The following is a 57,671-nucleotide window of genomic DNA, read 5'->3' as shown; positions in this document are numbered from 1 at the left end:
TATACTTGTAGAAATCGTATTTGTTGGAAGTAGTGCTATTGGTTTTTATCGTTATTACATTGCAAAACAATTAGATAAACCAATTTAATCGCAACGCTGCAATAACAATAGTTTATTACTATTCATATCAGTGATTTTGAATGATACTCATCAATTTATATATTTTCAGAATTAAGGTTTTACATTGAAATTAAATATTAGACGTTTTGAACAAACAGATGTTAAAGACTTGGCCGAAATTTATAGTTATCCATCGGTAACAGAAAATACATCTCAAGTGCCTTTTCTTAGCTCGAGTGATGTAGAGAAGTTTTTCCAAAGTCCAACAGATTATATATTAGTCGCTGAATTAGATAACAAAGTGATTGGGCATGTAAGTCTTATTTTATCTAATAAACCAAGAGAAAAACATTCAGCATCTTTAGCAATAGCGGTGCATCCTGATAGTCATGGTAAAGGCGTAGGACGCAAACTACTTACAGAAGCAATTAATCAAGCAGATAACTGGTTAAATTTATTACGTTTAGAGCTAGAAGTTTACCCTGAAAATGAAGCTGCATTATCTCTTTATGAAAAGTTCGGTTTTCAAATAGAAGGTGAAAAGAAAAGCTGTAGTTTTAAAGCGGGAAAATTTTCCAATTTACTTATTTTAGCTCGCTTAAATATGCCTGTTTAATATTGCATCTAAATGGTTCAGTGTATTAATCCAAAAGAACATTTAGGTACTAAATATGAATCTTAGACCGTTAAATCAGTATGACGACAACTACTTGGATGTTATCGACCTTTATAAAAAAGCATTTACCACAGCTAGAAATATTCCTACGTGGTTACTTAAATTTAAACTCAGAAATGGTCAAGATGGATTTAATGTTATTTATGCGGGTGATATTTGGGTAGGACTTATTTATACCACAGAGTATAAAGATATTGTTTTGATCCACTTCTTAGCTATATCAGAGTTTTATCGTTCTGGAGGGTATGGAAGTAAGGTAATGGATTTACTCAAAATCATCTTTTCAGATAGAAGAATTGTACTGAATATAGAAAAGCTTGATAAACAAGAACAAAACTATAAACAAAGAGTTAAACGTAAAGTTTTTTATGAGAAAAATGGATTCAATTCATCTGGCTTTATCGTTAAAGAGCCTGGTGAAGAACTTGAGATGTTAATTTTAGGCGAAACGATCCAAAAAACAGAAATAGAAGCTATGTACAAAGATCTGTTTGGCAGTATGCTCGGTTACTTTATAAGACCAAAAATTATAAAAATATGAATATTAAATTTTTTAACAAACAAGAAGAGTTTGAACATTGGTTAGAAAATAACGCTGAAGCCACTGAACTTTGGGTGGGTTATTTCAAAAAGCATACAGGTCGTGAACGATAACTTGGTCTGACTCTGTAGATGTTGCTCTTTGTTATGGATGGATTGACGGTATACGAAAAACTGTTGACGAACAAAGTTATAAAATCCGTTTTACTCCTCGTAAAATTAAAAGCGTTTGGAGTGCTGTAAACGTAAATAAAGTGCAGGCACTCATTCCACTTGGAAAGATGAAACCTGCAGGAATGCATGTGTTTAACAATAGATCAGATAAACAAGGTTATTCATCTGAAGATAGGAATATTCCTCTCGCAAGTAAATACGAAGTTCAAATTAAGGCTAATCAAGCAGCATGGGATTACTTTACCTGTTTAGCTCCATCATATAAAAGAGACTCTATTTGGTGGGTAATGAGCGCAAAAAAACAAGAAACTCAATTAAGGCGTTTGGCTATATTGATCTCCTCATCTGAATTAGGTGAAAAAACCCCTTCTTTACGTAAAAAATAGATAAGATACCAGATCACCAATATTTTATAATCTTGATTTAAAATAATAAAGTCGTTTAAATGTTTCTTTGATGTGTGCTTTCTATTTAATCCGATTTGAGGTTATTTATATTCTAGCTAACATGAATAATGGTTAACTCAACAATTAAGAAGGAATACAATGTCGAATGCTAAAACAAGTTGTCTTTGTGGTGCTGTAAATATAGAAGTTGAAGAGATAGACCCAAAATTCACAGTGTGTCCTTGGGGAGGTGCTCCTTTTTTTGTGGTTAAATGTGGTACTAAGGTAAAAATAAGTGGTGATGATAAAGTTAGAATGTATGAATCATCATCTTGGGCATCACGAGGTTTTTGTGTTGATTGTGGAACTCATCTATTTTATAAGTTTAAAGCTACGGGTGAATATAATATGCCTGTTGGGTTATTTCCAAACCTATCAGGGTTAAAAATGGATATGCAATATTTTAGTGATATGCGACCAAGCTACTATTGTTTTTCAAACGAAACGAAAGAAATGACGACTGAAGAAATTATGGCTTATTTCGCTAAAGACATTTGATTAGCAGATAATAAAAAACTTGGCTAACTCTTGTCTAGCCAACTTATTTTTAATTAACCTTACGTTCTTTACCACTTTTAGCGCGTAATTTACTTTCACTATGCACGTATACAGTATCGGTAGTTGCCATACTTGCATGCCCTAAGTCTTCAGAAACATCTTTAAGAGGGCGACCTCGCTCAATTTCCATACTTGCACCTGTATGTCTAAGCCAATGTGTTGAAGCTTCTTTTAGTTTTAGTGCTTTGTCTTCGCCAACATCTTGTTTCATATTTAGATAAGCTTTATCAAAAACCGTTTGTACTAAGCGTCTTAAATGTCGTGATGTCATGCCTCCTTGGCCACGAATTTTCTCAACTAATACAGTATTTTCGTTGCTTGTAGGTAAACTCGATAAGCCTCTTGAAGCTCTGTAGCGTTTTAGAAATGGAATATAGTCTTCAGGTACTGTGGTGTCTCGTAATTTACGGCCTTTACCAAAAACTTTTAACCACCAATTATCATCTTCATCTTGCCAAAAATGTCCCATAATTGGTGACCAAGCAGGGCGCTCAGATAATTCAGATATACGTAAAAATAGTGTTTTTAGAGAAGCTATTACAAACAGACTACGTTCAAATGTTTCATCTTCATTTGCCATAGTCATAGCTGTTTCTAAAACATATTCCCACTGAGGAGTACTCAAGCGCTTTACTTCTTTTACCTGTGCATCAGTTATAAAATGACGACAATCTTTTTTAGCAATTTGTGCAGGGTTACCTAAACAATACTCTTCACCCATTAAATAACTATAAAATACAATTAAAGCGGTGAATGATGAAGTTAACGTTTGCTGAGACGGACGATATTTTTTCTTATCAATGTCGGCAACATCTTGTATGTTTTTAAGGCTTTTAGGTATTTGAATTTTATAGGGTGCCCAAAACTTATTTGCTGTTGAATAGCCATTCGATAACTTGAAACGTTCTTGGTTTGATGTACCAATCCAGCTAACAGGGGGTAACCAGCAAAAGTCAGCATATTCAAGAATGTCATTTTTACGGAGTTGATCTATCGGTGTTTTCTTTACAATGAAAGACCACAATAAGAAGCGCTCTATCTCATTTCTAAAGCGGTCGTAGGTATGAATTGATTTGTTTCGACCTGTATATTCAAGAAAAGCTTGTCCCCATTTAAAATGCTCAAGCCACCATTTATCTTCTGATTTAAATAAACTATCAAGTTCAGGGTAATCTTCGAAATCAAATTCAAGCAGATCGATATAAGCAGGGTATAAAGGTACGGGTTTAGTTAATGACATTTTAAATCTTTTATCTTTGATGGGAGCTAATGAGCTTAACTGAATAGAGCTAAGTGTAATTTTTTATAGTTACTATGTCCAATACTAAAGTTGATAGGGCGGTGATATGACTAGATTAGTACGTTAGGTGTAAGAACAGTAAAGTATAAATATGCAAGGGTTGAACAACATAAAAAAGCCAGCTACAAAGGTAGCTGGCTGTCTAATAACGTTAAGTCTTTTGTGACTAAACACTAACTTACTTTTTCACACTTAATGCTTTACCTAATAACCAGATAGATGCCGCTAATAAAACTAAATCTTTAACTAAAAACTGACCTGGTACAACATTTAACGCTGGAAACCCACCCAATGATGCTTCCCAAACTGGAGCTGTTAACAATAAGCTTGAAGTTACGGCGAATGTAGCAATAGCGCCTAAGCTACCTAATATGCCTACAATACGATTCAAAGGCGTTAATATAAGAGCAATTGCCGTAATAATTTCAACAGTACCGATAAAATTAGACGCACCTTGTAAACTAAATACACTATATAACAATGATGTAAGAGGGCTTGATGCAATAAGACCTTCAATAGCACCTGCTTCGTAAGCGCTAAATTTCATAGCACCAATCCAAATAAGTACTAAAGCGATAGAAAAGCGGATTGCATTTTCACCAATTGTTGTAATAAGTGCTGCGCGTTCTTGTGTTGTGTTTTGTATAGTTGTGTTCATGATCTATTCCTTTTTAAATATATTTAAGTATTATTTTTAATAATTATGTTGTTGTTTCAATAAATTTTGCTAGCTCGCCGTTTCTTAGCGCTTTATGAAAATCATCACCGCCACCAATGTGTTGGTTATCAATAAAAATTTGTGGAACTGTTGTTCTTTGGCTTCGTTCACGCATTTCTAATTGAAGTGCTTTGCTGTCAGTCACTTCATATTCTTCATATTGAAGACCTAAGCTATCTAAAGTCGCTTTTGCTTGTTTACAATATGGGCAGTAGCCTTTGCTATAAATTTCTATTTTACTCATTAGGAGCCTCTGTAGTTGTTGCTGTTGTTTTGCTTTCTCGTTTTGATGAGGTTATTATGACGGACATTAAAAGCTCAACAACGTGCGAAAGTCTTTAGTTTGTACACCAATCGTCTAATATTAATATTTCATCAATGTAATAAGAGAGAAGTCAGTGGGAATACTCAGCGATATTCTTACCTCATTAAGGGTTAGCGGCAGCGTATACTTTTGTAGCCAAATAGAATCACCATGGACAAAAGAGTTCGCCAATAAAACCACCGCATGTTTTCATTTAATTAAACGAGGTGCTTGCTGGGTAACTATTGGAGACAGAGTAGAGCAGTTAGGAACGGGAGATTTAATCTTTCTTGGTCCTGGAATTGATCATTCACTTTCTAGTGAACCGCCTATGGGTAATATGCCTGTACGTGATAACTCAACCTTACTACTGTGCGGAGATTGTTCATTTCAGCATGATGAACTAAGCCCTCTTAGCAATATTTTTGAACAAGTTACGATAGTGCGCGAAGAAGAACTTGATAAACATACTTGGCTTAAAAGTACATTTAATCAATTAAGTGCTGAGTACATGTCGCAAAGCCCAGGCAATGAAATAATCGTTAATAAGTTAACTGAGGTTGTACTTGTTGAGTTAATACGTATCAATTTCGGACGACAAGAAGAGCATTCTTTTTTTCATGCATTGCGTGACAAACGTATTACTAAAGCTTTAGAGTTAATACATAGTTCACTAGATAAACCATGGACTATAGAAACCTTAGCTTCAAATATAGGCATGTCGAGAGCGGCATTTTCCAAACGTTTTACATCGCTTGTTGGTCAAACAGTATTTACTTATTTGTCTAATTTACGTATTCAAAAATCAAAAGAGATGATCACGAGTACGTCGATGTTTATTGACGATATTGCATTGTCTGTAGGATATGAATCAGAGCGCGCATTTACTAAAACTTTCAATAAATATGTTGGCATGACACCGAAACAATTTAGGGCTAATAAAAAGGAAGGTTAACAGCAGAGTCATCTGCAACCATCCATGCTTGGTGGTATTTATTCTTACGTTTAAGTTGAAACAACAATGCAGTTTGTTGTTTTTAAAGACCCATAGCATGAATCGACATATATTAATGGTTTATAAAGAAAGGCATGTGCCTATTTCAAATACTTAAACCGTGTCTATCTTATGGTTTAAATAAGCGTTTAAGATCATGTACATCTTCAAAATTGTAAGTAAATCGCTCGATATTAAAGGGTATAAGACACAGCTTTAGTGGGTAGTTTTTAAAGATAGTCGTGGCATCAACACAAAATAATTAAGGCGTTTTTCAGTCGCTATTTCCAATACTAAAAGAGATAGGGCGCATATACATCTATTTTCATTCATCTATATTCACTCATCTATATTAGAAATGATTAATATAATCTAAAACCAATCATCACTCTCATTAAAAACTTGCTCTATTTGGTGCTTTAAGTTGTTTATATTTATATCTTTTTCAGCGTAACAAATAAGATAAACAGGATAAGAAAATTGAGGAGAGTTAGGTGTAAGTTCAATTAAGCCTTGCTCTAAATAACGGTTAATAACTCGTGTTCTAAAATAGCCACTACCTCCAGACTTCAGCATAACTTGCAGTGCTACGGGTCCTAAACTTACCGACAGTTTACTGCGCACTAAATCAGGTAAAGCTGCATCATGAAGGTTTCTATATTTATCTCCCCAATCAATATACATGTAAGGTTGAGGGTTAACTTTAGATTGTACACGAACAAGTTTTTCATCTAATAAATGTTCAACAATAATACGCGAACTGTATTCAGGTTGGTGTACTAAAGCGATATCTAAACTCCCAGTTTTAACTTTTTCATTGAGTTGCTTACTGTCAGCAACCTCTAAATTAATAGCAAGATTTGGGTTTGATTCAGTAATTTGAACAAGAAGTTTGGCAGCAATAGGATTCCATAAAGTTAAATCAACACCAATACCTAGGCTGTCATTAGAAGCCGTAGGTAAGGGGAGATCTCTTTGTGCTGCATGCCAAGTTTGAACTATTTGAGTTGCATACGATTTAAAATGTTCACCATCTTTAGTTAATTTAGCTCCACTTTTATTACGAATAAATAGAGAACATTTAAGGTTATTTTCTAAGGTCTTTATACGTGCTGTTATTGTTGTTTGTGTAACGTTTAAATCAATTGCGGCTGCACCAAATGTGCCCGCATCACAAATAGATAAGAATGTTTTAGCCGCTAGATAATCCATAAAACCCTATTTACATCAAAATATTCAATATTAAACCTCTATATTATTCATTATACATAGATATATAGCCTAGGTTAATATTGTCGCACTAAAGTTGTGCTTAACTGTCTCATGTGGTGCAAAGAATTTGGTTTATGTTAAAAAGTAATTTATAACACTATCTAATGCCGATTTTATTGGCATTCATGCAATGTTTAACGAGTGAATCAACTATCTATTTCCATCATGTAAAACTTACGTTGATAATTATATTTGTGCTTATTATTACTAGATATATGAGCGGTCAAAAAACAATCACATTGAAATTTAAGGCAGGGTGCTTAACTCAAATTTTTATTACAAATATTTATAAAACTCGCAACATTGCGTATTCACTCGTTTAAAGGAATTAAGATTAACGTGATAAAAACTAACGCTATTATTAATGAATTTAAGCTCTATATTGGTTTGCCTTCTGTAGAATCGCCATTAAAAGATATTAGTTTAGCGGCGTTAACGTCATTATTATCAACACTGTGCGTAATATATTTCTCTCAATTATTTCTGAGTTATATGAATATCGCAGAACATGTTTCTTATAATACCTACGTTGTTGTATCGATAGCGGCAACATCAGTATTAGTGTTTGCAGTACCACATGGAGCGCTTTCTCAACCATGGCAAGTTATTGGAGGCCATATGTTTAGCGCATTTATTGGTGTTTTATGTTGGAAGTATTTAGGTAATAACTTAGTACTAGCAGCTGCATTTTCAGTGTCTTTATCTATTTTTGTAATGTCTTACTTTAGGTGTATACATCCACCAGGTGGAGCTACAGCACTCGGAGCTATTTTAGGTGGTGATGCAATTCATTCATTAGGCTTTAGTTATATATTAGTACCTACATTATTGAATTGCGCCATTATCATCATCGCTGCAATTATCTTAAATTATCCTTTTCATTGGCGTCGTTATCCATCACATAGTTATTTTAAAGCTAATCCCGTAAGTAAAATTTCACCTGGTGATCGTGAAAATGAAATTACCATTGAAGACTTTATGAAATCAGTTAATGACCATGGTTCTTTTATTGATATTACAAACGAAGGCTGGATTGATATTTTTGAAAATGCCAAGCGGCATGCAGAAATTGATAATGAACATCCAACAGTTATTGAAATGGGAGTTTCATACAGTAATGGTAAATTAGGAAACAATTGGGAAATCAGACATGTTAATAAAATTGAGGAAATTAATATTGTTAGATTTACCATTGCAGCTGGAATAAATACAGGTTTAACGAGTTACTGTACATTGTCTGAATTTTTAAACTGGTCTAAGTTTGAAGTTGATCAAAATAGTTATGGTGTTTGGACTAGAGCTAGTGAATATACATAATACCCATTTGACCAATAAATTAATCAACTTGGTATAATACGGCTAAAACCTAGCCATTGATTGTATGAGTTTTACCCCCATCTCATTAACAGGCTAATTCAAGTTAATAATGAGGGCAGTATCATGCCAACGAATAAACTTTGGGGTGATCAAACTAACTTATCTCTACAATTTTTCAAAATTGGTGATCACCAATTCTCTAGCGAATTTATTAATTCTTTAATTAGTATTAAACGTGCATGTGCCAAGGTAAATTATAATGAAGGTTTGTTGAATGAAGATTACTTCAATGCAATTAAATCAGCTTGCGATCAACTATTAAGTAAAGAACATTCTGAACAATTTCCGTTAAGTGTTTGGCAAACGGGTTCGGGTACGCAAACTAATATGAATGTAAACGAGGTTATTTGTACACTTGCTAATAATTATCTAAAAACATCTGAAAATCAAAATTACCTTATCCATCCTAATGACCATGTGAATATGTCGCAGTCATCAAATGATGTATTTCCTACTGCAATGCATATAGTGGTTGCTGGCTTAACTCATCATCAGTTACTTCAGTCTCTAAGTCATCTACATGACAAGCTTCAGGAAAAAGAAGTCGCGTTTAAGTCTGTACTTACCGTGGGTAGAACGCATTTGATGGATGCTTTACCCTTACCGGCGAGCTCAGTATTTTCAGGATATTGTAAACAACTAACACAAGCCAAATTAGCAATAACAGAAAGTTTATATGGTGTTTACCAATTAGCGATTGGTGGAACTGCAGTAGGAGGTGGCGATAACGCACCAGTTAACTTTGGTGCAAATGTTGCGGCAACTTTAGCTGAATTTTATAGCTTGCCGTTTCAATCCAATGAAAATAAATATGCAGCAGTTTCAGGAGAAGATGCCTTAGTTCGTTACACCAGTGGGCTAAAACAACTAGCAACTGTGTTATTTAAAATAGCGAATGACTTTAGGCTACTAGCCAGTGGCCTTCGTTGCGGTTTTAATGAATGGTTATTACCATCAAACGAACCTGGTAGTTCTATAATGCCTGGTAAGGTAAATCCTACTCAATGTGAAGCGTTATCTATGGTTTGCTTACAAGTTTTTGGTAACGAGTTAACCGTTTCACTTGCTGCTTCTCATGGTCAACTGCAACTGAATACTTATCGTCCTGTTATTATTCATAACGTTATGGAAAGCATACAATTGTTGTCAGATGCTATGCTCTCGTTTGCAGACAACTGTGTTGACGGACTTGAATTAAATACATCAAAAATTGATAGTAACATGACACAAAACTTATCTGTTATTACACTTTTAGCACCAAAACTTGGCTACGATGTTTCATCAAAAATTGTCCATCAAGCTCATAAAAATAATATGTCTTTAGCTGAGGCGGCAGAGTCACTTGATTTATATACATCTGATGAGTTTGATGTACTTTTAAAACAAGAATTAAGTAGTAGATATAAGTTATAAGCCTTATTTTATATGATGTTTGAAAAGCTTTTAATAAAATCAAAAACATGGTTTGATGGAAAAATTCACCTAAAACACGTATACTAATGTGTTTATACAAGGGAAGTTAAATGAATCAAAGTAATTGTTTTACTCGCTATTCAAATGGAACTCACTCTCTTAAATCATCACGAGCGTTCTGCTCGTTTTCATTAGTGTCTATCATGGATCAAACTGAACTATTTCCTTACTTTTATCCTGTAGGTTATTAGTATGTCTTCGGAATCAGAATCAAATTCTAAAAATGCTTTACAGCGTGGTTTAGAAAGTATTCACGAACCATTTTCCTATTTTATTCGAGCTCAAACTACATCTAGTATTATTTTGCTAATTACCACTGTTGTTGCACTTTGGTGGGCTAATTCTATTTATGCTTCGACTTACCAAGGTTTGATCCATACACCTATTGGCTTTTTTATTGGCGACCTTGAACTACAGGCATCACTCAAACATATAATTAATGATGGTTTGATGGTGATATTTTTCTTCTTGTTGGGTCTTGAAATAAAACGTGAAGTGTTAGCAGGCGATCTCGCTAAACCAAAAAATCGTCGTATGCTAATGGTATGTGCAATAGGCGGAATGGTTTGCCCTGCGTTGATTTACTCTATGTTTAATTGGTCACTTGATTCACAGATTGGTTGGGGCATTCCTATGGCTACAGACACTGCTTTTGCCCTTGGAGTACTTACAATAGTAAGAAAATATATACCCGTTAGCTTGATCGCTTTTATAGTGGGGCTAGCTATTGTTGATGATGTTGGTGCAATTTTAGTGATTGCCATTTTTTATACGCAAGAAATATCTTTATTACACTTAGCTAGTGCTATTGGTTTTATATTATTTTTAACCGCTGGGAACTACGCAGGTATACGACAACCATTTTTTTATATTCTTATCGGTATAGCAGCTTGGTGGGCTATGCTTCAATCTGGTGTTCATCCAACGGTGGCGGGTGTTGCCATGGCATTAACTATTCCTGCAAGACCTAAAGTGTTTTCAAGAAAATTATTTGCTGAAACAAAGTCTTTACTCCGTTCATTACAAAAAAAATCAACCGAAGCTGATATGCTTGCAAGCACTAAAAGCCATGAACAAGTGAAAGAAGTTCGGGACTTTGCAGAACGTGCTAGTACACCTTTGCGTCGTTGGGAAGATACTTTGGATTTACCTGTCGCGTTGATCATTTTACCACTTTTTGCTTTAACTAATGCCGGTGTGGTTTTTGATATGAGCTTTGTAATGAGTAGCTTGGTAGATCCTATAGGTTTAGGTATTATTGCAGGTCTTGTTCTAGGCAAGTTCATTGGTATATCAGGTGGTTGTTGGTTAGCCTTGCGATATAATATTGGTCATTTACCAAATAACGTTTCATTAAAAAATGTTATTGGCGCATCACTTATTGCGGGAATAGGTTTCACCATGTCGACTTTTATTGCGGCGTTAGGATTTGATACTCAACCCGAACATTTACAAATAGCTAAAACGTCAATTCTGATCGCTTCGGTTTTATCTGCTGTTTTAGGTGTTATTTATATTCGTATTTCCGCTAAAGCTGTAATTTAAATTTTAGTTGATGCGAGATTCACGTTTTTATCTTTTATAGCTTTATGTTGTTTTTACTGTTTTAAATACCGATCATCACAATCTTTTTTATTTAAATTTATAAAAGTTACGTTATAGCATTTTTATGTAAGGTAAGAGTTTATGTAAAGGTATTAAAACTAGAGGGAATAATGATAACATTTCCCTCTAGTTTCCTATAGCTTGGTAAATTTAATAGCGTCTATATTGGGTATAACGTGGCGGCTCAATTGAGTATTTAGGTTGTAAAAATGCAACAATATTGGTGAGTTCCGTTATTGTCATTACATCATTATACTTACGCATTTTTGATGAACCATCTTCATTAGTTACACTTTCTTTCAAGCCTTTTTGTTCAACAATTTCATGCGACGGGTTAATAACTGAAGTAACCAATTGCGCATATGTAGTTACAGCAGGGGATCTTCCACCAAGTACAATTGAATCTTCACGGACTTTTACTAATGAATCATCCGTGTAACCTTCAAGACTATGACAAGCTAAACATTGGTATTTCTTAAAAGCTATCTCACCTTTATCAATATCTCCTTCAGGTAAGCTAAAACCTCTAGGCGAATCTGCTCCTTGGCTGCATGCTAACAATAGAATGCTTAATAAACTTGTAGATATAACTGATAATTTTATATTCATTTGGTTGATCCTTTAGATTTAAGTAAATCGTGAAGTAATAACCAAGTTGATCAATTCATTAATCAACTTGGTATAAAACTATTCCCTGAAATTGTGTAATAAAAGTGATGTTTTCTATTACAAAAACAAATTAACAACTCAAGTTTACAACCAATATGACACGTGTGGTGATTAACCTATTGACCCCGATCAATTTTTACATCGTTTACATTCATAGCCCATAACTTTACAAATATTAATAACGATGTAACTTTTCTCATGTTTATTTTGATCAGTCATTATTCATGAGATAGAGGTATAACGCACAGACGAAAATATATAATCAGTTCATTTTATTAGATAACACAACCTATGTTGATTTATGAACTTATACCAAGTTGATCAATATATTATTAAAAAATGGTATTAGTTTTGGAGTATCTTCGTGATTGAAACTTACACCCCAATAGGCACCAATCAGTTACTAAACTGCCTGACCACATTCGATCGCCAGTTGGTTTTGCAAAATTGTGAACGAGTAGAATTGATATTTGGCGAAAAAATTAATGTCAGCGGTAAAGCCATAAAGTATGTTTACTTTCCTATTACTTGCTCTATTTCATCACTTGTAGAGCTTGATGAAAAAAAATATTTTGGGATGGGTTTAATTGGCAATGAAGGCATGCTGGGCGCTACGCTTGCACTTGGCAATAAAAATGCACCAATGAGCTTTATAGTTCAATGTTCAGGTAGCGCTTTGCAAATGGATGCAAGTTTATTCAGGCACCAATTAAAAAATAATTTGGCACTAAGAAAATTGATATTAAATTATCTTTATATCGTACTGCAACAACTCGCTCAAACAGGCGCTTGTAATAACTTTCATGAAGTTAAACAGCGGCTTGCTCGATGGTTACTGATGACACAAGATCGCACACAATCAGATCATTTTTATTTAACACATCAGTACTTAGCTAAAGTAATGGGAGTACGCCGCAGTGCGGTCACTATTGCCGCGGGTTACCTTCAACAACAAGGAGTAATAAGTTATAAGCGTGGTCAGATTACAGTGTTGTCTAGGTCTGGTCTCGAAAAATTATGTTGTGAATGCTATTTTGCAGATATTCATTCATACCAAAGAATATTAACAACTCTTTAGTCAATGAAATTAGCAATGGCATGTTAGTGGCGTACCCGATTACTTAAGAGAAAATTCACTTTATCAATTCATTTTATTAATAATGTTTAGCTGCCTAGCCAACACCCCTATATATCCAACAACTTCAAGATTTAACATTCAAAACACATCAAATATATGAGATACCCCATGTAAAATAATTAGCTTAACTCGAGCTGAGGATATTTTCTCATATTTAGATGATAACTAAGTGCGTTGACGTACCGAAGCTTACATTTTTTCCAATTATATTAAGGGAAGTAGTTCAAACAACACAGCAATAAAAAAAATAGGGGTTGGTGAACTTTCAGGTTTGTATTTTAAGTGCTAGTTGAGCATGTAATTAATCAAGAACTTTCTCATGTGGTTAATTCATATATTAATAATCACCTCAGGATTATGCTCAAAGGATTTCCTTTATGTGAGGGAGTATTTTCCTAAACTCACTTGCACCAGCTGACAGGTCTGAGTTAGCTATAGTTTGGCATGTGTTACGCTTTATTTCGTACATAACATATGTCAGCAGCCTTTAACAATCCCTAAGCTATTAAAGATACGGTATCGCTGAAAGTAAGCTATCTAGCAGTATGCACTAGGTACCTTTTAGCAAAACATTAGGGACGACTATGTTAAATTTTTCAAATATCATCAGCTCACTATTTTGCTCTAAACTTTCAAAACCACCATGGAACAATATTCAGCCTGTTCGAGAAGAACTCTTTGGTGTTGAGCGATTAGAGCAGCATGCAATCAGTTTAGCCAAAGCGCAAAAAGTATCACGCGCTACATCTAAAGTTGTATCGCTACAGGTACGCCTTAAACAAAATGCGACAGTTTTACTTGCTGCTTATCATGAAAATGCGAAATCATTAGAAGCGGGAAATAATGTTGTACCTGCTGCTGAATGGCTGTTAGACAATTATCATTTAATAGAGCAACAAATAAGAGAGGTGAGGGATGATTTACCTGATAGCTTCTATCGTCAGTTACCAAAGTTAGCCTCAGGACCTTTTGCTGGGTATCCTAGAGTATTTGGTTTAGCTTGGGCCTATGTAGCCCATACGGATAGTCATTTCGACGAGCAAAGCCTTTGTAAGTTCATCAAAGCATACCAATCAATAAACATTCTTACCATAGGTGAACTATGGGCTGTTGCTATTACTTTACGAATAGTATTAATTGAAAACTTACGTCGATTGGTTGATCAAATATCTGTTGGACGTGTTGACCGAGATGATGCCGATCAACTCGCTGACCGCCTTATGGTTTCTGGTAGCGCCCATACTGTTTTACTCGTTGATTTTCAAACGCGATCTTCAGGCCCTTTATCTGAAATTTTTGCTGCCCAACTTGCTAAACGCTTGCGAGACCAAGATCCAAATACTACGCCAGCTCTTGAATGGTTAGAGCAAAGATTAGAAGAACAAGGCTTACAAGTTGATAGTGTTGTTCAACATTCACAACAACGTGAAGGTGCATCTAACGTTACTGTTCGCAACATCATCACCAGCATGCGTTTGATCACAGATATCGATTGGACTGTCATGTTTGAAAAAGTAAGCCTTGTTGATGAAACATTACGTAATGAAAGTACGTTTGACGAGATGGATGCTGTAACGCGTAACTCATATCGTAATGCCATTGAACAACTATCGCGCGGTTCAACGTATAGTGAAATCGAGATCGCTAGGCTGGCTGTAAAAGCAGGGCAAGACGCTAAGATTGATATAGAAAATAAACTAGAAGCCCAACGTATTGGTGACCCTGGCTATTATCTCATTGATAAAGGCAGATCCCAGTTTGAACAGTCGTTAAAATTTAAACCTAATTTAAAGCTTAGACTCAGTCGAGTACATATCAAAATAGGTTTAGTAGGCTATGTATCATCAATCATATTATTAGCGCTTGTTTTAGTTTTAGGATCAATTTTCTTATTTGGTTTTAACCAACTCCCCATTGACTTACTCGTGCTACTAACGGTTATTGGATTTTTACCTGCCACCGAAATTTCAACCGCCATTATTAATCGTTCGGTCACTTGGCGTTTGAAAAGTGGGAGCTTACCAGGTCTTGAATTCAAAACAGGCGTACCTACTTCTTTTCGTACCTTAATAGCGGTACCCACGTTATTAACTAACATCAACGATCTTTCCCAACAAGTAGATCATTTAGAAGTACATTATTTGGGTGGGATAGACGGAGATTTAACTTTTGCATTGTTGGTTGATGGCTTAGATGCAGAGCAGGAAATATTAGAAAGTGATCACGAAATACTTAGCTTACTGACTACAAAAATTGACCGTTTAAATCAAATTTATCCAGCGGGTCCTGCTGGTAAAAGGTTTTTACTACTCTATCGTAAAAGACAATTTAACCCGAGCGAAAACAAATGGATGGGTTGGGAACGAAAACGTGGAAAGTTACATGAATTAAATCGCTTGTTGCGAGGAGCTACAGATACAAGTTTTATTGCTGTGGCTGGTAATACATTAGAAGTGCCAACAAATGTACGTTATGTGATCACCTTGGATGCGGACACACGTTTACCGCGTGAAACTACATTACGACTGATTAGCCGTATGGCACATCCACTTAATCGTCCACGGTTTAATACCGAAACACAACGTATCGAAGCAGGTTATGGGATCATCCAACCACGCGTAACACCTTCATTGCCTATAGGTGTGGAAGGCTCTTTTTATCAGCGAGTTATTTCAAGTCCTGGTGGAATGGACCCTTATGCAGCAGCTAATTCAGATGTTTATCAAGATCTGTTTGGAGAAGGTTCGTTTACGGGGAAAGGCATTTACGACATTGATGCATTTGAATCAGCTCTTGCTGGACGAGTAAAAGAAAATGTGATGTTAAGCCATGATTTGTTCGAAGGTATATTTGCCCGAGCTGCGCTAATTTCTGATGTTGAGGTGGTTGAAGAATTTCCTGCTCGATATGATGTGCTAGAAAAACGTCAACACCGTTGGACTCGTGGTGATTGGCAATTGTTACCTTGGATATTTAGTAAGTTTTCTGGATCAGATGCGGTCTCATGGATTGGTCGTTGGAAACTATTAGATAATTTGAGACGATCTGTGATTGCTCCTATGACCTTTATGGCGCTTGTTTTATGTTGGTTATTACCTTTTCCATTATCGGTAATTAGTACGGTCTTATTGTTGTCTACCATCATAATTCCAGTGTTTACTCCTTGTGTATTTTCACTTATTCCCCCAAGACCTAGTGTCGAATTTCGTCATCATATTTTTATGTGGTTTAGTGATCTTCGTCTTGCTACGGCGCAAGTGTTTTTCAAACTCGCCTTTTTACCTGATCAAAGTTACCGAGCTATAGATGCTATTTGTCGAACATTAATACGATTATTTGTCACTCGTCGCCATTTATTAGAATGGACTAGCTCCGCACAATCCAATGGTGGTCCGCATTTAACTATTCTAGGTTTTTATAAAACAATGTGGCAGGGGACCTTATTAAGCTGGCTAATATGCATAACAATACTTATCAATGCACCATCTATTTGGTCGCTAGTCATTCCCTTTTTATTACTCTGGATAGCGGCGCCATTATTTGCCTTTTACAGTAGTCGTCCCATAGCTAATACAAGTCTTGGTAACGTTGAAAAGTATGCTGATGAATTACGACTTACCGCAAGAAGAACTTGGCGTTATTTTGAGACCTTTGTTACCGATGAAGACAATATGTTACCGCCAGATAATTTTCAACAAGCCCCTGAACCTATTATCGCTCATCGTACTTCGCCGACTAATATCGGACTTTATTTATTATCAGCGGTTGCTGCACGAGATTTTGGTTGGATTGGTTTGCAAGCTGTTGTTAATCGTTTAGAAATTACCTTTATCACGCTGAATAAATTACCTCGATACAAAGGCCATTTTTATAATTGGTATGCCACTCAAACCTTAGAAACATTAAATCCAGCATACGTTTCATCGGTTGATAGTGGCAACTTTGCGGGTCATTTAATTACCTTGGCAAATGTTTTAGATGAATGGCAACAAGTCCCTATTAGTCATAATTTTGTTATGGGTATGTTTGATAATCTGAACTTGCTTAATGAGGCAATTAACAATAATACAATGATTGATCCAAATAATGCTCAATCACTAAACACTATCGTGGCTGAAATATCTATGCTTATTAATGAAGAACTTAGTATAGAAGACATCACACCTAGTATACATATGTTAACCAAGCAAGGATTGGAGACCACCATTTGGGATATACCGACTGATGTTCAAGCTTATGATGATATTAAATTTTGGCTTCAGGCTATTTCTAGCTTGGCATCGCAAGAACTACAAGACCATCAATTAAAGATTGATTCACCTCAAGTAAATTTCAACTTAATACACCAACTGAAAAGGCTAGCTAAAACCGCTCGTGAAATGGCTAACGGAATGAACTTTGCTTTTTTGATTAACCCTGAAAGAAAGTTAATGTCTATCGGTTATTCGCAGCCAGAAAATAGTCTTGATTCTAATTGTTATGATTTACTCGCATCTGAAGCAAGACTAGCAAGCTTATTTGCTATCGCTAAAGGCGATGTTTCTACCAAACATTGGTTTCATTTAGGACGTACAGCAACTCCATTGGGTAAGGGTTCTGCTCTTATATCTTGGTCAGGCTCTATGTTTGAATATTTAATGCCTTCTTTGATAATGCGCGCTCCTGTTGGAAGTTTACTCGAACAAACTAATCGACTAGTTGTTGAACGACAAAAAAATTATGGTAGCCAATTAGGTATCCCATGGGGTATTTCTGAATCAGGTTTCAATGCTCGCGACATAGAGTTTACTTATCAATATTCTAACTTTGGTGTACCCGGTTTAGGTTTGAAACGCGGGCTTTCAGAAAATCGTGTTATTGCTCCATACGCGACAGGTCTGGCAAGTATGATTGATCCTGGCGCAGCTGTTGAAAACTATCAACGTTTAAAAAGCATGGGAGCCTGTGGTCGCTATGGTTTTTTTGAAGCGTTAGATTTCACTCCTTCACGGGTACAACTAGGTACAGACGTTGCCATTGTAGAAAGCTTTATGGCACACCATCAAGGGATGACAATTGTCGCTATTGTTAACTGTTTACGGAATGGCTTAATGCGTTCACGTTTTCATCGCGAGCCCTGTATACAAGCATGTGAACTGTTACTACAAGAAAGAATGCCTAGAGATGTAGCAATAGGGCATCCACGCGCTGAGGAAGTTAAGGAGTCTGCGAGTGTTAATGCCAGCGAAGCTAACACCGTTAGGCATATAAAAGTTGCAACCAATGCTGAGCCGATAACTCATTTGTTATCAAACGGTTGTTATACGGTAATGTTAACAGCAACAGGATCTGGCTATAGCCGATGGGGGGATTTTGCTGTTACCCGCTGGCAGAGTGATCCAACCTGTGACAACAGTGGTTCTTATATCCTGCTTCGCGATGTTGAGAGTGGCAATCATTGGTCAAGTACAGCCCAACCCTTTGGTTATCATGGTGATTTTACTCCCTGTATTTTTGCAGAAGATCACGCAAGGTTTATGAAAACTGAAGGCAATTTAACAACTACTATGGATGTATTGGTTTCTGGAGAAGATGATGGTGAAGTAAGAAAAATCTCCATTAGCAATAAAGGCCATTTCAGTCATGAAATAGAGTTCACTTCATTTGCTGAATTGGTACTTGCTTTATCCGCCAATGATAATGCTCATCCAGCCTTTTCTAAAATGTTTGCTCAAACCCAATTCAATGAAGAATACCAAGCTATTATAGCGACACGAAGAAAACGCTCTGCAGATGATGCTGATATATGGGCAGGTCATTTTGCGATTATTGAAGGTGAAATAACTGCCGATGTTCAATATGAAACTAGCCGTGCTAATTTTATTGGTCGTGGTAATACCTTAGTCAGTGCAGACGCTATGACGATGAATCCATCTTCTTCAAGCAAGCCTTTAACAAACACCGTAGGGTGTGTGCTCGATCCAATATTTTCTTTACGATACCGTATAAAAGTTCCACCACAAGGAACTGTAAATATCGCGTTTTGGACAGTGGTAGCTTCGTCAAAAGAAAAACTCCTTGAGATGATAGATAGACACAATGAACCTAGTGCTTATGACCGAGCAAAAACCTTAGCCTGGACTCAAGCTCAAGTACAATTACGCCATCTAGGAATTGAATATAAAGAAGTTGCTGACTTTCAACGTTTGGCAGCCCCAATTTTGTATGAAGATCCCCGTTTTAAAGCACCGTCAGTCGACATTATTAAAGGCATCCGCTGTCAATCAGAACTCTGGTCACATTCAATCTCTGGTGATTTACCTATCGTTTTAATGTTGATAGATGATATTGAAGATATCGCACAGGTTAAGCAGCTTTTACGTGCTCACGAATATTGGCGCATGAAATGTTTAGCGGTAGACATTGTTATTATTAACGAACACCCATCGGGTTATATGCAAGATTTACACAACGCTATTGAAACAGCGGTGCGTAGTAGTCAATCTCGTCCAGCTTTTAATAAAGAGTTTTTGGCTGATTTGACCATTAGTGCAGTACATGTATTTCGCGCTGACATGATAAATAGTGCGACTCGGGATATGTTGCGAGCTATTGCTCATGTTGTTTTGGTTGCCCGTCATGGTCTGATTAATAAACAATTTATGTTACGCACAGCCAAAAAAAGTAAGAAGGGCGCTAATACAGGCAATAAACAGAATACAGGGCTAAATAACTCATCAACTATGGCAGATAATAACGCTGTATTAGCAAAAGCAAGTCTACCCAAGTTAGAGTTTTATAACGGATTAGGTGGCTTTGCTAATAATGGTCGAGAATACGTAATACATCTGCATAATGGCGAATGTACACCGGCACCTTGGATCAACGTTATTGCTAACCAAAATTTTGGTTTTCATGTTTCTGCTGAAGGCAGTGGCTATACCTGGTCAGAAAATAGTCGAGAAAATCAACTCACTACCTGGTCAAATGATGCTGTGTCAGATCCCATTGGCGAGATTGCTTATGTGTGTGATCAAGACAATGGCGAAATTTATACGGCGACTGCACAACCTGCACAAGATAAGGGAAGTTATTTAATTCATCACGGCTATGGTTACAGTCGATTCGATCATAAGGTCAGCGGATTATCATTAAGTTTATCGCAATATGTTCCCGTGAAAGACTCAATTAAAATTTCTCGATTAACCATACACAATGAATCTGGTCGTAAACGTCGATTGTCAGTAACAGCTTATGCTGAATGGGTACTGGGTACATCACGCAATAGTACCAGTTCATTTATAACCAGTTCGTTAGACCCGAAGAGTAAGACGCTTTTATTACATAATCATTGGGGAATCGCGTTTCCTGAACGTGTTGCTTTTTTTGATATGGCAGGTGAACAAACTTCTTGGACAACCAATAGAACCGAATTTATTGGGCGCAATGGTAATAAAGCCACACCGAGTGCTTTATCTGGTGATATAGCTTTATCTGGCACTATAGGCGCTGGTTACGATACGTGCACTGCGTTACAAACACATATTGAACTTGCTGATGGTGAAAGTAGAGAAATTATCATGTTCATCGGTCAAGGCGATTCAGAGAAGCATGCCTTAGAGTTAGTGGATAATTATCGCCGCAGAGATTTGAACGTTATTTACAATGATGTTCAAAGCCATTGGGAGCATTTGTTAAATAAAGTACAGGTTAAAACGCCTGATCGCGCTATGGATATTATGCTTAATGGTTGGCTTCTTTATCAAACGATTGCTTGTCGTATTTGGGCAAGGTCTTCATTTTACCAAGCGAGCGGCGCTTACGGATTTCGAGATCAATTACAAGATGGTATGTCTTTAACATTCAGTCATCCTACTATTACTAGAGAACATCTTTTAAGAGCTGCTGCTAGGCAATTTATTGAAGGTGACGTACAACATTGGTGGCTTCCACATTCAGGACAAGGAGTACGTAGTCACATATCAGACGATCGCGTTTGGTTGGCTCTTGCCACTGCAAAATACATTAAAGTGGCCGATGATAAGGAAGTATTAAAAGAACTAATACCCTTTTTAGAGGGTAAACCCCTTGGTAAAGATCAGCATGATGCTTATTTTAAGCCTAACGTTACTGAAGAGTCTGCCAGCCTATTTGAACATTGTGCCAGAGGGCTGGATGAATGCATAAAGTTAACGGGTGAACATGGATTTCCTTTAATGGGAACGGGTGATTGGAACGATGGTATGAACCTGGTTGGAGCAGAAGGAAAAGGTGAAAGTGTATGGCTAGGGTGGCTGTTGATAAAAGCAATAGACACATTCGCTGTTTATGCATTCGAGCAAGACAATGAAGTTGATCGTTTAAGAGGAAAACATTGGCAAGAACACGCTGATAAAGTTCGTGCATGTATTGATGAAAAAGCATGGGATGGACAATGGTATCGACGTGCAACATTTGATGATGGCACTTGGCTTGGTTCGAAAAGTAATGAAGAATGCCAAATCGACTCAATTGCTCAATCTTGGTCAGTGTTAGCTAATGGTAAAGATCAAAACAAGGTGACGCAAGCCATGTTGTCTGCTGAAAAACACCTAATAAAAGCTGAAGATGGTTTGGCGCTTTTATTTACGCCAGCTTTTGATAAAACCGCTCATAACCCTGGATATATCAAAGGCTATCCACCTGGTTTAAGAGAAAATGGTGGTCAATATACTCATGCTGCTATGTGGTTTCTGTTAGCGTTAACGCAACAAGGAAAAGGTAAAAAATCTGTTGATTTATTTTCCATGCTAAACCCCATTAATCACGCCAGTAATCGTGAAAAAGCCGAATGTTATAAGGTAGAACCTTACGTCGTAGCTGCCGATATTTATTCAATTGCACCTTACATTGGTCGAGGTGGTTGGACATGGTATACAGGTGCTGCGGGCTGGATGTATCAGGCAGGTTTAGAAGGTATTCTTGGTATACGCCGTGAAGGCAATAATTTAATTATGAAACCTTGTATACCTGATGATTGGCCAGAATTTAGTGCGACTTTAACAATAGAGAATAGCCATTTGGAAATTAAAGTAAACAATCTGGTACCTCTTGCAAACAATTTACTTGAGGCGGATTTAGATGGTATTTCATTAAATAATAATGAAGCATTTGTTAGTGTAGAACTTAAAGAAGGTTCTCATTGTTTGACCATTTCAGCTAAAGATAAGTCAATTAAAACAGTGCACTAAAATTTTAATAACCATTTAAAAAACGTGACATATTTATAAACTGATCATTGATTGAAGGTTAACTATGATAAATAAGACGATTAAAGTGTTATTACTCGCAGATAATTCATCTTTAGAAAAACGCATTGATGCTTCACTTTTTTATGCGCAAACTCACGTATTTAATGTGATTAATGTAACGCAAAAAGAAAAAGCCCTAGAGCTAATTAAAAACACCTCAATTGATGTGTGCTTATTAGATTTATCAGTAACTCATCATCAGAGTGCAGAGTATGTTTATCAACTTCAATATTACTCGCCGCGAACAATTGTTATATTGCTGAGCAGTGGCAATAATACAGATATTGTTAAGCAGGCTTTAAACCAAGGTGCATACGAGTTTATTAATAAATATAGTTTAGGCCAACACTGGCTTATACAAATGCTAGCGTTTAGCCTTTTACAGCCACAAGTATCCAAATTAAAAAAGATTAGCAGAAAAAATCTATATGATATTTGTAATCACTCAATGCTCGGTATCATGGTATCCGACTTATTCGGTAATATTACTTATACAAATCAAGCTTTCAATGATGTTACGCAATATAGTGCAACAAAACCTGTAGGTTATCATTGGACATCACACATCCATAAAGGAGATAAGAGCCGTTTACTTGAGGATATACAAGAAGGTCAAAAAAATAACAAAATTGTTTGTTCTGACGTTTGTATGAATCATCAAAATAAACAAAAGTTTAAAATAAGAATAACGGGTACGCCTATAGAAAAAAACAAAGATCCCTATGGTTATATTATTACGGTGGAAGACCTTACTGCACCTCATAATAAAACTCAACAAATATCATTGACTCATCAAGTTAGTATTGATTTTCTTCCCGCAACCACAGCTCAATTAACACTAGATGCCATGAGCGATTCGATATTAAGTGCAGATATTAACAATAATGTACTGTATTTAAATAAAGCAGCATCTACACTTACTGGATGGGATTGTCACGAGGCAGTTGGTTTGTTGTTGACTGACATTTTCAAGATTAAAGAAACGGCATTAGTGGGCAGTGATGAGTCTATTATTATAAGAAGCCAAAGAGAGAATCGTCCCTTTGATTGTACATTATTACGCAAAGATGGTGCTGAAATAGAAATTGAAGAATCTGCTCGATCTATTGTCAATGAAGTTGGAAAAAACATTGGCGCTGTTTTTATCTTTCGTGATGTAACGCAATCACAATTAAAAGCCATAGAAATGACACATATTGCACAACATGATCCTCTAACAGGATTACCTAACAGATTACTTTTTAAAGAGCGGTTAAATCAGGCCATAATGCTAGCAAAACGTCACAAAAAACTACTAGCCATACTTTATTTAGATATTGATTTATTTAAGGATGTTAACGATAAATATGGTCATGAATTAGGAGACAAGCTGCTTTGTTCTGTCGCGAGCCGAATAAGTGATTCAGTTAGACTGAGTGATACCGTTTGTCGGCAAGGTGGAGACGAATTTCTAATATTACTTTCAGAAATAGAACACCCTAATGATGCAGTAATATTTACAACCAAGTTGTTACATTCACTTATTAATCCACATCAGTTAAATGGTAAAAATATATCCGTGCATATTAGTATAGGTATACGTATTTTTCCCGATCATATTGACATTGATGAGCAGGAAACAGAGGGGGAATTAAGTGATGCCCTTATTGATGATGCCGATAAAGCAATGTATCAAGCTAAATTACGTGGACATGACGGGTATCAAGTTTTTTCAGTCTAAACCACAGTAAAACTCTTTAACTCGCTAAATAAACAAGTAATAATTAGTTCATAATGTGGTGCTAAACTCATAAGATCATATAAGCTTAAATGAGTTCTAAATAATAATAAATCATTTGTCTTGGCAAACTAAAGAATAGCGCGCAAGATGCATGGTGTTATATGTTGTTTAGCTAATATAAAGATATTAACTCACTCGCTTATTCTACTTTAAATTTAGGTGGTAAAAATGACGATTAAGACATTTTCCCCTTATAAAAATAAGCGAGATAATGACAGCATTGAAAATAACAAGAACAACGCCTACTGATCGAAAGCTTTAGTGACTAACTTTATGATGAATAGAAATAAAGTTATACGGTTAGAACCCGCCAAAGATAATAACCTTCAGACCACAATACACAATCTAAATCAACAAATAGTAAAAGAGGATGAAACATAATCATCTAGTGCCTTCTATATTGAATGTCCGCTAGATAAAGCTATCAAGGAATATCACCCAAGGAATTATATGAATAACCCGATCGACAACAAGTTATTAAGTCTGTTTCCAACATCTGTTAAAAATAAAATTTTTCCTTTACTTAAACTCGTCCACTTACCACTAGGCAAAGTTCTCTTTGAGTCAGGAGAAAATCTGACCTGTGTACATTTCCCTATAGACAGTATTGTTTCGCTACTTTATGTGACGGAAAATGGCTCATCAGCCGAGATATCAGTAGTCGGTAATGAGGGGCTTGTTGGTATCGCTGTTTTTATGGGGGGGGGGAAGTACACCTAAGAGAGCCGTTGTACAAAGTGCAGGGTACGCTTATTGTTTACCCGCTCAAATATTGCTTACCGAATTTAATAGTGACCCTACCACTCGTAAATTGTTGCTAAGGTACACTCAATCATTAATTGCTCAAATGGCTCAAACAGCTGTATGTAATCGCCACCACTCAATTGATCAACAACTTTGCCGATGGTTATTACTCTCATTAGATAGGCTTAGGACAAATAATCTAAACATGACTCAGGAGTTAATCGCAAATATGTTAGGTGTTAGAAGAGAAGGTGTTACGGAAGCTGCGGGGAAATTACAAAAATTAAGTGTTATAACCTATAAGCGTGGTCATATAACCGTGACAGACAGAAGTAAACTTGAGACCTTGTGTTGTGAGTGTTACTCGGTAGTAAAAAAAGAATCAGATAGGCTGGAGGACATTCCTAACTTGCAATAATTTATAACCATTTATTGTTTGGAACTTGTATAGCTAAAGGTTTAATCATATTAAATCTTTGGCTAATAAAGTGCACTATCGCACAGATGACTAAGATAGCTTACCTTAAACTGAAGTTCTTAGCCTATTACAATAACGTATTGGCAAGATGGTAGAGGTAATTATGAAAACATTAACCACTAAAAACCAAACTGATAGTCAATCTAATAAACAACAATCAAATGCTCAAAATTCAGCTGAAGTAGAGACTATTTACTCGGGGCAAAAGCCACAATTCCAACAATCAGCTAATAAACAGCAAAAGACATTATCTGACCATCCTAAAAATGCAGACCATTGGGAAAACTAATGTCTAAATTAACTTATTCTCAGTCTTTAATTCTTTTAGTTGTCACTTTTATTTCACTAAACGTTTACTCAACCTCTATGACAGAGAAAGGCGCATTAACATTCACTGAGTATGATCTAAATGGTGATGGATTAATCAGTGAAGAAGAGTTTATTAAAGGTGATAAAGGACATATGTCAAAAATGAGGAAGAATCATGTAGCTATGCATTCTACTGAACCAGCATCTTTAGAAATTGATACCAATAAAGACGGTATATTATCTGAAGACGAAATGGCGCATGGTAAAAAGATTGAAATGCAAAAGCACCGTGCGATGATTATTCTTGGACAAGGCATGAAAAAAAAGGTACCTACTTTTACTGATTATGATTTAGATGGCGACGATATCATTTTTGAACAAGAGTTTAATGATGGTCAAAGTAAAATAAGAAGTAACAAGAATAAAGAATGTGAACAAATGAAAAATGGTAAAGATGCGCCTTATTTTTCAGAAATAGATACTAATAATGATGAAGAAATTAGCCAAAATGAATTTATTACACACCAGCTTTATCAGCGTCAATTGAACAATAGGTAATCAATAATGAATAACCAATGTTCAATATTCAACAGGCCCTAGCAACACATAAAAATATTAATCGTGTGAGCACTTTAGGTTAAGTGCATTATCTGAATTTAAAATGTTTAATTAAATGACCTGTCCGAGAATATCCATACTTGCAGTAGCGGCTAACAGATTGTTTGAAATTTATTTACTAATGATACCAATTTGAATAATAAATTGATCTAGTTGGTATAACACAGAGGCAACTATGAAAAAATTAACTTATATTCTCAAACCAAGTGTTAAAAAGTCAGTTAAAGCTAAAGCGAACAAAAAAGTTCATCCTGACATTATTTATTTAGACCAAAGTTTTAAAGGCTATCGTTCTGAAGTTAATAACTAAAACAATAATTTAACTAGCGAAGCGTAAATCTCGGGGGCTTGCCCCCGTGCTGGATAGTGTATACTGGGGGGACCCCAGTAAATGCTATTCTTCATATGGAACTTCAAAGAAATACACATCATGTCTTTAGATTAATGTACCACTTTGTGTGGATACCAAAGTATCGACACAAAGTCTTCATTGAACCTTATCGTTCAACAATGAAAGCAATTATTCAAAAAGTAGGATATGACTACGATATTGATATCGTAGAGTTAGAAATTCCGAGTGACCATATTCATATGGTTATTAGAGGGATCCCTAAACAGTCGCCAAGCGATGTTATGCAAATAATTAAAAGTATAACTGCTCGTGAGTTTTTTAGAATTTATCCTGAAATTAAAAAGCAGTATTTCTGGGGCGGTAAATTATGGACACAAAGCTTTTTTGTTGAAACGATTGGTAACGCAACAGAAGAAGTTATCAGGAAATATGTTCAAGAACAGTTAATCGAATTAGATGGTAAAGAAATTAATAGCGATCAACTAAACTTGTTTTGAAACTCGGTCGCTTGCGGCCGAGAATTTTATAATGGAAGTTTTAGGTGCTTTAATTAACCAAGAATTATTATATTTAAATGGTATGTTCTACTAACTAGAAGGCGACTTATTTCGCTTATCTATTTAAAACGATTTTATCATTTAAACATTTCAACAACGCTTGATTTTGATTTCGACAAAGGAGTCCTGATGTCAGCTGAAAATATTAATATTCTTACTATCAATGCGGGTTCATCGAGTATTAAATTTTCTTTATTTATCTCCAATAACTTATCAACACCTTTATTAAACGGAAAAATTGTGCGCATTGGAATTGCAGGCACTTTATTTACCTTTGTTGATAATCAAACTAATAAGCAAGGTAGTGTACAACTTAACTGTGACGACCAAAAACAAGCGGTAAGTTATTTAATTAACTGGTTACAGCAACACATTGGTTTTGAAAACATAAAAGCAATTGGTCATAGATTAGTTCATGGTTGGCAACATTCTGAACCAGAGCTTATTACACCCATTTTGTTAGAAGACTTACGTCAAATTATTCCTTATGCGCCCGAGCATTTACCTAACGAAATATTTTTGATTGAAACTCTACATCAACACTTCCCTAAGATTAAACAGATAGCATGTTTCGACACCGCATTTCACCATTCATTGCCAGCAGTGGCAAAGTTATTACCTATCCCTCGTCGATTTTATAGGGTAGGCATTCAACGTTATGGTTTTCATGGTATTTCTTATACTTTCCTAATGAAGACTCTTGCTAATATGTACACTAATTTACCTCGTAGAATTATTCTTGCTCATTTAGGTAATGGCGCAAGTATGGCAGCAATACTTGAAGGAAATTGCATTGATACTAGCATGGGGTTTACTCCCAGCGGCGGTTTAGTTATGGGAACACGTTGTGGCGATTTAGATCCTGGTGTTGTCCAATATATTCAGGCACATGAGAAACTCAACAATCAAGAATGTAGTCAGCTGCTTAATCATCAATCTGGCTTGTTAGGTGTTTCAGAAATTAGCGCCGATATGCATGATTTACTTGAACTGAAAAATACAGATAAACGTGCAGCAGAAGCCATTGAGCTATTTTGTTATCAGGCGAAAAAGTGGGTTGGTAGCTATAGTGCTTCTTTGAATGGGCTAGATACTCTAGTGTTTAGTGGCGGCATTGGTGAAAATGCAGCGATTATAAGAGCTAGAATTTGCGAAAAAATGCAATACCTTGGTATTAAACTTGACCAAACTCGTAATGAAAACCACGATAATGTAATTTCCACTTCAGATAGCTCAGTAACGGTTCATGTAATTCATACGGATGAAGAACAGATGATTGCCAGTATGGTGAGTAAGTTACTCGAATAGATGAATTAACACTTTCATTAAGTCATTTTCAAATAAGCCAAAGCAAACAAACATTTTGTTAAAGTGTTAATCCCAAATCATTCGCCACACTTCAACAATGTAAATTAAACTCCTCTCTACACATAAACTGTCCAGTAAATAGGTATGTTTGCTATCGAACAGAACATCTACTTATTTACTGTAAAATCATTTAAAGAATATAACTTTAATCTAAGGTATTTTTATTTTTCAGGGTTAAATTCTATTCAATTTAAAAAGGATTGATGGGGCATGAGGGGTGATTAAATAAACTAAGCTCACTTCTTAAAGTATACCTGAAGGGTTAACAGACATGTATTAGGAGCAAATGTATGTTGTACAGCGCAGATGATTTGAAAAAATGTCAGATCCAATCATTAGATGGTGATTTAGGTAAAATTAAAGATTTATATTTTGACGATGAAGCCTGGGCTATTCGTTATCTTGTGGTTACCACCAATAATTGGTTTTTCAAACGCGAGGCTTTAGTTTCTCCTATCGCACTAGAAATACCTGATTGGGTAAATAAAACAATGCAGGTGAATTTAAGTCAAAAACAAATTGATGATAGTCCCGATATTAGTGCTCATAAACCTGTATCACATCAGCAAGAGATAAAATATTTTGGTTATTATGGTTATCCTATTTACTGGGGCGGCACTGGTATATGGGGCAATAGCCTTTATCCTGCAGGCCCGATGATAGAACCTGATAGTAACGAAGCTCCGCCTAATGCAGCTCAAGCCAAAGCCTATGCTGAATCTCAACATGAGGATCCGAATTTACGCAGTTGGGAAAATGTAAAAGGCTTTGTTGTTATTGGTTCAGATGGAGAAATAGGGCATATACAAGGTTTATTAATTGATGAGCTTACCTTTGCCGTACGTTATGTCATTGTTCGAGCGAATGATTGGTGGATTGGTCATGATATTTTAGTTTCGCCACAATGGTTTCATGATATGAAATGGTCTGACTCTTCAGTAAAAGTAGACCACACGAGAGCAGAAGTTAAAGGAGCACCTCTTTATGATTCGTTAGTAAAAATGGATCGTAACTGGGAAATAACCATGCACAATCATTATGAAAGAGAAGGATATTGGAGTAAAGAATCTGAATCCTCAGCAAAAACAAAGTAAGTCATTCTAGCCTATAACCTTAGGCCACCAATCTCAAACAGATAAAATTACAAACAATATACCCTAACACTTCAAGGTTACTTATCTTTGCATGTTAGGGTAGCTAAACCTCATTCACATAAATTAAATGGTCAATCCCATTAACCAACGAGATGTCATCTTAGGGTAAATTTTATGAGCAATCAGATATTGCCAAAACTGCATATTTGTCATAAATGTACATTGTCCAGTTGTTGTCTTAAAGATTGCCAGCAAGAAAATACATCTCCAAGAGTTTATCGTGTGTTTCATCGTGGAGAGACACTTTACTCAATGGGAGACTCTTTTGAAGCTCTATTTATTCTGAGTTCAGGGTCGGCAAAATCATTTACAACAACATCTAATGGTCATCAACAAATTGCAAACTTTCATTTTCCTAATAGTTTACTAGGTATAGAAGGATTTAATGAAAATATTCACGTTCATAGTCTCACTTTTCTTGAAACAAGCAGTGTTTGTCGTATAAATCTACAAGATTTTTATATTGCTATGGGAAACTCAGACTCTGCAAGGGGTCAATTACTAAAAAGTATGAGTAGCTCTATTATAGATAAACAAGAGTTGCTAATAAGTATTGTTCAATATGATGCAGAGCAACGTTTGGTTAAATTTCTTTTAAGCCTGTCTGAAATATACTGTCAAAATAGTTTGTCATGCCAAGTTTTTAATTTAAGTATGTCACGTATTGATATTGCTAATTATCTTGGAATGGCGATTGAAACCATCAGTCGCTTATTTACCAAAATGCATTCTCAAGGGATCATCGAGGTACATAACCGACAAATTACCCTTTGTAATATAGGGCATCTCAAAGCATTACTGCAGTGAAAAATAGTTAACTTTAATGTGGGATAATAATTGAGGATTACCTAAGTACATCTACGCTACGATTTTATCGTGTATCTGTATTTAATTTGCTTTTGGTTTAAATCTTGAGTTAAAAGTACACTCAAACCGCTTAGTTATTTAATCATTTATGCAAATGTTAAATCACTTAAAATAATGAAAAGTACTTTACGTTTAAAGTTTGTTGATTATTCTATGCTTTGTTTTTATTGGATTTTTATTTAACTGTACCATTAAGGTCTGCTGTTCTTTCGGAGCATTTAAATCTACCCTTGAAAGATCAACAGACTCTAGTTAGTTATTTGCTCTTCATTTCGTTTAGTTGTTTTGTGGGTCTAAAAGCTTTAAATACAAACCAACAGAAACAAACTACCCCAAAGCTAAACACTATATCGCCGGGTACCCGAGCCCAAACTAATGTCTGCATAATAGGGCTTTGAATAAACTCAGCCGATCGTGCAAAAGAATATCCTTGTTCAATACTGACATAAGTTTGCAGAATCCCTTGCGGTAATAGCGATAAGAACGTCATCATTCCTAAACCAATGTTCAACGACCAAAATGAAATTTTTATTAGCTTCAGATTCCAAAAAGTAATATCTGTTAGGCCTCGCATACAATATAAAGTTAAACCCAAACCGAGCATTCCATAAACGCCAAATAGGGCGGCATGGCCATGATTAGCCGTGGTATTTAAACCTTGCATATAATAAAGTGCAATTGGTGGATTGATCATAAATCCAAATATGCCAGCACCAACGAAATTCCAAAATAATACCGATGCAAAAAACATAAACGGCCAGTGATAATTATTTTCCCATACTTCTATATGTTCAACTTTGTAACGTGTGTATGCTTCAAAACCAACAACTAACAGAGGTACAACTTCTAATGAAGATATCATTGCTCCTACGGCAATAACAGAGGTTGGAGTACCGCTAAAATAAAGGTGGTGAAAAGTACCTAAAACCCCACCAAATAGAAAAATAATCGTCGCGAATAACACCATTACAGTGGCGGTTGACTTACGTAATATTCCCATTCGCACAAACAATAAAGAGATGATAGCTGTTGCGAATACTTCAAATATACCTTCTACCCATAAATGTACTACCCACCAACGCCAGTACTCCATCACAGAGATATGCGTATGTTGACCCCACATTAAACCTGCAGCATAAAGTAAGCCTATAGCAATAGCGGATACGACGACTAAATAGATAAGCGAATTCCCACCTTTATTCTGTAGAACAGGCCATAAGCCTCTTAAAACTAAACCTACCCACAAAAACAAACCTATGGTCAAATAAATCTGCCAAAAGCGGCCAAGATCAACATATTCGTAGCCTTGATGTCCAAACCAAAAGTTTATTGTTAAATCTTCAATAAACCGATGAACTGCAGCCCATTGCCCTACAAATGAACCAATTACGATAAGAAGTAAACTGATAAACAAAAAATTGACACCAAACACTTGAAACTTAGGATCTTTCCCACTTAGCATTGGAGCAACATAAAGCCCTGTTGCTAACCATGCTGTTGCAATCCAAAGCACTGCAAGTTGTGTATGCCAAGTTCGTGTAACGGAATAGGGGAAATACTCTGCAAAAGGTAAACCATACAAACCTTGTCCTTCAACAGCATAATGAGCAGTAACAATACCTAATAATACTTGTACGAGAAACATCGCACATACTACCCAAAAATATTTTGCTGTTGCCTGCATAGAAGGAGTAATAACGGTATTATCTATTATATCACTTTTGGCGATACCATCCTCTGGCTCGATTTCTTTTTGCCAAACATTGAATTGCTTCGCATAATAGGTAATGAGAGCACCAGCTGCCGTTAGCAGTAACAATACAGAAGCGATACTCCACATGAGTATTTCGGTAGTTGGCTTGTTACCAACAAGTGGTTCGTGTGGCCAATTACTGGTATAGGTAATATCCATACCAGGCCTGTTGGTAGTCGCTCCCCATGCAGTCCAAAAATAAAAGGCCGATAATTGCTTTGCTTCTTTATCAGTTAATAAACCATGCACTGGAAATGCATAAGCGCGGCGAAGGGCAAGAGAATCCTCATCACTCCCTGTATAAAGATTTACATAATGAGCCTGAACCTGCTTGATGACGACTGCTCGAGTATCGCTTATCGTAATATTGCCATTATCCGGATTATATGTGTTTAAACGCATCTCAATTTGTAAAGCGGCTTTGCTCAACGTTGTATTTTGTTGAACAGACAAACCCGCTTTAGCTTTTTGTATTAATAGCTTCAATAAAGATTCAGCCTCTCGATGCAGCCAATCTGCGCTCCAATCAGGTGCCAAGTAACTACCGTGACCCCAGATAGAACCTTGCTCCATGCCGCCAATTGATTGCCACACATTTTGCCCTGTTTCTATATCATCTCGGGTAAATAACAATTCACCTGAAGTTGTTGTTACCGTATTAGGTATAGGTGGGGCTTGTTGGTAAATTTGCGCGCCTAAAAGAAGTAAAATACTGAACATAAAAATCATGCCCACAATCAAAATTATCCATAAACGCTTTATACTAAAGGTTGTCTTATAGTTATTCATGTCAGCATATTTTTCCATAAGGTGAACATACGAGAGTAATGTTAAACATTCAGTATGCTATGGATGAAGTATCATCTCTGTTCGTTACCGAACAAACATCCCATTGAATGATTAAATTTATAGATGGTTGATTCAAAGTTATTTTTAAGTTCAATTTGCAAGAACCCTCCGTTCATCCATTATTGAACTTCTTGTAAGGAACATCGAACAAGAGTTTTATAATAATTACTCACAAGACGATTATGTGTTCTACCGTACAGATATTATAAAATACCTTTCGTATCATTAAATCGTACTTATCCGATGATGTTTGTACTACATGTATCGGCTCATATCTACATTAGGTGGAAGCCGCCTAAAAATGTCTAATCATAAATAATGCACTTACAAAAATAATATTGAATTTAAAAATATTTAAGCAAAACACCTCTTCTATATCACTAACAAACTGAACAAATGATATAAACATCAAATGAATTATAGGTTGCTTATAAAACAAACAAATTAAGTGTTGATATTAAATATTTAAAGGAGATAAAACATCATGTTACGAACTATTGAAAGTTTAGCAGGTTATTCTATCCAAGCTACAGATGGCAATATTGGCCATATCACTGATGTCTATTTTGATGACAATACTTGGTGCGCTCGATATCTCGTTGTTGACACAGGAACTTGGTTGTCGAGTAGAAAAGTTTTGATTTCGCCTATCTCTATAAATAAAGCCAATTGGGAAGATAAGCTTCTATCTGTTTCTATCACCAAAGATCAAGTCAAGAACAGTCCTAACATCAATACCCAAAAGCCATTGTGTCGACAACAAGAGGTTCAGTTACTCGAGTACTATGGTTATCCATATTATTGGGGAGGTGACGGAATGTGGGGTTCAGGTTTGTACCCACATATGATGTTAACGGACTACAATGGCTTGATTTCACCATCCGATGATGAAGATTCAGAACCGCAGGAGTCTACCAAAGCTGAACAGATTAAAGATGACGATGTTCACTTACGTAGTTGTCAGGTGATAACAGGCTATCAGATTCATGCAACTGATGGTGACATCGGGCACATACAAGGGTTCCTTATTGATGAAGATACTTGGGTCATTCGATACATGATAGTGAACACAAGTAACTGGTGGCTAGGTCACCAAGTACTCATACCTCCATATTGGATTGATGATGTGAGTTGGACTGATGCTAAGGGCTTACTCAATTTAACGCGGCAGGCCGTGAAGGACGCTCCACCGTATAACTCAAATATGCAAATGGATCGTAAGGCGGAAATGTATATTTACAATCATTATGGGCGTCCTGTTTACTGGATGGATGAAAATATAAAACCGTAAAACCAAATAGAATACTTGGAGAAACTAACAATATGCACTGTATTTCGCCTAGTATTCGTTACACTTTTCATGTCATTGAATCTTTTAACTTTAAACAAGCTAACTCATTAAAATAACGACTATGATTTTTTTGTTTGTGTTGCATCGCACAGACTTTAATAGATCAATATAGAAAAATAAGTGAGATCACGAAATTAAATATAGGAAGCTTCGATGGCTGAGGTTAAATAAATTAACTGGGAGTGATTAATGTCAAAAAACGTAGCTGAACATTTAGTAGAAATGCTGGTAGAGGCTGGTGTTAAGAGAGTTTATGCAGTAACGGGTGACAGTCTTAATCCAATAAATGATGCTGTCCGAAGAGATGGTAGACTTCAATGGATACATGTTAGGCACGAAGAAGCTGGGGCTTATGCCGCTTCTATGGAAGCAGAGTTGAATGGTATTGGCTGTTGCATGGGTAGCAGTGGCCCTGGACATATTCATTTAGTTAATGGGCTTTATGATGCTAATAGATCTGAAAACTCTGTGATTGCTATCGCTTCAACCATTCATACCGATAAAATGGGATTAGATAACTTTCAAGAAACAAGACCAGAAACTCTTTTTCAAGACTGTTCAAAATATGTTTTTCAAGCAAATACCCCAAAACAAGCTATTAACGGTTTACAAACCGCTATTCAACATGCCATAAGCAAGAAAGGTGTTGCTGTACTTGGACTTCCTGGTGATGTCGCTGAGGCCACTATAGAATCTGTTCATACCGCGGACAAAAATTTTTATACTCAAGCTAAAATAACCCCAAGTGATGATCATCTGCAAGAATTAGCAAACATTATCAATAGTAATGAAAAGGTGATGTTATTTTGCGGGCATGGATGTCGTTTAGCCGTTGAGCAGGTTATGCAATTAGCAGAAATACTTAAGTCTCCTTTAGGATATAGTTTTAGAGCAAAAATATTTTTTGAACGTAAAGAAAATATATATGCCGTTGGATTAAATGGGTTGTTAGGCAACAAATCTGGTTTTGAAGCTATGCATCAAGCTGATGTTCTTTTGATGTTAGGAACAGATTTTCCATATAGTGAATTTCTTCCTGAAAAATGCAAAATAATTCAGGTGGATACTAAACCAGAAAAAATAGGGCGTAGAGCTAAAGTAGATTTTGGCTATTGCGGAGATATTAAATCAACCCTGCATGTGCTTATACCCATGATTGAGTCAAAAAAATCCACTGATTTTCTTGATAAGACCCGTAAGCTACATCAAAAAATTGAAGATATATATGCGAGTTACGTAGAAGAAAAAGGCAAAGAAAAAAATATTCACCCAGAATATGTTGCCTCTTTGGTTGATAAATTCGCAAATAACGATGCGATTTTTACTGTTGATACTGGCATGAGTGCAGTGTGGGCTGCACGTTATTTGAAAGCAGGACGAAATCGTTATCTTACTGGATCGTTTAATCATGGTTCCATGGCTAATGCAATGCCTATGGCTATCGGGGCAGGTTTATCAGATCCCGATCGTCAAGTTATTGCTTTTTGTGGCGATGGTGGTCTTTCAATGCTTTTGGGCGATTTAATGACCATTAGCCAATACGAAATTCCAGTAAAAATCATCATTTTTAATAATCGTTCTTTGGCCATGGTAAAACTTGAAATGCGCGTACAGGGGTATATAGATTGGCAAACTGATATGGTTAATCCTGACTTTCTAAAACTTGCAGAGGCCATGAACATTCCAGCTTGGGAGGCTAAAGAATCGAAAGATGTTCAATTAGCACTTTTAGAAGGGTTCAAACATAAAGGACCAGCAATAATTAACATTTTTACCGACCCTAATGCACTAGCAATGCCACCTTCAGTAAACTTTGAGCAAGTCAAAGGCTATGCACAGTCAATGGCAAAATTAATGGTGAATGGTAAATGTGCGGACATAGTAGATACAACTAAAAGTGATTTAAAATACTTACGCGAACTTTGATAAAAACCTGAAGATATGTTGCGTATTACGTGATATTTCTTCACAAGCTCCTGATTGTTTAGTTCTACCAGACAGGTCTATTCCTTTATGGAGTAGTATAATATTTACTCGAGAAAACCAAGTCAATCATCTTAAATTAATTATGCTATAGCTAAAGGGCTAGTAAGTAGTGAGAGTCGTATAACGATTAAGCGATCCCAGTTTCTCACCCCATCTACCATTCATTTTTGCGTTATTTATCATACTTTCGCATATTTGAATGGTACTTTTCGGTCAATTAATACTTTCAGTCAATAAACTTAATGAATAGTCTTGGGATTCGGCATACTTCTTTTTTCTTACCCCACAGCCCAAAACATTCCATTGGGTTCGATAGCGTACAGAGTAATTATTAATATACCTTTAACATGACTTAGCCTTTATCAACAAGGCTACTTTTGATCAAACTTAATTCAGTCATTATTCATTTTTATACAGGAGCTACCTATGTACGGATTCAGTATTCAATTACAAATGCCTTTCGATATTGTGATCACCAATGTTATTGAATCACTCAAAAAAGAGGGTTTTGGTGTACTAACTGATATAGATGTAAAAGAAACGTTAAAAGATAAAATTAATGTTGAACAGAGGCCTTATCGTATTCTTGGTGCCTGCAATCCACCTTTAGCACTTCGTGCCATTGAAGCTGATCCAAATATTGGTTTATTACTACCTTGTAACGTAGTAGTACGCGAATAAATAAATAGCAGTATAACGGTTACATTTATGGATCCCGAGGCCATATTACAAGTTGTTGATAACCCCGACATCCAAGTATTAGCAAAAGAAGTAAAAGATCTATTACTTCGTGTATCAAGACGTATATCTAGCAATCTTAGTAGTGAACATTAATCAGAGTATTGGCAAAAAAGCTAATAAACTGCTCATTACATGCTTAATTAACCTAATACTTTCAAATCTATTTTATCATCGAATTCTCAACTATTCCGTAACGTTTAAGTGATTCATACCTGATTTTTTTCATCACCAAAAAACTGAGAAAGCAATGTCTACAAAAAATGATACGAGCAAAAAACAAGACCCGAAGCGAGCAATTGCTATGGAAAAAGCAGGGAAAACATTGTTTATAGCTTCTCAAAAAATTTTTCCTCAAGGAAAATCTAAAAGAGTAATTACATTTTTAATCGTGATATTAATTGCCTCAATGGGTTACACCAGCATATTCACAGTGCCAAGTGATTCCGTAGCAGTAGTGCTACGATTTGGTAAATTTGAAGTGATTAAACCTTCAGGTTTACACTTAAAAATACCTTTAGGTGTCGACCAAATTTATATAGTTCCCACTAAACGCCAACTGAAACAAGAGTTTGGATTTTCTACACCCGGAGCTAAGGACCCTGATCAAAATATATCCCCTAATCGTTTTTATATGTCGGATAGATCTAAAGTTGAACTATTAAACAATCAGTTAGTGGAAACTCAAATGGTAACTGGCGATTTAAACACAGCTTTAGTTGAATGGGTTGTTCAATACCGTATTGCAAACCCAAAATATTATTTGTTTGAGGTACGTGATCCTGCAGGAACCCTGCGCTATGTCTCTGAATCTGTTATGCGTGAAGTTGTTGGTGACCGCACTGTTGATGAAGTTATAACTATTGGTCGACAAGAGATTGAAGTAGAGGCATTAAGTAAGATGCAGGCCTTATCGACAAAATATGTAATGGGGATCAGTATTGATCAGGTGCAACTCAAAAATATAAACCCGCCAAAACCAGTGCAAGCATCTTTTAACAAAGTTAATCAAGCTCAGCAAGAGAAAGAAAAACTGATCAATGAAGCACGCCGAGAATACAACAGAGTCATTCCCTTGGCTGAAGGAGAACGTGATCAGCGTATCCGAGAGGCCGACGGTTACCGATTAAAACGTATAAATGAAGCTGAAGGTAATGCACTTCATTTTAACGCGCTTTTTGCCGAGTTTAAAAAAGCACCAGAAGTAACGCGTAGACGTCTTTATTTGGAAACTATGCAAATCGTGATGCCACAGATCGCCAATAAAATTATCATTGATAGTAAGGCGAAAAGCGTTTTACCACTGTTGAATTTAACGACTAAGGAAGAAATAAAATGAAACGATTTCTATGGTTAATAAGTGGTGTTGCTCTGATGCTTATTGTTTTGTCAGTTAATAGTGCACTGTATACGGTTAATGAGGTGGAGCAAGTTATTATTACACAATTTGGTAAACCTGTTGGTAAGCCGATTGTTGATGCCGGTATCAAGGTAAAAGTGCCTTTTATTCAAGAAGTTAATTCTATTGAAAAGCGCGTATTGGAATGGGAAGGTACACCATCAGATATGCCGACAAAAGATAAGTTGTATATTTCGGTTAGCTTGTTTGCTCGTTGGCAAGTTATTGACCCTTTGCAATACTTTTTGCGCTTGGGAGATGAACGCAGTGCGCAATCAAGGCTGGATGATATTTTTGGTAGTGAGACCCGTAATGCAGTTGCCAAACATGAGTTAATCGAGATTATTCGTACGTCTAAAGACCGTAAGCCACTCAGAGATTCATTACTTACTGATGCTGAAAAAGCACAAGATATTGGTAGTTTGGTGCCAATACATAAAGGTCGATTATTGGTAGAGAAAGATATATTCAATGCGGCGGCAGAAAAGGTCAAAGTATTTGGTATTCAACTGCTCGATATTCGTTTTAAACGCATTAATTATAATGAAAGTGTACGTCCTAAAATTTATGAACGCATGATCAGTGAACGGCTGCAAATAGCTGAACGCTTTCTCTCTGAAGGTAAAGGAGAAGCTGCACGAATTCATGGAAATCGTGAGCGAGACTTAAACAAAATACAGTCAGAAGCTTACCGTAAAGTAGAAGAAATTCGCGGACTAGCCGACGCCAAAGCGACAAAGATTTATGCTGATGCATACAATCAAAGTACAGAAGCTGCAGAGTTTTATGCGTTTACTCGATCACTGCAAACTTATGAAATTGCGTTAAGTAAAAATACAACCTTTTTGCTATCCACCGATAGCGAATTGTTTCAGTACTTGCAGCATACTCAAGCGAATAAAAAAACAACACAATAGTCGACTATTTACACTCTAATTCTATGACAGAAATTTAAAAATGAACGATTAAACTTGTGGTGATTTTTCAATTAAATCGCTCCCATTAATTTTTTTAACAACGCAAACTAAAGTAGTAAGGATATACCGTGAACTCAGTAACTAAAGAAACATGGCGTGAAAAGTATCTCACTTCTATAGCAGAGTTTTTGCCTCAAAGTGTACCGTTTGAATCTAGCCGTGACTGCGCATATTGGTCCTTAGTAAAACTTGGCCAAGATTTCGATTTTAACTTAGATGACCAGCCTTTTGTTATCAAGATTTTTTTAGAGAATGTAATGCGACACGTTATGGAATCAGATGCTGATTATCAAGATATTGTCGATACGATCAACAACCTGACAGGCAAAGAATCAATATCTGGATTTGAGTTTTCATACTTTCCCTCACGCGTACTCATGCAAGACTATACCGGAGTGCCAGCATTAGCTGATCTTGCTGCAATGCGTGAAGCAGTTATGAGCAAAGGTGGTGACGCCAACAAAATTAATCCCGTTTGTCCGGTTGATTTAGTTATAGATCATTCAGTTATTGCAGAGCAGGCAGGTAGTAGTGATGCATTGCTTTATAATCGTCAACGTGAAATGGAAATCAATCAAGAACGTTATCAGTTTTTAAAATGGGCACAAAAATCATTTAATAATTTACGGATTGTGCCACCAGGGCGTGGTATTTGCCATCAGGTTAATCTTGAATATTTGGCGCAAGTGGTGCGTAAAGAAGATAGTGTTTTAATACCAGATACATTAATAGGAACTGATAGCCATACAACTATGATTAACGGTTTAGGTGTACTTGGTTGGGGAGTAGGAGGTATTGAGGCTGAAGCAGTAATGCTTGGTCAACCATTAAGCATGAGCATGCCCCAGGTTGTAGGTGTGCAACTTAAGGGTAAGCTACCCATTGGCACAACCGCTACCGATCTTGTTTTAACTATAACGAAAATATTAAGACAATATGGTGTGGTTGGTAAATATGTTGAGTTTTATGGGGCAGGGGTATTAACGTTGAGCATTGCCGATCGCGCGACAATAGCGAATATGGCACCAGAATATGGTGCAACGTGCGGATTATTTCCAATAGACGCTAAGATGATTGATTATCTGACACTAACTAATCGTCCTCCTGAATTAGTTGCACAAGTTGAAGCTTATGCAAAAGCACAACATATTTGGTTTGACGAAAGTACTGATGTGGCCGTTTACACTGAAAATGTTAGCATTGATTTACAACAAGTGGTGCCTAGTGTTGCTGGTCCGAAACGTCCTCAAGATCTTTTACCATTGAGTGCTATCAAACAAAAAACATTAGAGGCCATAACGCTAGATTTACAAACCAAACATAGCGAACATAAACCTCAGGCATCACAAGAATTTATTGCGGGTGATATTGCAATCGCAGCGATCACTTCGTGTACTAATACCTCTAATCCAAATGTTATGTTGCAAGCTGGGTTACTCGCTAAAGCCGCTGTTGAACGTGGACTCACCTTAAAGTCTTATGTGAAAACATCATTCGCACCGGGTTCTCAAGTTGTTGCTCGTTATCTTGATGACTCTGGCTTACAACCGTTTCTAGATAAGTTGGGGTTCCATCGTATTGGATTTGGTTGTACTACTTGTATTGGTAACTCTGGTCCGTTAAATACCAATATAGAAACACTCATTGATGAAAATGGTCTTAGTGCTAGCGCTGTATTGTCAGGTAATAGGAATTTTGAAGGTCGCATTCACCCAGCGGTCAAACTTAATTGGCTTGCTTCACCACCACTTGTAGTCGCTTTTGCCTTAGCGGGGCATACTAGAATTGATCTTGACGAAGAACCTCTCGGTACAGACCAAAACGGTAAAGACGTATATCTACGAGATATATGGCCTAGTGACGAATTAGTGACTCAGGCGTTATCGTCAATAACTCAAAAAAGTTACGCTGTATCTTATCAAAACATGCTAAAGGGTGATCAAGCTTGGGAAGATTTGCCAATAAGTGACACACTCTATTATCCATGGAATCGCGCATCCACCTATATTAAAAAACCTCCATTTTTTGAACTTCTTGATGATATTGAAGATGAAAATACCGTTATCGCAGATGAGGGTGCCACACTAACAGCACCATTAACATTCTCTTCATACACCATAAAATCCGCTAGACTAATCGCAATATTGGGTCACTCGATCACAACAGATCATATATCCCCTGCAGGAAAAATTAGTGAAGATAGTCCATCAGGACAATACCTATTAGAAAAAGGTGTATTACCTAAAAAATTTAATAGCTATGGATCTCGGCGCGGTAATCATGAAGTCATGGTTCGTGGTACGTTCGCCAATAATCGATTACAAAATAAAATGGTTGCGCCTGAAGAAGGAGGAGTCACATATATATTTGACGATAATAAAACTCAGCATGCTTCATCGCACTCTATATTTGAAGCTAGCCAATACTATCAAGCAAACAACATTCCTTTAGTCATTTTTGCTGGTAAAGAATATGGCACTGGCTCTAGTAGAGATTGGGCTGCTAAAGGATGCCAATTACTCGGTGTTAAAGCGGTTATCGCACAATCTTTTGAACGTATACATCGCAGTAATTTAGTCGGCATGGGAATAATGCCGTTGCAATTACCAAAAACAATATCCATTGAAGATTTAGCGTTAAGAGGAGATGAAAAAATAGATATTGTATTTGGTTATATTAGTGAGAATAAACCAATAGTTCCTAAACAAACATTACAACTAGTTATTCGTCAAAACGACGCTGAAGATCAAGACGCACCATTAACCATACCCGTTGTTTTATGTATCAATAATAGCCTCGAATTAAAGCATTTTCTTGCAGGCGGCCTTTTACCTTATATCGCAAGTAAATTCTTATGAAAAACAAAAAGTAGATAGTCAAAATAATAAATTCAATCAATGAAAAATAGGCGCTTACATACCTTGTCTGTTAGTCCTTTTTTTCAGTTTGTTGTGCACAATTAAAGCAAGCTAAAACCACAATTGATGTCAGCTTGTCAGGTAATTATTAACTGTCTATTGGCCTTATTATCGTGGAACATAAAGAACACGTCATTCAACGTTGACCGATAACTAGCATCAATATAGTGTTAGATTCACATAAACTAAATACAAAGAGTGAGAGTTAACATGTCAGATAAAAATGGACAAACTATAGCCAACTTTGCTGCTTTAAAAACGTCTATCGTCAATGGTGAAGAGCAGTCGGTAAAAGAACTTTTAATAAACGGCCCAATGCTAGATCTAGAAAAAAGCTATCTCATTGACTTAGCTAAACTTAATAATAACCCTAAGATCTTAAAGTTACTTGAAGATATACCCGTAAAATAGGTAATTAATAATTATTACAGCGCTTTAAAACTAGGGTCTGTTGATCTTTCAGGGTTAAATTTTAAATGAACCTAAAGGGCAGCATGTGTTTGAAATTCTTAACTTTGGATAGACAGGGCGTTATCGTCTGTTCGAGTAGCTAGCTACACGTCACAGACTCCGCCTTGTCTAAATATCAAACACCTTGTTGTAAAAATAATCTCGAAAGATCAACAGACCCTAATAGATATTCGATTGCTGATTAATTATTTCAGGATGAAACAGATTTAAGAGTGAGATTGAGTTCAGGCTTTAATGATTGATAGCGTGACAAAATAGATTGACGATTTATCTTTTATAAAATTAACCTAGCTTAGACAAATACTAATACATTGCAGTTATTGTTACTCACACCAAAGCTAAACGGCTAAAGCAATGAAGGAGAGAATATGAATTACGATCCCGTTTGTGGAATGGAAGTACTCCGTGATATTAAAAGTGATAATGATAAAACGGTTGAATACAAAGGAAGCAATTACTTATTTTGTAGCTCGTCATGTGTTGATAAATTTAATGCAGATCCTGAACAGTATATTCATTCTGGAAATAAGAGTGGTAATTCACAGGTGAAAGGCACAGACAAAACCACCAAAACAAGTAAAAAAACTAGCAACAATACTGACCATATTAGCCTTATCTTTACTTGTCCAATGCATCCTGAAATACGTCAAAACAAAGCAGGTTTATGCCCAAAATGTGGCATGTCACTCGAATCTATTACACCTACTACCGATGAAGATAACTCTGAACTTACAGATATGACAATACGTTTTTGGTTCAGTGTGTTTTTCAGTTTACCTTTGTTGATTATTACTATGGGTGGTGTAGTTCCAGGTATTAATGTTGGCAGTTGGCTAGGTGAAAAACCCTTTAGTTGGCTTCAGGCAATATTAGCAACACCTGTTGTAGTATGGGGAGGATGGCCGTTTTTTGTACGAGCTGTAGAGTCATTCAAGCGATGGGATCTTAATATGTTCAGCTTGATTGGGCTGGGTACTTCTGCTGCATTTGTGTTTAGTTTATTTGCCTTATTATTTCCTTCGCAAGTACCTGAAGCTTTTAAAATAGCAGGTCAAGCGCCTCTATATTTTGAAGCTGCTGCTGTCATCATTACTTTGGTATTGATGGGACAGGTGCTTGAGCTTCGTGCTCGTTCAAAAACTAACAGTGCTATTAAGTCTTTATTAAAACTGGCACCTGATACAGCTTTACGAATTAATGCTGATGGTACTGAAGAAGAAGTATCACTTGATGATGTTCAACTAGGTGATCATTTACGGGTTAAACCGGGTGGAAAAATCCCTGTGGATGGCGAAATCATAGATGGTCACTCTCATGTCGACGAATCTATGATCACAGGCGAACCCGTTCCTGTAAGCAAAAAAATAGCGAGCAAGGTAACTACGGGAACACTTAATACAACAGGTTCTATCTTACTTATTGCCGAGAAAATTGGCTCAGATACTTTGCTAGCAAGAATGATTGAGTTAGTGAATGATGCTGGACGATCAAGAGCACCTATCCATAAACTTGCAGATAAAGTATCTAAGTGGTTTGTGCCTGTTGTTATCGCTGTTTCTGTTATTTCCTTTACTGTTTGGGCAATAGTTGGGCCTGCTCCAACATTAGTTAATGCTTTGGTTGTTGGTGTTTCAGTACTTATTATCGCTTGTCCTTGTGCCTTAGGTTTAGCAACGCCTATGTCGATTATGGTGGGTATTGGTAGAGGTGCACAAGAAGGCATACTCATTAAAGATGCCGAAGCTCTAGAATTAATGGAGAAAGTAGATACCTTAGTGGTAGACAAAACAGGTACTCTCACAGAAGGTCGACCAACAGTTCAGTCTATATTGATAAGTAATGAAGCTGAGCAACAAGGTTTAACAGAAAACGATGTCTTATTGTTTGCAGCCAGTATAGAAATATCAAGTGAACATCCTTTAGCTACTGCCATAGTATCCAGCGCTAAAGATAAAGATTTACAATTAAAGCAGGTGGATGATTTTAAATCCATCACAGGACAAGGGGTTAGCGCCACAATAGAAGGTAAATCACTTTTAATTGGTAATGATCGCTTGATTGAGAAACAAGGAATAGACATTACTTCGTTAGGATCTCAAGCTATGACAATGCGAGAAAATGGTCAAACCGTTATTTTTATTACTTTCGACGGTGTATTGGCAGGCATTATAGGTGTTGGCGATGCTATCAAAAAAACCACAGTTCAAGCTATACAACAGCTGCATCATGCGGGATTAAAAATTGTGGTACTAACCGGTGATAATGCGACAACAGCAAGAGTTGTTGCCAAAAAGTTAGGCCTTGATGATGTTAAGGCAGATGTTACTCCAGAAGATAAACTCAATTATATTAAAGAACTTCAACACAAAGGCCATATTGTAGCAATGGCAGGTGACGGCATTAATGATGCCCCCCGCACTTGCAAAAGCTGATGTTGGAATAGCTATGGGAACAGGTACCGATGTTGCCATGAACAGCGCAAGAATCGTACTTGTTAAAGGCGACTTACGTGGCATAACCAAAGCTCGTTTGCTTAGCCAGCACACCATGAATAACATCCGTCAAAATCTGTTTTTTGCCTTCATTTATAACTTTATCGGTGTGTCAGTTGCTGCGGGTGTTTTATATCCTTGGTTTGGTCTATTGCTCAGTCCTATGATGGCCAGTGGTGCTATGAGTCTAAGTTCAGTATCTGTTATCGTTAATGCGCTGAGGTTAAAAAAACAAACGCTGGAGTAAGTAATATCATTGATAATTTTTTTCATCGAGTAATTTGAGAAAGGCCACCAATATTAAAATTCGTTAACAGAATTAAACTTTTATTTAAGTAATAAACAATTGAAATATGTGTGCTTGCGAACAGTGATTAAGTCAAATTAATACTATTCTAAGTCTGTCTTCCATTAACCATATATTCTTCAGTGATTTATTAACTGAGTCTGAAGGACACTTTGGATATGACGATGCGAGCCGTGAACATTACTTTAAACAGCTAATGATTAGCGTTTAATACGTTCATTACGGCTCATCCATTTAAAATAAAAATGATCAGATTTTTCTTATAACAACAATTATTTTAATTGCGAGTTATGAGTATTATCGGTTCATTATTTAGGAGAAATAATATGAGTGAAGCTAATTCAAAAAAAGCTACGTCAGCTAACAAGCTGAATGAACAAGATATTAATTTTAATCGCCACGAAAAAATCAATGTAGAAGCATATGAGCTTGCTAATGCACGTGATTTTACAAACGGTAATGAAATAGAAGACTGGTTAGAAGCAGAAAAAATTGTCGATACTCAGTTATTAAAATAGTGCAGTCTGCAAAATAACTTGATCAGTTCTTTCATCATGGAGGGGCTGATATTTCACATGAAAAATTCACATACTAAGATTTTTCTTGGAAAACAAAATGACAAATATCTCTACAGAAAAAAAAAAAGCATTACACTTTAAGTACACACTTCAATGTATAAATAATTTTTTGAGAAATTTAATGGCAATTAGTCTTTTCCCTCCGATATACCAATGTTGCATAGTTTAAATGTAAATAACCCTAAGTATAAATAAACCTCTTGATTTACCTCTTCTTCCATATGGCATAAATCTCATTATGCCTTTAGGTGTGTTATCGCACAGAGTAATAACGTAGCTAGCTTTATAATTCACTAATCGGTGACAGCTACGATGTTACAAGGCTTTTATTATCCAATAGGAGGATAAAATGGAACATGCATATTGGAATGATTGGTATACGGGTTGGGGTTGGTTTTTATGGTTTGGTATTTGGTTATTGTTCATTTCAAACTTTAGTCATTGGGGTTATAGCTACCGCACTAATCGTCGTTATTCTTCTCTTCTAGATAAAACTGCCATAGACATTCTTAATGAGCGTTATGCTCGTGGCGATATAGAGCAGGAAGAATTTGTCAAAATGAAAGAAGAAATCAAAAAAAGTTAATTCATAACTTAATGTTTTCAACTGCCTGATGCCAATCTGATTAAGTTTGTGATCTTGTTATGCCTATCAGAAATAAATAAGGATAAGATGCTCGATTGTTCAATAGCTAGCTATTGGCAATGAGAGAATTCACATCTTGGATTATTTATGGGTCAGAAGTGGCGATAATTTCGTTGATGAATATTTTATCTTTAAGAGCGTAAATCAAGCTCTACGGAGTACTAAAGATGCAAATCAAGGATAAGAATAGAAAACTCACTGCAGAACAATTAGGTTTGATAGATGCTTATTGGCGAGCGACTAATTATTTATCTGTAGGTCAAATTTATTTATGTAATAACCCTTTGTTAAAACGACCTTTAGAACTTAGTGATATTAAAGCTATGTTGCTTGGTCACTGGGGTACAACTCCTGGTCAAAATTTCATTTATGTACATTTAAATCGAATAATTAAACAATATGATTTAAATATGATTTATGTTTCAGGCCCTGGCCATGGTGGACCTGCAGTTGTTGCTAATACTTATCTTGAGGGTACCTATAGCGAAATTTATCCCGATATCACTCAAGATGAAGCCGGTTTACAAAAATTATTTCTACAGTTTTCTTTTCCTGGTGGTATTCCTAGCCATGCTTCGCCAGAATGTCCTGGTTCTATCCATGAAGGAGGAGAACTCGGTTATTCTCTTAGTCATTCTTTTGGTGCGGTTTTTGATAATCCTGACTTAATTGTTACTTGTGTGGTAGGTGATGGTGAAGCTGAAACAGGCCCACTAGCAACAGCTTGGCACAGTAATAAGTTTCTCAACCCAGTTTCAGATGGTGCCGTTTTACCCATATTACATCTCAATGGCTACAAAATTGCCAATCCAACTATTCTTGCTCGTATTTCAGATGAAGAATTAACTCAGTTAATGCGTGGCTATGGTTGGACACCAATTTTTGTTGAAGGTCATGATCCACTTCTCATGCATCAAGATATGGCAGTAGCCCTTGATAAAGCGATGAACCTTATTATCAAATTTCAGAAAAATGCTCGTGAAAATGACGATTTAAACCGTCCTGCTTGGCCAATGATAATACTTAATTCACCTAAGGGCTGGACAGGTCCTAAAGAAGTTGATGGACAAAAGATTGAAGGAACTTCTCGTGCCCATCAAGTACCTATTTCAGCACCATCAAAATCTCCTGAACATTTAAAATTATTAAGTGATTGGCTCAAAAGTTATCGTCCTGAAGAACTTTTTGACGAATCAGGTCACTTATTACCAGAAATAGCAGAGTTAGCACCTAAGGGTGATCGTCGTATGGGGTCAAATCCTCATGCCAATGGTGGTTTATTACTGCAAGATTTAAAAATGCCCAATTATCGTGATTACGCCTGTGAAGTTACTACTCTAGGTTTAAAAGGCGTTGGCGATACACGCGTGCTTGGCCCTTTTTTGCGTGATGTTACCAAGTTAAATGATGATGAACAGAATTTCCGTGTTTTTGGTCCTGATGAAACACTTTCTAATGGCCTGGGTGCCTTGTTTGAAACCACACGCAGACAGTGGAATTTACCAACTTATCATAATGATCAATTTTTAGCTCCAAGCGGACGCGTTTTAGAAATGCTTAGTGAGCATCAATGTGAAGGCTGGCTTGAAGGTTATTTACTGACTGGACGTCATGGTATTTTTAACTGTTACGAAGCTTTTATCCATATTATCGATTCCATGTTTAATCAACATGCAAAATGGTTGAAAGTATCATCAACATTGCCTTGGCGACCTAAAATAGCCTCCCTAAATTATTTACTTGCTTCCCATGTTTGGCGCCAAGACCATAATGGTTTTACTCATCAAGATCCTGGCTTTATCGATGTAGTCGTTAATAAAAAAGCTGAAATTGTTCGCGTTTATTTACCACCAGATGCCAATTGTTTATTGTCAGTTATGGACCATTGTTTACGAAGTCGTCATTACGTAAATGTTGTTATTGCAGGTAAACATCCAGCTCCTCAATGGTTATCGATTGAAGATGCTGAAAAACATTGTGCGCTAGGTATAGGTATTTGGCATTGGGCTGGAAATATCAAAGATGATGATATTGATCAAGAACCTGATGTTGTTATGGCCTGCTGTGGAGACGTGCCTACACTGGAAACATTAGCAGCAGTATCAATTTTACGAGAATACCTGCCTAACTTAAAAGTTCGTGTAGTTAATGTTGTCGATCTGATGCGTTTACAGCCAGAAACTGAACATCCTCATGGTTTAAATACACAAGACTTTGATGCTTTATTTACCACTAACAAACCTGTGATTTTTGCTTTTCATGCTTATCCATCACTTATTCATCAATTGACCTATAGACGCACTAATCACCACAATATACATGTACGTGGTTATAAAGAAGAAGGCACCATTACTACAGCTTTTGATATGACCGTATTAAATGAAATTGACCGTTATCACTTGGTAATAGATACGATCACGCGTTTGCCACAAACAGGTTCAAAAGGTACTGAGCTTATAGATATATTAAATAAAAAGTTAATCGAACATAAAAAATATATCAACATCAATGGCCAAGACATGCCTGAAATTCGAGATTGGCAATGGGTAGCCACAACATGAGTGGAACAAGTTTAAACACTTCTGACACTGAAATTAACCTTGGCAGTATTATAGCGATACGTGGCAGTGTGATTGACGTATGTTTTGATAAAAAACTGCCCCGTATTCATTCAATTCTCACCGTAGATTTAAGTGCGTTAGGCGAAACTGATATAGATAAAGTTGTTATTGAAGTATTAGAACAACGAAATGCCAAGCAAGTACGTTGTATTGCCTTAACACCTACCCAAGGTTTAGCACGAGGTATGCAAGTAGAAGACAGCGGAAAACCTTTATTAGCGCCTGTTGGCAAGGCTATTTTATCACGCATGTTTGATGTGTTTGGTAAACCAATCGATACCGAAGGAAGTGTAGATGACGTTGAATGGCGTTCAGTTCATCGTGCACCTCCACCCCTTAAAGAACGCTCAACACAATCTACTATTTTTATAACAGGAATAAAAGTTATTGATGTTTTAGTGCCGTTGGAAAAAGGGGGGAAAGCGGGCCTTTTTGGTGGCGCGGGTGTGGGTAAAACTGTTTTGCTCACAGAAATGATCCACAACATGGTTGGCAAACATAAAGGTGTTAGCATTTTCTGCGGTATTGGTGAGCGTTGTAGAGAAGGCGAAGAACTGTATCGAGAAATGAAAGAAGCGGGTGTTTTACCTAATATGGTTATGGTTTTTGGCCAAATGAACGAACCACCAGGCAGTCGATTTCGTGTTGGTCAAGCAGCGTTAACCATGGCTGAGTATTTTAGAGATGATGAACACCGTGATGTTTTGTTATTAATCGATAATATTTTTCGTTTTATTCAGGCAGGTTCTGAAGTATCTGGATTAATGGGCCAAATGCCTTCACGTCTTGGTTATCAACCGACTATGGGAACAGAATTGGCTGGTTTAGAAGAGCGAATTGCTAATACCAACAATGGCGCTATCACTTCTATTCAAGCGGTGTATGTGCCCGCAGATGATTTTACTGATCCGGCAGCTGTACACACTTTTTCACACTTGTCTGCCTCCATTGTTTTATCACGTCAGCGTGCCAGCGAAGGACTGTTTCCAGCTATTGATCCCTTACAATCTAATTCAAAAATGGCAAGTCCAGGAATCGTGGGTGAAGAACATTATCAACTGGCTCAAAAAGTTCGAAGTACCTTGGCTCAGTATGCTGAACTTAAAGATATTATTGCGATGTTAGGTTTAGAACAACTTTCACCTGAAGATCGTTTGGTGGTTGGCCGTGCACGTCGGTTAGAACGTTTTCTTACGCAACCATTTTTTACTACAGAACAATTTACAGGCCATAAAGGCAAACTTGTTAGCCTTGCTGATTCGTTAGATGGTTGCCAACGCATTTTAAATGATGAGTTTAAAGATTATCCAGAAAGTGCTCTGTACATGATAGGTAAAATAGACGAAGCCAAACAAAAACAATCACCAAGCTCAGAAAAAGTAAAAGAAGAGCATGTAGATGAGAGCAGTGAAAATGCATCTTAAACTACTTTTACCGTCACAAATATTCATTGATAAAACAGATGTTACTGAAATTATTGTAGAAACTAGCCAAGGCTCTTACGGCTTATTAGCTCATCGCCTTGATTGTGTGGCAGTACTAACACCCGGAATTCTAACATTTTCAACTGTAGCTGATGGTGAACTATTTGTGGCTGTTGATGAAGGTGTGTTGGTAAAAACAGGAGCTGATGTATTGATCTCAGTACGTAATGCTTTAGCGGGCAGTGATTTAAGTCAGCTACATTCTGTTGTAGAAGAAGACTTTCTTGTTATCAATGACCAAGAACAACAAGTACGTACGGTAATGGCAAAATTAGAAAACGGTTTTCTGCGTATGTTTGTCAACTTTAAACAACAATAAAGAGCTGTGAGTTATGCAAAAAAACATCAATGACCACAAGTCGGGATCAACCGACAAAATTAAGTCTGCATTAGCCAGTCAAGTCGCTATAAAAGCGGCTCGAAAGTTAAAGTCTAGAGGTAATGCACACCAACGAGTATGGTTTGGTTTAGGCATGATGGGACTTATCGGTTGGTCTGTCACTATTCCTACATTAATTGGAGCAAGCATTGGCGTTTACCTCGATGTTCATTATCCAAGTGAAAGATCTTGGACACTGGCATTGTTAGTCGGTGGTTTGGCAATAGGTTGTTTTAATGCTTGGCATTGGATAGAGAAAGAAGATTTGGCCATACGCGAAGAGCAAACAACAAACCAAAAGGAAGATGATTAGAATGAGTGATTTACTAGGGTTGATCTTGATATTCCTACTAGGCTTATGGTTTGGAAGCTTCTTTTTTATTGGCTTATGGTGGACGGTACAAAAAAGTGTTCAATCGACACATCCTGCTTCTTGGATAGTCATCAGTTTTGTGGTGCGAATGAGTGTAACCGTTTCAGGTTTTTATTTAGTTGTTATATACCAAACAGTTGATCCAGCTTGGTTACGTTTGATGGTTTGCTTCTCAGGTTTTATTATCGCGCGATTTATCATTTCAAGAGTGATTTCCAGTGCTGTTTCTAACTTAAAATCTATTGAAAACATCTCCGAAGAACACCCTCCTGAAGATTTGAATACATCACAGGGGTCACATCATGCACCTTAGTCCTGATGCAGTTATATATTGGCAACTTGGTTTTCTCAAAATTAATGCAACCATAGCTTTTACATGGGCTTTAATGCTGTTGTTAACCTTAAGCTCGGTGTTTATTACTCGTAATTTATCAACAAAATTACATCGTTCACGTTGGAAGAATTTTCTAGAAATTATTGTTACAGGTATTGAAAAGCAGATTGAAGAAGTAGGTTTAAAACAAGCTAAAAAATACCTATATTTTCTTGGCACAATGTTTTTGTTTTTAGTGACCGCCAGTATCTTCACGATTGTCCCTGGCTATGAGCCACCAACAGCATCTTTATCAACTACAACGGCACTGGCATTATGCGTATTTATCGCCGTTCCAATGTTCGGTATTTCTGAGCAGGGCATTGTTAACTATCTCAAATCTTATATGGCTCCCACTATGATCATGTTGCCATTTAATATCATCAGTGAACTTTCTCGGACATTGGCATTGGCAGTACGTTTATTTGGAAACATGATGAGTGGGGCAATGATTCTTGGAATTTTATTGACCATCACGCCTTTCATATTTCCTATCGTAATAACAGCTTTAGGGTTACTTACAGGCATAGTTCAAGCCTATATTTTTACCATTCTTGCAGCAGTATATATTGCTGCCGCAACACGTTCTCGTGAACCGAATAAACAGTCCAACAATTAGCAAAAAGCATAAAAAATAACATCAATTAACCACAACTTAACAATTACCTTAGTTAATTATTTACTTAAACAAATAGGTACTTAATTAAATATGGGTAGATTTGGAGATAGCATGGACAGTATGACAATGATCGCAGTCGCTTCGATAATTATTTCAGGCATAACCACTAGTATTGGTTGTATAGGCCCAGCTCTGGGTGAAGGACGTGCGGTTGCTGCAGCATTAAGTGCATTAGCGCAACAACCTGATGCTTCTGCGACCATTACACGTACCCTTTTTGTAGGTTTAGCTATGATTGAATCAACTGCAATTTATTGTTTTGTGGTATCTATGATATTGCTATTTGCCAATCCTTTTTGGAATTTTGCTGTATCTCAAGTAGCGGGAACTTAAACCATGTTAATCGATTGGTTCACTGTGGCAGCTCAAGCGATTAATTTCCTCATATTGATATGGCTACTAAAACGTTATCTTTATCAACCCATTTTGCACGCGATTGATGATCGCGAACAGCGAATTGCTAACGAACTCGAAGATGCTGCATACAAACAAGATCAGGCAAAAACTGAGAGAGATACATTTAAAGATAAAAATACAAAATTTGACCAAGAACGAGACAAGCTATTTCAACAAGCAAAAGATGAAGCAGATAAAGAACGAGAACATTTACTCTCTGAATCTAAGCTAGAGGCTGAAACATTACGTCAAAAGCATCGAGAAATAATGGTAAAAGATGCTGAAGATCTGAAAATGATGTTAAGTCGTAAAACCAGTGATGAAGTATTTGCCATTACTCGAAAAGTGTTGAATGACCTTGCTACAACAAATTTAGAACAACAGGTTACTCAAGTATTTATAAAGCAGTTGAGTGAGCTTGAATCATCAACAAAAAGTACACTAGGTAAAGGGATAAAAAACACATCGGAACCTGTTGTATTAAGTAGTGCGTTTGATTTATCTAATACAGATCGCACCGCAATTAATGATGCAATAAATTCAACATTTGACGTAGATATTAACTTAAAATTTATCATATCAACGGATTCTATTAGTGGTATAGAACTCAGTGCTAACGGACAAAAAATTGGCTGGAATATTAACGACTATTTGTTATCGCTAGAACAAAACGTTGTTCAGTTATTGAAAGGAAAAAGTGTACAGCTTAATAAGAATAAAACTAAAAACAGAACCGATGTTACAGTTGATAATGATGATTTGACAGAAAATAAACAAGCCAAAAATCCTGTAGAAGATTCACATGAGTGATGCCATTAATAGCGCAAAACCTAACGCTTTAGCTGGGGAAAATACGACAAAAAATAGTGGAATACTTGATAATATTCTCGATCAATCATTTAACCTAATACAGCAAGCGCGCAATGCATTTACACCAGAAATGAAACCTTATGAAATTGGTGTTATCACCAATATAGCAACAGGTATTGCTAAAGTTTCGGGCTTACCTAATGCCGGTTTTGAAGAGATGATAATCTTTCCAGGGAATGTTCAAGGTATCGTTTTTAATGTTGATGTAGAAGAGTTAGGTGTTGTGTTACTTGGTGAATATTCACATTTACAAGCAGGTGATGAAGTTAGGCGCAGTGGTAAAGTAATGGATATATGCGTTGGTAATGAATTACTTGGGCGGATCATTAACCCGCTTGGTCAGGTGCTTGATGAGGGACTTCCTATTCAATCGACTGTGCATTTACCAATAGAAAGAAGGGCAACAGCGATAATGGATCGCGCGGCAGTAACCGTTCCCTTACAAACAGGCCTTATTGTTATTGATGCTTTGATCCCAATTGGTCGAGGTCAACGCGAGCTTATTCTTGGAGATAGACAGACAGGAAAAACAGCAATAGCTATCGACACTATTCTCAATCAACATGATAAAGATGTGATTTGTGTATATTGTGCCATTGGGCAGCGTGCTTCAAGTGTTGCTAAAGCTGTAGCGACCCTTCGTCAACAAGGTGCTATGGCATATACCGTAGTCGTAGTTACTGAAGGCAATGAACCTGCTGGCTTACAATATATCGCACCATATGCAGCAACCAGTATTGCTGAATATTTTATGGAACAAGGCAGGGATGTTCTTATTGTATATGATGATTTAACCAAGCATGCGCGAGCTTATCGTGAATTGTCGTTATTACTTCGTCGTCCGCCTGGTCGTGAAGCCTTTCCTGGAGATATTTTTTATATTCATTCACGCCTACTTGAACGTGCAACACAGTTAAATAAAGCATTGGGTGGCGGTTCACTTACAGCACTTCCTATTATTGAAACAGAAGCACAAAATATTTCTGCCTATATACCTACGAATTTGATTTCCATTACAGATGGACAATTATATTTATCACCATCTTTATTCGAATTGGGTGTATTACCTGCTGTTGATGTCGGTAAATCAGTTTCTCGTGTTGGTGGTAAAGCGCAACGTGCCGCTTTTCGTACTGTCGCTGGTGATCTAAAACTTACTTATGCTCAATCTGAAGAACTTGAAACATTTGCTAGATTTGGTGCACGTTTAGATGAAGATACAGCAAAATCAATAGAACATGGACGCAGGATCAGAGCTGTATTACGCCAACCTGAATCATCACCAATCCCTGTTTCAGAACAAATAGTGCTTTTAATTACGTTAACTTCAGGACTGTTTGATACAGTGCCTTTAGCAGAAATGACAAAAGCTAAAGACTTATTACTAAAAAGCATCAGTAGCTTACCTTCTGATTTAACTGGCAGATTAGAAAACTCTCAAACGCTAACAGATGAAGATCGAAAAACTATCACTGAATATGCGAATAACACACTTTCTAGTTTAAAAGATACAAGCAATGAGTAATACCGCAGCTAATTTACGTCATAAAATCGATAGTGCGAGCGATTTAAAAGGTGTGGTACGGACAATGAAGGCACTTGCTGCATCAAGTATTAGTCAATACGAGAAATCCGTTAGTTCATTAGGTGATTATTATCTAACAGTGGAGTTAGGTTTAAGTGCAACTATACAAGCTGATGATTTTAAAGAACATACTGACAACCTTGTATCAACAGCAAAGAAAGAAAAGAATATTGTTAGCGCTATTGTATTTGGTTCAGATCAAGGTTTAGTAGGTCAATTCAACGAGGATATTGCAGACTTTGCTATTAAAAAACTTAAAGAGTTAGAAGTTGAATCTGAAACTACGCAACTTCAAGTTTGGGCCGTAGGTGAACGAGTATTTTCAAGGCTTGCCGAAGCTGGTTTATCTATGGTGAAAAGCTTCACAGTACCCAGTTGTATTGATGAAATAACTACTTTAGTTGGGCAAATCCAAATTGAAAGTGAAACACATCTTTCTAATACAAAAGCATCTCGCGTGTATGTTTTTTATAATCGAATGCAATCTAGTGCAAAATATCAGCCTATATCGCAACGGTTATTACCACTTGATCAACAATGGCAAAAAAAACTGAAGAAAATACCATGGCCAACAAAATTATTACCTGAAATTTTAGGTGATAATGATAAAACAATACGTGCATTGATCCGCGAATATATATTTATTTCTCTTTATCGAGCATGTGCAGAGTCGCTCGCTAGTGAGAATGCAAGTCGACTTTCGGCAATGCAACGAGCAGAAAAAAATATAGAAGAACTCTTAGAAAAACTTGATAAGGAATTTCATGTTTTACGTCAAAACACTATAGATGCAGAATTAAATGATGTATTGGCAGGTTATGAATTATTAACAACAAATCGTTAATCTATATTACAAAAAGTAATACAAGGATCAAGCAGGGCGCTTACCACTTAAAATAATATAAAAACCTCTTAGGTTGTTGTAATAACTTATTTAATTTTAGTATTTTGTTTAACTGGAACTTATTAAATATAAAGATAAATACAGAGAAAAGCCGACAATTAAACAAAGGTTTAAACTTATCCGTACTGTTTATTTAGTTAATTTTAAAACAAAAGTAATAGCTTATATATCTGACCTTTAATTCTAGTCTATGAGAATAAATATCAAGTAAAAATACATTTAACTAGCGAAGCGTAAATCTCGGGGGCTTGCCCCCGTGCTGGATAGTGTATACTGGGGGGACCCCAGTAAATGCTATTCTTCATATGGAACTTCAAAGAAATACACATCATGTCTTTAGATTAATGTACCACTTTGTGTGGATACCAAAGTATCGACACAAAGTCTTCATTGAACCTTATCGTTCAACAATGAAAGCAATTATTCAAAAAGTAGGATATGACTACGATATTGATATCGTAGAGTTAGAAATTCCGAGTGACCATATTCATATGGTTATTAGAGGGATCCCTAAACAGTCGCCAAGCGATGTTATGCAAATAATTAAAAGTATAACTGCTCGTGAGTTTTTTAGAATTTATCCTGAAATTAAAAAGCAGTATTTCTGGGGCGGTAAATTATGGACACAAAGCTTTTTTGTTGAAACGATTGGTAACGCAACAGAAGAAGTTATCAGGAAATATGTTCAAGAACAGTTAATCGAATTAGATGGTAAAGAAATTAATAGCGATCAACTGAACTT

49 protein-coding genes and 1 pseudogene (2 of these 50 only partly in view) are annotated in these 57,671 nt (G+C 36.5%); 44 read left to right on the top strand and 6 right to left on the bottom strand.

Annotation, left to right across the window (positions count from 1 at the left end):
* The 5 genes from ACPUVN_RS07100 to ACPUVN_RS07080 all read left to right on the top strand — a co-directional run.
* Window positions 1-88, top strand: partial view of a YgjV family protein gene (locus ACPUVN_RS07100; RefSeq protein ID WP_426357377.1) — the final stretch only. 422 nt of this gene lie to the left of the window's left edge; the window shows 88 of its 510 coding nt (coding positions 423-510); its start codon lies off the left edge, out of view; it ends in the stop codon at window positions 86-88.
* A 96-nt stretch (window positions 89-184) separates the two neighbouring features.
* The gene (locus tag ACPUVN_RS07095; protein ID WP_426370320.1) at window positions 185-676 is read left to right on the top strand and encodes a GNAT family N-acetyltransferase; all 492 of its coding nucleotides are present in this window, start codon (window positions 185-187) and stop codon (window positions 674-676) included.
* Window positions 677-731: 55 nt separating this feature from the next.
* The gene (locus ACPUVN_RS07090) at window positions 732-1,277 is read left to right on the top strand and encodes a GNAT family N-acetyltransferase (protein WP_426357375.1); all 546 of its coding nucleotides are present in this window, start codon (window positions 732-734) and stop codon (window positions 1,275-1,277) included.
* 253 nt (window positions 1,278-1,530) lie between these two features.
* Window positions 1,531-1,836, top strand: a complete 306-nt coding sequence (locus tag ACPUVN_RS07085) for a YdeI/OmpD-associated family protein (protein WP_426370319.1) — start codon at window positions 1,531-1,533, stop codon at window positions 1,834-1,836.
* Window positions 1,837-1,995: 159 nt separating this feature from the next.
* Window positions 1,996-2,394 carry a GFA family protein gene (locus ACPUVN_RS07080; protein WP_426357373.1) on the top strand — a complete coding sequence of 133 codons (399 nt, stop codon included), beginning with the start codon at window positions 1,996-1,998 and terminating at the stop codon, window positions 2,392-2,394.
* 49 nt (window positions 2,395-2,443) lie between these two features.
* On the opposite strand, the gene ACPUVN_RS07075 is transcribed toward ACPUVN_RS07080, so the two are convergent.
* The 3 genes from ACPUVN_RS07075 to grxC all read right to left on the bottom strand — a co-directional run bounded on the left by ACPUVN_RS07075 (window position 2,444) and on the right by grxC (window position 4,716).
* Window positions 2,444-3,694, bottom strand: a complete 1,251-nt coding sequence (locus ACPUVN_RS07075; protein ID WP_426370318.1) for a tyrosine-type recombinase/integrase — start codon at window positions 3,692-3,694, stop codon at window positions 2,444-2,446.
* A gap of 238 nt (window positions 3,695-3,932) precedes the next feature.
* Window positions 3,933-4,412 (bottom strand): YkgB family protein, encoded by a 480-nt coding sequence (locus ACPUVN_RS07070; protein WP_426357371.1) that lies wholly within the window; start codon window positions 4,410-4,412, stop codon window positions 3,933-3,935.
* Between the two features lie 43 nt (window positions 4,413-4,455).
* Window positions 4,456-4,716, bottom strand: coding sequence for a glutaredoxin 3 (gene grxC, locus ACPUVN_RS07065; RefSeq protein WP_426357370.1), 261 nt, complete (start codon window positions 4,714-4,716; stop codon window positions 4,456-4,458).
* Window positions 4,717-4,870: 154 nt separating this feature from the next.
* Between grxC and ACPUVN_RS07060 the strand changes: the two genes are divergently transcribed.
* Window positions 4,871-5,731 (top strand): AraC family transcriptional regulator, encoded by an 861-nt coding sequence (locus tag ACPUVN_RS07060; RefSeq protein WP_426357369.1) that lies wholly within the window; start codon window positions 4,871-4,873, stop codon window positions 5,729-5,731.
* Between the two features lie 411 nt (window positions 5,732-6,142).
* Here ACPUVN_RS07060 and ACPUVN_RS07055 read toward each other — a convergent pair whose 3' ends face one another.
* The gene (locus tag ACPUVN_RS07055; protein ID WP_426357368.1) at window positions 6,143-6,982 is read right to left on the bottom strand and encodes a LysR family transcriptional regulator; all 840 of its coding nucleotides are present in this window, start codon (window positions 6,980-6,982) and stop codon (window positions 6,143-6,145) included.
* Window positions 6,983-7,381: 399 nt separating this feature from the next.
* Between ACPUVN_RS07055 and ACPUVN_RS07050 the strand changes: the two genes are divergently transcribed.
* The 4 genes from ACPUVN_RS07050 (at window position 7,382) to nhaA (ending at window position 11,437) form a co-directional block, all read left to right on the top strand.
* Entirely contained in the window at window positions 7,382-8,359 is a 978-nt protein-coding gene (locus ACPUVN_RS07050; protein ID WP_426370317.1) for an HPP family protein, read from the top strand.
* Window positions 8,360-8,482: 123 nt separating this feature from the next.
* Entirely contained in the window at window positions 8,483-9,832 is a 1,350-nt protein-coding gene (locus ACPUVN_RS07045; protein WP_426370316.1) for a class II fumarate hydratase, read from the top strand.
* A 110-nt stretch (window positions 9,833-9,942) separates the two neighbouring features.
* The gene (locus ACPUVN_RS07040) at window positions 9,943-10,083 is read left to right on the top strand and encodes a hypothetical protein (protein WP_426370315.1); all 141 of its coding nucleotides are present in this window, start codon (window positions 9,943-9,945) and stop codon (window positions 10,081-10,083) included.
* 1 nt (window position 10,084) lies between these two features.
* Entirely contained in the window at window positions 10,085-11,437 is a 1,353-nt protein-coding gene (nhaA, locus tag ACPUVN_RS07035; RefSeq protein ID WP_426370314.1) for a Na+/H+ antiporter NhaA, read from the top strand.
* A gap of 210 nt (window positions 11,438-11,647) precedes the next feature.
* On the opposite strand, the gene ACPUVN_RS07030 is transcribed toward nhaA, so the two are convergent.
* Window positions 11,648-12,106, bottom strand: a complete 459-nt coding sequence (locus ACPUVN_RS07030; RefSeq protein ID WP_426370313.1) for a cytochrome C — start codon at window positions 12,104-12,106, stop codon at window positions 11,648-11,650.
* A 424-nt stretch (window positions 12,107-12,530) separates the two neighbouring features.
* On the opposite strand from ACPUVN_RS07030, the gene ACPUVN_RS07025 reads away from it, so the two are divergent.
* From ACPUVN_RS07025 to ACPUVN_RS06975, 11 genes and pseudogenes are all read left to right on the top strand, one after another.
* Complete coding sequence (locus tag ACPUVN_RS07025; RefSeq protein ID WP_426370312.1) at window positions 12,531-13,244, top strand: Crp/Fnr family transcriptional regulator; 714 nt, start codon at window positions 12,531-12,533, stop codon at window positions 13,242-13,244.
* A gap of 644 nt (window positions 13,245-13,888) precedes the next feature.
* The gene (locus ACPUVN_RS07020; protein WP_426370311.1) at window positions 13,889-22,513 is read left to right on the top strand and encodes a GH36-type glycosyl hydrolase domain-containing protein; all 8,625 of its coding nucleotides are present in this window, start codon (window positions 13,889-13,891) and stop codon (window positions 22,511-22,513) included.
* A 64-nt stretch (window positions 22,514-22,577) separates the two neighbouring features.
* Entirely contained in the window at window positions 22,578-24,293 is a 1,716-nt protein-coding gene (locus ACPUVN_RS07015; RefSeq protein ID WP_426370310.1) for a diguanylate cyclase domain-containing protein, read from the top strand.
* Between the two features lie 510 nt (window positions 24,294-24,803).
* A pseudogene (locus ACPUVN_RS07010) lies at window positions 24,804-25,515 on the top strand (Crp/Fnr family transcriptional regulator).
* Between the two features lie 163 nt (window positions 25,516-25,678).
* Window positions 25,679-25,864: a hypothetical protein gene (locus ACPUVN_RS07005; RefSeq protein ID WP_426370309.1), complete on the top strand. Its 186-nt coding sequence runs from the start codon at window positions 25,679-25,681 to the stop codon at window positions 25,862-25,864.
* Complete coding sequence (locus ACPUVN_RS07000; RefSeq protein ID WP_426370308.1) at window positions 25,864-26,442, top strand: EF-hand domain-containing protein; 579 nt, start codon at window positions 25,864-25,866, stop codon at window positions 26,440-26,442. The genes ACPUVN_RS07005 and ACPUVN_RS07000 overlap by 1 nt, the downstream gene beginning before the upstream one ends.
* A 235-nt stretch (window positions 26,443-26,677) precedes the next feature.
* Window positions 26,678-26,812, top strand: a complete 135-nt coding sequence (locus ACPUVN_RS06995; RefSeq protein WP_426370307.1) for a hypothetical protein — start codon at window positions 26,678-26,680, stop codon at window positions 26,810-26,812.
* 95 nt (window positions 26,813-26,907) lie between these two features.
* Window positions 26,908-27,351 carry an IS200/IS605 family transposase gene (tnpA, locus tag ACPUVN_RS06990; RefSeq protein WP_426357338.1) on the top strand — a complete coding sequence of 148 codons (444 nt, stop codon included), beginning with the start codon at window positions 26,908-26,910 and terminating at the stop codon, window positions 27,349-27,351.
* 189 nt (window positions 27,352-27,540) lie between these two features.
* Entirely contained in the window at window positions 27,541-28,719 is a 1,179-nt protein-coding gene (locus ACPUVN_RS06985) for an acetate/propionate family kinase (protein WP_426370306.1), read from the top strand.
* A gap of 350 nt (window positions 28,720-29,069) precedes the next feature.
* The gene (locus tag ACPUVN_RS06980; RefSeq protein ID WP_426370305.1) at window positions 29,070-29,873 is read left to right on the top strand and encodes a PRC-barrel domain-containing protein; all 804 of its coding nucleotides are present in this window, start codon (window positions 29,070-29,072) and stop codon (window positions 29,871-29,873) included.
* Window positions 29,874-30,047: 174 nt separating this feature from the next.
* Window positions 30,048-30,740, top strand: coding sequence for a helix-turn-helix domain-containing protein (locus tag ACPUVN_RS06975; protein WP_426370304.1), 693 nt, complete (start codon window positions 30,048-30,050; stop codon window positions 30,738-30,740).
* A gap of 316 nt (window positions 30,741-31,056) precedes the next feature.
* On the opposite strand, the gene ACPUVN_RS06970 is transcribed toward ACPUVN_RS06975, so the two are convergent.
* Window positions 31,057-33,342 (bottom strand): nitric-oxide reductase large subunit, encoded by a 2,286-nt coding sequence (locus ACPUVN_RS06970; RefSeq protein ID WP_426370303.1) that lies wholly within the window; start codon window positions 33,340-33,342, stop codon window positions 31,057-31,059.
* A gap of 544 nt (window positions 33,343-33,886) precedes the next feature.
* Here ACPUVN_RS06970 and ACPUVN_RS06965 point away from each other — a divergent pair.
* The 23 genes from ACPUVN_RS06965 to tnpA (ACPUVN_RS06855) form a co-directional block, all read left to right on the top strand.
* Window positions 33,887-34,693, top strand: coding sequence for a PRC-barrel domain-containing protein (locus ACPUVN_RS06965; protein ID WP_426370302.1), 807 nt, complete (start codon window positions 33,887-33,889; stop codon window positions 34,691-34,693).
* Between the two features lie 249 nt (window positions 34,694-34,942).
* Window positions 34,943-36,679 (top strand): thiamine pyrophosphate-dependent enzyme, encoded by a 1,737-nt coding sequence (locus tag ACPUVN_RS06960; RefSeq protein WP_426370301.1) that lies wholly within the window; start codon window positions 34,943-34,945, stop codon window positions 36,677-36,679.
* Between the two features lie 486 nt (window positions 36,680-37,165).
* On the top strand, window positions 37,166-37,420 hold the full coding sequence (locus ACPUVN_RS06955; RefSeq protein WP_426370300.1) for a DUF302 domain-containing protein: 255 nt from the start codon (window positions 37,166-37,168) through the stop codon (window positions 37,418-37,420).
* 27 nt (window positions 37,421-37,447) lie between these two features.
* Complete coding sequence (locus ACPUVN_RS06950) at window positions 37,448-37,573, top strand: hypothetical protein (protein ID WP_426370299.1); 126 nt, start codon at window positions 37,448-37,450, stop codon at window positions 37,571-37,573.
* Window positions 37,574-37,886: 313 nt separating this feature from the next.
* On the top strand, window positions 37,887-38,816 hold the full coding sequence (hflK, locus tag ACPUVN_RS06945; protein WP_426370556.1) for an FtsH protease activity modulator HflK: 930 nt from the start codon (window positions 37,887-37,889) through the stop codon (window positions 38,814-38,816).
* Entirely contained in the window at window positions 38,813-39,793 is a 981-nt protein-coding gene (hflC, locus tag ACPUVN_RS06940) for a protease modulator HflC (protein ID WP_426370298.1), read from the top strand. The genes hflK and hflC overlap by 4 nt, the downstream gene beginning before the upstream one ends.
* Before the next feature lie 128 nt (window positions 39,794-39,921).
* Entirely contained in the window at window positions 39,922-42,711 is a 2,790-nt protein-coding gene (gene acnA / locus ACPUVN_RS06935; RefSeq protein WP_426370297.1) for an aconitate hydratase AcnA, read from the top strand.
* 270 nt (window positions 42,712-42,981) lie between these two features.
* A complete protein-coding gene (locus tag ACPUVN_RS06930) occupies window positions 42,982-43,182 on the top strand; it encodes a hypothetical protein (protein WP_426370296.1) in 201 nt (66 codons plus the stop codon).
* Window positions 43,183-43,610: 428 nt separating this feature from the next.
* The gene (locus ACPUVN_RS06925) at window positions 43,611-45,674 is read left to right on the top strand and encodes a heavy metal translocating P-type ATPase (RefSeq protein WP_426370295.1); all 2,064 of its coding nucleotides are present in this window, start codon (window positions 43,611-43,613) and stop codon (window positions 45,672-45,674) included.
* Entirely contained in the window at window positions 45,646-45,981 is a 336-nt protein-coding gene (locus ACPUVN_RS06920) for a hypothetical protein (protein ID WP_426370294.1), read from the top strand. Before ACPUVN_RS06925 ends, ACPUVN_RS06920 begins: the two co-directional genes overlap by 29 nt.
* Window positions 45,982-46,367: 386 nt before the next feature.
* Window positions 46,368-46,559, top strand: a complete 192-nt coding sequence (locus tag ACPUVN_RS06915) for a DUF2934 domain-containing protein (RefSeq protein ID WP_426370293.1) — start codon at window positions 46,368-46,370, stop codon at window positions 46,557-46,559.
* Between the two features lie 409 nt (window positions 46,560-46,968).
* Window positions 46,969-47,205 carry an SHOCT domain-containing protein gene (locus ACPUVN_RS06910; RefSeq protein WP_426370291.1) on the top strand — a complete coding sequence of 79 codons (237 nt, stop codon included), beginning with the start codon at window positions 46,969-46,971 and terminating at the stop codon, window positions 47,203-47,205.
* A gap of 227 nt (window positions 47,206-47,432) precedes the next feature.
* Complete coding sequence (locus ACPUVN_RS06905; RefSeq protein WP_426370290.1) at window positions 47,433-49,826, top strand: phosphoketolase family protein; 2,394 nt, start codon at window positions 47,433-47,435, stop codon at window positions 49,824-49,826.
* Window positions 49,823-51,310 carry a F0F1 ATP synthase subunit beta gene (gene atpD / locus ACPUVN_RS06900; protein ID WP_426370289.1) on the top strand — a complete coding sequence of 496 codons (1,488 nt, stop codon included), beginning with the start codon at window positions 49,823-49,825 and terminating at the stop codon, window positions 51,308-51,310. The genes ACPUVN_RS06905 and atpD overlap by 4 nt, the downstream gene beginning before the upstream one ends.
* A complete protein-coding gene (locus ACPUVN_RS06895; protein ID WP_426370288.1) occupies window positions 51,300-51,689 on the top strand; it encodes a F0F1 ATP synthase subunit epsilon in 390 nt (129 codons plus the stop codon). Before atpD ends, ACPUVN_RS06895 begins: the two co-directional genes overlap by 11 nt.
* 13 nt (window positions 51,690-51,702) lie before the next feature.
* Window positions 51,703-52,062 carry an AtpZ/AtpI family protein gene (locus tag ACPUVN_RS06890; protein WP_426370287.1) on the top strand — a complete coding sequence of 120 codons (360 nt, stop codon included), beginning with the start codon at window positions 51,703-51,705 and terminating at the stop codon, window positions 52,060-52,062.
* A 1-nt stretch (window position 52,063) separates the two neighbouring features.
* Window positions 52,064-52,435 carry an ATP synthase subunit I gene (locus ACPUVN_RS06885; RefSeq protein WP_426370286.1) on the top strand — a complete coding sequence of 124 codons (372 nt, stop codon included), beginning with the start codon at window positions 52,064-52,066 and terminating at the stop codon, window positions 52,433-52,435.
* The gene (locus ACPUVN_RS06880; protein ID WP_426370285.1) at window positions 52,425-53,114 is read left to right on the top strand and encodes a F0F1 ATP synthase subunit A; all 690 of its coding nucleotides are present in this window, start codon (window positions 52,425-52,427) and stop codon (window positions 53,112-53,114) included. The genes ACPUVN_RS06885 and ACPUVN_RS06880 overlap by 11 nt, the downstream gene beginning before the upstream one ends.
* A gap of 111 nt (window positions 53,115-53,225) precedes the next feature.
* On the top strand, window positions 53,226-53,507 hold the full coding sequence (locus ACPUVN_RS06875) for a F0F1 ATP synthase subunit C (RefSeq protein ID WP_426370284.1): 282 nt from the start codon (window positions 53,226-53,228) through the stop codon (window positions 53,505-53,507).
* Between the two features lie 3 nt (window positions 53,508-53,510).
* Complete coding sequence (locus tag ACPUVN_RS06870; RefSeq protein ID WP_426370283.1) at window positions 53,511-54,380, top strand: F0F1 ATP synthase subunit B; 870 nt, start codon at window positions 53,511-53,513, stop codon at window positions 54,378-54,380.
* Entirely contained in the window at window positions 54,373-55,965 is a 1,593-nt protein-coding gene (locus ACPUVN_RS06865) for an alternate F1F0 ATPase, F1 subunit alpha (protein WP_426370282.1), read from the top strand. Before ACPUVN_RS06870 ends, ACPUVN_RS06865 begins: the two co-directional genes overlap by 8 nt.
* Window positions 55,958-56,869, top strand: coding sequence for a F0F1 ATP synthase subunit gamma (locus ACPUVN_RS06860; protein ID WP_426370281.1), 912 nt, complete (start codon window positions 55,958-55,960; stop codon window positions 56,867-56,869). The genes ACPUVN_RS06865 and ACPUVN_RS06860 overlap by 8 nt, the downstream gene beginning before the upstream one ends.
* A 365-nt stretch (window positions 56,870-57,234) precedes the next feature.
* Window positions 57,235-57,671, top strand: the 5' portion of a protein-coding gene (gene tnpA / locus ACPUVN_RS06855) for an IS200/IS605 family transposase (RefSeq protein WP_426357338.1). It continues 7 nt past the right edge of the window; the window shows 437 of its 444 coding nt (coding positions 1-437); its start codon is at window positions 57,235-57,237; its stop codon lies off the right edge, out of view.

The sequence above is a fragment of the Pseudocolwellia antarctica genome (assembly GCF_049933045.1).
Lineage (GTDB): Bacteria > Pseudomonadota > Gammaproteobacteria > Enterobacterales > Alteromonadaceae > Pseudocolwellia.
Note: the sequence above shows the minus strand (reverse complement) of the source record. Positions and strands in the feature narration are given on the sequence as shown.

What these genes read in the sequence shown, in the direction of transcription:
- ACPUVN_RS07090 (WP_426357375.1), top strand. Translation starts at nt 732, where the DNA reads ATGAATCTTAGACCGTTAAATCAGTATGACGACAACTACTTGGATGTT.
- ACPUVN_RS07080 (WP_426357373.1), top strand. Translation starts at nt 1,996, where the DNA reads ATGTCGAATGCTAAAACAAGTTGTCTTTGTGGTGCTGTAAATATAGAA.
- ACPUVN_RS07075 (WP_426370318.1), bottom strand. Translation starts at nt 3,694, where the DNA reads ATGTCATTAACTAAACCCGTACCTTTATACCCTGCTTATATCGATCTG.
- ACPUVN_RS07070 (WP_426357371.1), bottom strand. Translation starts at nt 4,412, where the DNA reads ATGAACACAACTATACAAAACACAACACAAGAACGCGCAGCACTTATT.
- grxC (WP_426357370.1), bottom strand. Translation starts at nt 4,716, where the DNA reads ATGAGTAAAATAGAAATTTATAGCAAAGGCTACTGCCCATATTGTAAA.
- ACPUVN_RS07055 (WP_426357368.1), bottom strand. Translation starts at nt 6,982, where the DNA reads ATGGATTATCTAGCGGCTAAAACATTCTTATCTATTTGTGATGCGGGC.
- ACPUVN_RS07045 (WP_426370316.1), top strand. Translation starts at nt 8,483, where the DNA reads ATGCCAACGAATAAACTTTGGGGTGATCAAACTAACTTATCTCTACAA.
- ACPUVN_RS07040 (WP_426370315.1), top strand. Translation starts at nt 9,943, where the DNA reads ATGAATCAAAGTAATTGTTTTACTCGCTATTCAAATGGAACTCACTCT.
- nhaA (WP_426370314.1), top strand. Translation starts at nt 10,085, where the DNA reads ATGTCTTCGGAATCAGAATCAAATTCTAAAAATGCTTTACAGCGTGGT.
- ACPUVN_RS07030 (WP_426370313.1), bottom strand. Translation starts at nt 12,106, where the DNA reads ATGAATATAAAATTATCAGTTATATCTACAAGTTTATTAAGCATTCTA.
- ACPUVN_RS07020 (WP_426370311.1), top strand. Translation starts at nt 13,889, where the DNA reads ATGTTAAATTTTTCAAATATCATCAGCTCACTATTTTGCTCTAAACTT.
- ACPUVN_RS07015 (WP_426370310.1), top strand. Translation starts at nt 22,578, where the DNA reads ATGATAAATAAGACGATTAAAGTGTTATTACTCGCAGATAATTCATCT.
- ACPUVN_RS07005 (WP_426370309.1), top strand. Translation starts at nt 25,679, where the DNA reads ATGAAAACATTAACCACTAAAAACCAAACTGATAGTCAATCTAATAAA.
- ACPUVN_RS07000 (WP_426370308.1), top strand. Translation starts at nt 25,864, where the DNA reads ATGTCTAAATTAACTTATTCTCAGTCTTTAATTCTTTTAGTTGTCACT.
- ACPUVN_RS06995 (WP_426370307.1), top strand. Translation starts at nt 26,678, where the DNA reads ATGAAAAAATTAACTTATATTCTCAAACCAAGTGTTAAAAAGTCAGTT.
- tnpA (WP_426357338.1), top strand. Translation starts at nt 26,908, where the DNA reads ATGGAACTTCAAAGAAATACACATCATGTCTTTAGATTAATGTACCAC.
- ACPUVN_RS06985 (WP_426370306.1), top strand. Translation starts at nt 27,541, where the DNA reads ATGTCAGCTGAAAATATTAATATTCTTACTATCAATGCGGGTTCATCG.
- ACPUVN_RS06980 (WP_426370305.1), top strand. Translation starts at nt 29,070, where the DNA reads ATGTTGTACAGCGCAGATGATTTGAAAAAATGTCAGATCCAATCATTA.
- ACPUVN_RS06975 (WP_426370304.1), top strand. Translation starts at nt 30,048, where the DNA reads ATGAGCAATCAGATATTGCCAAAACTGCATATTTGTCATAAATGTACA.
- ACPUVN_RS06970 (WP_426370303.1), bottom strand. Translation starts at nt 33,342, where the DNA reads ATGAATAACTATAAGACAACCTTTAGTATAAAGCGTTTATGGATAATT.
- ACPUVN_RS06965 (WP_426370302.1), top strand. Translation starts at nt 33,887, where the DNA reads ATGTTACGAACTATTGAAAGTTTAGCAGGTTATTCTATCCAAGCTACA.
- ACPUVN_RS06960 (WP_426370301.1), top strand. Translation starts at nt 34,943, where the DNA reads ATGTCAAAAAACGTAGCTGAACATTTAGTAGAAATGCTGGTAGAGGCT.
- ACPUVN_RS06955 (WP_426370300.1), top strand. Translation starts at nt 37,166, where the DNA reads ATGTACGGATTCAGTATTCAATTACAAATGCCTTTCGATATTGTGATC.
- ACPUVN_RS06950 (WP_426370299.1), top strand. Translation starts at nt 37,448, where the DNA reads ATGGATCCCGAGGCCATATTACAAGTTGTTGATAACCCCGACATCCAA.
- hflK (WP_426370556.1), top strand. Translation starts at nt 37,887, where the DNA reads ATGGGTTACACCAGCATATTCACAGTGCCAAGTGATTCCGTAGCAGTA.
- hflC (WP_426370298.1), top strand. Translation starts at nt 38,813, where the DNA reads ATGAAACGATTTCTATGGTTAATAAGTGGTGTTGCTCTGATGCTTATT.
- ACPUVN_RS06930 (WP_426370296.1), top strand. Translation starts at nt 42,982, where the DNA reads ATGTCAGATAAAAATGGACAAACTATAGCCAACTTTGCTGCTTTAAAA.
- ACPUVN_RS06925 (WP_426370295.1), top strand. Translation starts at nt 43,611, where the DNA reads ATGAATTACGATCCCGTTTGTGGAATGGAAGTACTCCGTGATATTAAA.
- ACPUVN_RS06920 (WP_426370294.1), top strand. Translation starts at nt 45,646, where the DNA reads ATGATGCCCCCCGCACTTGCAAAAGCTGATGTTGGAATAGCTATGGGA.
- ACPUVN_RS06915 (WP_426370293.1), top strand. Translation starts at nt 46,368, where the DNA reads ATGAGTGAAGCTAATTCAAAAAAAGCTACGTCAGCTAACAAGCTGAAT.
- ACPUVN_RS06910 (WP_426370291.1), top strand. Translation starts at nt 46,969, where the DNA reads ATGGAACATGCATATTGGAATGATTGGTATACGGGTTGGGGTTGGTTT.
- ACPUVN_RS06905 (WP_426370290.1), top strand. Translation starts at nt 47,433, where the DNA reads ATGCAAATCAAGGATAAGAATAGAAAACTCACTGCAGAACAATTAGGT.
- atpD (WP_426370289.1), top strand. Translation starts at nt 49,823, where the DNA reads ATGAGTGGAACAAGTTTAAACACTTCTGACACTGAAATTAACCTTGGC.
- ACPUVN_RS06895 (WP_426370288.1), top strand. Translation starts at nt 51,300, where the DNA reads ATGCATCTTAAACTACTTTTACCGTCACAAATATTCATTGATAAAACA.
- ACPUVN_RS06890 (WP_426370287.1), top strand. Translation starts at nt 51,703, where the DNA reads ATGCAAAAAAACATCAATGACCACAAGTCGGGATCAACCGACAAAATT.
- ACPUVN_RS06885 (WP_426370286.1), top strand. Translation starts at nt 52,064, where the DNA reads ATGAGTGATTTACTAGGGTTGATCTTGATATTCCTACTAGGCTTATGG.
- ACPUVN_RS06880 (WP_426370285.1), top strand. Translation starts at nt 52,425, where the DNA reads ATGCACCTTAGTCCTGATGCAGTTATATATTGGCAACTTGGTTTTCTC.
- ACPUVN_RS06875 (WP_426370284.1), top strand. Translation starts at nt 53,226, where the DNA reads ATGGACAGTATGACAATGATCGCAGTCGCTTCGATAATTATTTCAGGC.
- ACPUVN_RS06870 (WP_426370283.1), top strand. Translation starts at nt 53,511, where the DNA reads ATGTTAATCGATTGGTTCACTGTGGCAGCTCAAGCGATTAATTTCCTC.
- ACPUVN_RS06865 (WP_426370282.1), top strand. Translation starts at nt 54,373, where the DNA reads ATGAGTGATGCCATTAATAGCGCAAAACCTAACGCTTTAGCTGGGGAA.
- ACPUVN_RS06860 (WP_426370281.1), top strand. Translation starts at nt 55,958, where the DNA reads ATGAGTAATACCGCAGCTAATTTACGTCATAAAATCGATAGTGCGAGC.